At 72.0% G+C, this 56,789-nt stretch carries 48 protein-coding genes (1 of these 48 running past the window's edge); 21 read left to right on the top strand and 27 right to left on the bottom strand.

The features are described from left to right. Positions 1–2,570, top strand: the 3' portion of a protein-coding gene (locus AB0L74_RS29665; RefSeq protein ID WP_365658987.1) for an ATP-binding protein. It extends 76 nt beyond the left edge of the window; only the last 2,570 of its 2,646 coding nucleotides appear in the window; its start codon lies off the left edge, out of view; its stop codon occupies positions 2,568–2,570. A gap of 107 nt (positions 2,571–2,677) precedes the next feature. On the opposite strand, the gene nucS is transcribed toward AB0L74_RS29665, so the two are convergent. Next, entirely contained in the window at positions 2,678–3,349 is a 672-nt protein-coding gene (nucS, locus tag AB0L74_RS29660; RefSeq protein ID WP_365658984.1) for an endonuclease NucS, read from the bottom strand. Between the two features lie 291 nt (positions 3,350–3,640). Here nucS and AB0L74_RS29655 point away from each other — a divergent pair, with 291 nt between their 5' ends. Next, positions 3,641–4,033: an SCO5389 family protein gene (locus tag AB0L74_RS29655; RefSeq protein WP_365658981.1), complete on the top strand. Its 393-nt coding sequence runs from the start codon at positions 3,641–3,643 to the stop codon at positions 4,031–4,033. Between the two features lie 83 nt (positions 4,034–4,116). On the opposite strand, the gene AB0L74_RS29650 is transcribed toward AB0L74_RS29655, so the two are convergent. After that, positions 4,117–5,145, bottom strand: coding sequence for an LLM class flavin-dependent oxidoreductase (locus tag AB0L74_RS29650; protein WP_365658977.1), 1,029 nt, complete (start codon positions 5,143–5,145; stop codon positions 4,117–4,119). A gap of 253 nt (positions 5,146–5,398) precedes the next feature. On the opposite strand from AB0L74_RS29650, the gene AB0L74_RS29645 reads away from it, so the two are divergent. Then, positions 5,399–5,731: an ATP/GTP-binding protein gene (locus AB0L74_RS29645; protein ID WP_365658974.1), complete on the top strand. Its 333-nt coding sequence runs from the start codon at positions 5,399–5,401 to the stop codon at positions 5,729–5,731. A gap of 15 nt (positions 5,732–5,746) precedes the next feature. Here the strand turns inward: AB0L74_RS29645 and AB0L74_RS29640 are convergent, their stop codons facing one another. From AB0L74_RS29640 to mce, 7 genes are all read right to left on the bottom strand, one after another. After that, complete coding sequence (locus tag AB0L74_RS29640; RefSeq protein ID WP_365658971.1) at positions 5,747–6,616, bottom strand: ABC transporter permease; 870 nt, start codon at positions 6,614–6,616, stop codon at positions 5,747–5,749. Further along, positions 6,613–7,713 (bottom strand): ABC transporter ATP-binding protein, encoded by a 1,101-nt coding sequence (locus AB0L74_RS29635; RefSeq protein ID WP_365658968.1) that lies wholly within the window; start codon positions 7,711–7,713, stop codon positions 6,613–6,615. The genes AB0L74_RS29640 and AB0L74_RS29635 overlap by 4 nt, the downstream gene beginning before the upstream one ends. Positions 7,714–7,824: 111 nt before the next feature. Continuing rightward, a complete protein-coding gene (locus AB0L74_RS29630; protein WP_365658965.1) occupies positions 7,825–8,595 on the bottom strand; it encodes an ABC transporter permease in 771 nt (256 codons plus the stop codon). A gap of 2 nt (positions 8,596–8,597) precedes the next feature. Then, on the bottom strand, positions 8,598–9,563 hold the full coding sequence (locus AB0L74_RS29625; RefSeq protein ID WP_365658962.1) for an ABC transporter ATP-binding protein: 966 nt from the start codon (positions 9,561–9,563) through the stop codon (positions 8,598–8,600). Positions 9,564–9,650: 87 nt separating this feature from the next. Then, a complete protein-coding gene (locus AB0L74_RS29620) occupies positions 9,651–10,589 on the bottom strand; it encodes a cellulose-binding protein (RefSeq protein ID WP_029382891.1) in 939 nt (312 codons plus the stop codon). Between the two features lie 183 nt (positions 10,590–10,772). Then, entirely contained in the window at positions 10,773–14,720 is a 3,948-nt protein-coding gene (gene scy / locus AB0L74_RS29615; protein ID WP_365658959.1) for a polarized growth protein Scy, read from the bottom strand. 236 nt (positions 14,721–14,956) lie between these two features. Then, the gene (mce, locus tag AB0L74_RS29610; protein WP_044383999.1) at positions 14,957–15,397 is read right to left on the bottom strand and encodes a methylmalonyl-CoA epimerase; all 441 of its coding nucleotides are present in this window, start codon (positions 15,395–15,397) and stop codon (positions 14,957–14,959) included. 148 nt (positions 15,398–15,545) lie between these two features. On the opposite strand from mce, the gene AB0L74_RS29605 reads away from it, so the two are divergent. Together AB0L74_RS29605 and meaB are read left to right on the top strand one after the other, a co-directional pair. Beyond that, positions 15,546–16,751 carry an acetyl-CoA C-acetyltransferase gene (locus AB0L74_RS29605; RefSeq protein ID WP_365658954.1) on the top strand — a complete coding sequence of 402 codons (1,206 nt, stop codon included), beginning with the start codon at positions 15,546–15,548 and terminating at the stop codon, positions 16,749–16,751. 54 nt (positions 16,752–16,805) lie between these two features. Continuing rightward, the gene (gene meaB, locus AB0L74_RS29600; protein ID WP_365658951.1) at positions 16,806–17,762 is read left to right on the top strand and encodes a methylmalonyl Co-A mutase-associated GTPase MeaB; all 957 of its coding nucleotides are present in this window, start codon (positions 16,806–16,808) and stop codon (positions 17,760–17,762) included. Between the two features lie 408 nt (positions 17,763–18,170). Here meaB and AB0L74_RS29595 read toward each other — a convergent pair whose 3' ends face one another. Then, positions 18,171–18,791, bottom strand: a complete 621-nt coding sequence (locus AB0L74_RS29595) for a PepSY domain-containing protein (protein WP_365658948.1) — start codon at positions 18,789–18,791, stop codon at positions 18,171–18,173. Positions 18,792–18,906: 115 nt separating this feature from the next. On the opposite strand from AB0L74_RS29595, the gene AB0L74_RS29590 reads away from it, so the two are divergent. Beyond that, positions 18,907–19,596, top strand: coding sequence for a response regulator transcription factor (locus AB0L74_RS29590; protein ID WP_365658945.1), 690 nt, complete (start codon positions 18,907–18,909; stop codon positions 19,594–19,596). Further along, positions 19,593–20,984: a HAMP domain-containing sensor histidine kinase gene (locus tag AB0L74_RS29585; protein WP_365658942.1), complete on the top strand. Its 1,392-nt coding sequence runs from the start codon at positions 19,593–19,595 to the stop codon at positions 20,982–20,984. The genes AB0L74_RS29590 and AB0L74_RS29585 overlap by 4 nt, the downstream gene beginning before the upstream one ends. 3 nt (positions 20,985–20,987) lie before the next feature. Here the strand turns inward: AB0L74_RS29585 and AB0L74_RS29580 are convergent, their stop codons facing one another. The 4 genes from AB0L74_RS29580 to AB0L74_RS29565 all read right to left on the bottom strand — a co-directional run bounded on the left by AB0L74_RS29580 (position 20,988) and on the right by AB0L74_RS29565 (position 23,638). Then, a complete protein-coding gene (locus AB0L74_RS29580; protein ID WP_365658938.1) occupies positions 20,988–21,464 on the bottom strand; it encodes a MarR family transcriptional regulator in 477 nt (158 codons plus the stop codon). Between the two features lie 95 nt (positions 21,465–21,559). Next, a complete protein-coding gene (locus tag AB0L74_RS29575) occupies positions 21,560–22,351 on the bottom strand; it encodes an AIM24 family protein (RefSeq protein WP_365658935.1) in 792 nt (263 codons plus the stop codon). Positions 22,352–22,353: 2 nt separating this feature from the next. Next, entirely contained in the window at positions 22,354–23,004 is a 651-nt protein-coding gene (locus AB0L74_RS29570; protein WP_365659022.1) for an AIM24 family protein, read from the bottom strand. A gap of 1 nt (position 23,005) precedes the next feature. Beyond that, positions 23,006–23,638: an AIM24 family protein gene (locus AB0L74_RS29565; protein ID WP_365659015.1), complete on the bottom strand. Its 633-nt coding sequence runs from the start codon at positions 23,636–23,638 to the stop codon at positions 23,006–23,008. Positions 23,639–23,835: 197 nt separating this feature from the next. Here AB0L74_RS29565 and AB0L74_RS29560 point away from each other — a divergent pair, with 197 nt between their 5' ends. The 5 genes from AB0L74_RS29560 (at position 23,836) to AB0L74_RS29540 (ending at position 27,433) form a co-directional block, all read left to right on the top strand. Beyond that, complete coding sequence (locus AB0L74_RS29560) at positions 23,836–24,180, top strand: DUF3817 domain-containing protein (RefSeq protein WP_365658932.1); 345 nt, start codon at positions 23,836–23,838, stop codon at positions 24,178–24,180. After that, entirely contained in the window at positions 24,177–24,470 is a 294-nt protein-coding gene (locus AB0L74_RS29555) for an MTH1187 family thiamine-binding protein (protein WP_365658929.1), read from the top strand. Before AB0L74_RS29560 ends, AB0L74_RS29555 begins: the two co-directional genes overlap by 4 nt. A gap of 274 nt (positions 24,471–24,744) precedes the next feature. After that, positions 24,745–25,254, top strand: coding sequence for a MarR family transcriptional regulator (locus AB0L74_RS29550; protein WP_365658926.1), 510 nt, complete (start codon positions 24,745–24,747; stop codon positions 25,252–25,254). 63 nt (positions 25,255–25,317) lie between these two features. Then, on the top strand, positions 25,318–25,656 hold the full coding sequence (locus AB0L74_RS29545) for a DUF3817 domain-containing protein (protein ID WP_365658923.1): 339 nt from the start codon (positions 25,318–25,320) through the stop codon (positions 25,654–25,656). Between the two features lie 76 nt (positions 25,657–25,732). Beyond that, positions 25,733–27,433, top strand: a complete 1,701-nt coding sequence (locus tag AB0L74_RS29540; RefSeq protein ID WP_365658921.1) for a methylmalonyl-CoA mutase family protein — start codon at positions 25,733–25,735, stop codon at positions 27,431–27,433. Positions 27,434–27,553: 120 nt separating this feature from the next. Here AB0L74_RS29540 and AB0L74_RS29535 read toward each other — a convergent pair whose 3' ends face one another. Continuing rightward, complete coding sequence (locus tag AB0L74_RS29535; RefSeq protein ID WP_365658919.1) at positions 27,554–28,234, bottom strand: TetR/AcrR family transcriptional regulator; 681 nt, start codon at positions 28,232–28,234, stop codon at positions 27,554–27,556. Positions 28,235–28,486: 252 nt separating this feature from the next. On the opposite strand from AB0L74_RS29535, the gene AB0L74_RS29530 reads away from it, so the two are divergent. The 4 genes from AB0L74_RS29530 (at position 28,487) to AB0L74_RS29515 (ending at position 32,916) form a co-directional block, all read left to right on the top strand. Next, the gene (locus AB0L74_RS29530; RefSeq protein ID WP_365658916.1) at positions 28,487–29,467 is read left to right on the top strand and encodes a tetratricopeptide repeat protein; all 981 of its coding nucleotides are present in this window, start codon (positions 28,487–28,489) and stop codon (positions 29,465–29,467) included. A 651-nt stretch (positions 29,468–30,118) separates the two neighbouring features. Then, positions 30,119–30,760, top strand: a complete 642-nt coding sequence (locus AB0L74_RS29525; RefSeq protein WP_365658913.1) for a DUF6230 family protein — start codon at positions 30,119–30,121, stop codon at positions 30,758–30,760. A 193-nt stretch (positions 30,761–30,953) separates the two neighbouring features. Continuing rightward, positions 30,954–31,529, top strand: a complete 576-nt coding sequence (locus AB0L74_RS29520; RefSeq protein WP_365658910.1) for a DUF6114 domain-containing protein — start codon at positions 30,954–30,956, stop codon at positions 31,527–31,529. Between the two features lie 94 nt (positions 31,530–31,623). After that, positions 31,624–32,916: a hypothetical protein gene (locus tag AB0L74_RS29515; protein WP_365658906.1), complete on the top strand. Its 1,293-nt coding sequence runs from the start codon at positions 31,624–31,626 to the stop codon at positions 32,914–32,916. Between the two features lie 98 nt (positions 32,917–33,014). Here the strand turns inward: AB0L74_RS29515 and pyk are convergent, their stop codons facing one another. From pyk to pta, 3 genes are all read right to left on the bottom strand, one after another. Next, on the bottom strand, positions 33,015–34,445 hold the full coding sequence (gene pyk, locus AB0L74_RS29510; RefSeq protein ID WP_365658903.1) for a pyruvate kinase: 1,431 nt from the start codon (positions 34,443–34,445) through the stop codon (positions 33,015–33,017). A gap of 97 nt (positions 34,446–34,542) precedes the next feature. Continuing rightward, positions 34,543–35,754 (bottom strand): acetate kinase, encoded by a 1,212-nt coding sequence (locus AB0L74_RS29505; RefSeq protein WP_365658900.1) that lies wholly within the window; start codon positions 35,752–35,754, stop codon positions 34,543–34,545. Further along, a complete protein-coding gene (gene pta, locus AB0L74_RS29500; protein ID WP_365658897.1) occupies positions 35,751–37,859 on the bottom strand; it encodes a phosphate acetyltransferase in 2,109 nt (702 codons plus the stop codon). Before pta ends, AB0L74_RS29505 begins: the two co-directional genes overlap by 4 nt. A 266-nt stretch (positions 37,860–38,125) precedes the next feature. Between pta and AB0L74_RS29495 the strand changes: the two genes are divergently transcribed. Further along, positions 38,126–39,151, top strand: a complete 1,026-nt coding sequence (locus AB0L74_RS29495) for an ATP-dependent 6-phosphofructokinase (RefSeq protein ID WP_365658894.1) — start codon at positions 38,126–38,128, stop codon at positions 39,149–39,151. A gap of 89 nt (positions 39,152–39,240) precedes the next feature. On the opposite strand, the gene AB0L74_RS29490 is transcribed toward AB0L74_RS29495, so the two are convergent. The 5 genes from AB0L74_RS29490 to AB0L74_RS29470 form a co-directional block, all read right to left on the bottom strand. Then, positions 39,241–40,125, bottom strand: coding sequence for a carbohydrate ABC transporter permease (locus AB0L74_RS29490; protein WP_365658891.1), 885 nt, complete (start codon positions 40,123–40,125; stop codon positions 39,241–39,243). Between the two features lie 6 nt (positions 40,126–40,131). Beyond that, the gene (locus tag AB0L74_RS29485) at positions 40,132–41,040 is read right to left on the bottom strand and encodes a sugar ABC transporter permease (protein WP_365659013.1); all 909 of its coding nucleotides are present in this window, start codon (positions 41,038–41,040) and stop codon (positions 40,132–40,134) included. A gap of 61 nt (positions 41,041–41,101) precedes the next feature. Next, on the bottom strand, positions 41,102–42,469 hold the full coding sequence (locus tag AB0L74_RS29480; RefSeq protein WP_365658888.1) for an extracellular solute-binding protein: 1,368 nt from the start codon (positions 42,467–42,469) through the stop codon (positions 41,102–41,104). 173 nt (positions 42,470–42,642) lie between these two features. Beyond that, entirely contained in the window at positions 42,643–43,341 is a 699-nt protein-coding gene (locus tag AB0L74_RS29475; RefSeq protein ID WP_365658885.1) for a response regulator, read from the bottom strand. Beyond that, a complete protein-coding gene (locus tag AB0L74_RS29470) occupies positions 43,331–44,965 on the bottom strand; it encodes a sensor histidine kinase (RefSeq protein WP_365658882.1) in 1,635 nt (544 codons plus the stop codon). Before AB0L74_RS29470 ends, AB0L74_RS29475 begins: the two co-directional genes overlap by 11 nt. A gap of 186 nt (positions 44,966–45,151) precedes the next feature. Between AB0L74_RS29470 and AB0L74_RS29465 the strand changes: the two genes are divergently transcribed. The 4 genes from AB0L74_RS29465 (at position 45,152) to AB0L74_RS29450 (ending at position 49,852) form a co-directional block, all read left to right on the top strand. Continuing rightward, positions 45,152–46,534: a cation:dicarboxylase symporter family transporter gene (locus AB0L74_RS29465; RefSeq protein ID WP_365658878.1), complete on the top strand. Its 1,383-nt coding sequence runs from the start codon at positions 45,152–45,154 to the stop codon at positions 46,532–46,534. Between the two features lie 154 nt (positions 46,535–46,688). Then, on the top strand, positions 46,689–47,117 hold the full coding sequence (locus AB0L74_RS29460; protein WP_365658875.1) for a MerR family transcriptional regulator: 429 nt from the start codon (positions 46,689–46,691) through the stop codon (positions 47,115–47,117). 14 nt (positions 47,118–47,131) lie between these two features. Next, positions 47,132–47,446: a thioredoxin domain-containing protein gene (locus AB0L74_RS29455; RefSeq protein WP_365659010.1), complete on the top strand. Its 315-nt coding sequence runs from the start codon at positions 47,132–47,134 to the stop codon at positions 47,444–47,446. Positions 47,447–47,578: 132 nt separating this feature from the next. Next, the gene (locus tag AB0L74_RS29450) at positions 47,579–49,852 is read left to right on the top strand and encodes an ATP-dependent DNA helicase (protein ID WP_365659007.1); all 2,274 of its coding nucleotides are present in this window, start codon (positions 47,579–47,581) and stop codon (positions 49,850–49,852) included. A 98-nt stretch (positions 49,853–49,950) separates the two neighbouring features. Here the strand turns inward: AB0L74_RS29450 and AB0L74_RS29445 are convergent, their stop codons facing one another. From AB0L74_RS29445 to treS, 4 genes are all read right to left on the bottom strand, one after another. Further along, on the bottom strand, positions 49,951–50,469 hold the full coding sequence (locus AB0L74_RS29445) for a hypothetical protein (protein ID WP_365658871.1): 519 nt from the start codon (positions 50,467–50,469) through the stop codon (positions 49,951–49,953). Positions 50,470–51,116: 647 nt separating this feature from the next. After that, positions 51,117–53,768, bottom strand: coding sequence for a 1,4-alpha-glucan branching enzyme (gene glgB / locus AB0L74_RS29440; RefSeq protein ID WP_365658868.1), 2,652 nt, complete (start codon positions 53,766–53,768; stop codon positions 51,117–51,119). A gap of 27 nt (positions 53,769–53,795) precedes the next feature. After that, positions 53,796–55,268: a maltokinase gene (locus tag AB0L74_RS29435; protein WP_365658865.1), complete on the bottom strand. Its 1,473-nt coding sequence runs from the start codon at positions 55,266–55,268 to the stop codon at positions 53,796–53,798. Between the two features lie 157 nt (positions 55,269–55,425). Further along, a partial coding sequence (gene treS / locus AB0L74_RS29430) for a maltose alpha-D-glucosyltransferase (RefSeq protein WP_365658862.1) occupies positions 55,426–56,789 on the bottom strand: 1,364 nt, incomplete at its 5' end.

Genomic DNA, 56,789 nt, shown 5'->3' with positions numbered 1-56,789 from the left:
CCGGGGGAGACGACGCGCCGCGCCAGCGCCCGCCCAGGGAATCCCTCACGCCCGACTTCGGACAGCACGCGCCCGCACTCGCCCGCACGGTGCGGCTCGTCTCCGGCGAGTACCTGCTCACCGTCAACCCCGTCGACGGCAGCGAGATCGAGCTGTGCCCGCCCGGGGAGCGGCCCGCGCCCCCCGAGAAGTTCACCACCGCCGAACGGGCGGAGGCCGACCGCGCCGCCAGGCCGCCCGTCCCGCCCGGTCCGACGCGGTCCGCGCTGCCGCTGGTGGCCCGCCAGGACGAACGCGACCGGCTCGTCAGGCTGCTAGCCCGCGGCCGCTCCGTACGCCTGACCGGACCCGCCGGCGCGGGCCGCACCAGCCTGCTGGACCTCGTCGCCGAGGACTGCGCCGACCTCGCCCCGGACGGCGTCATCCGCCTCAGCGGCTTCCGCCGCACCGCCGACGAGCTGCTGTACGACCTGTTCTACGCCGTCCACCGCGCGCCCCTGCACCGCCCCGGACGCGACGAACTGCTCCCCCGCGTCCGGGAGATCGGCGCGGTCGTCGTCCTCGACGACATCGAGTTCGGCGGCGCCGCGCTCGACGAGCTGCTGGACGCCACCCCCGAGTGCGCGTTCCTGATCGGCGCCACCCCGGACGTGCCCGCCCCCTCCGCCGGCTCCGCCGTCGAGGAGGTCTTCCTCACCGGCCTGGAGCGCGCGGACGGCGTGGAACTGCTGGAGCGCGCCGTCGGCCGCCCGCTGACCGAGGAGGAAGCCAACTGGGCCGGCGACCTCTGGTTCGAGTCCGAGGGCCTGCCGCTGCGCTTCGTCCAGGCCGGCGCCCTGCTGCGCCGGCGCGACCGGCTGCGGGCCGGCGCCGAGGCCGTCGACGAGTACGGCGTGTTCGCGGACGCCCGCCCCGCGGACGCCGTACCCCGGGACACGGCCGGGAACGACGGCCTCTCCCTGCCCTCGCTGGGCGAGGCCGCCGCGCCCGCCCCGCTGCTCGCCTCGCGGCTGAGCGCCTCCGCCCGCGCCACCCTGGAGTTCGCCGTCGCCCTCGGCGGCGAGGTGCCGCACCAGGCCCACCTGCCCGCCCTCGTCGGCGACACCCACGCGGACGCCGCCCTCGGCGAGCTGGCCGACTGCGGCCTGGTCTCCCCGGTCGGCGCCCGCTACCGGCTCGCCGCCGGCGTGCTCACCCAGCTCGAGGCCGCCGGCTACGCCGACGACATCCCCGGCCGGGCCCTGACCGCCGCCCGGCACTACGCCTGGTGGGCCGGACACCCCTCGGTCACCCCGGAACGCGTCTGCGCCGAGGCCGACGCCGTGCTGGCCGCCCTGGCCGTCCTGGCACCGGCCACCACACGGCCGGCCGAGGACGCCGAGAGTCCCGCCGTGGCCCTGGCCCGCACGGCGGCGCCCGCCTTCGCGGCCGGACTGCACTGGAGCGCCTGGGAGCGGGCGCTGCGCTGCGGAGCCGAGGCCGCGCGGCTCGCCGGAGACGTGGCCGAACAGGCCTACTTCCACCATGAACTCGGCGTCCTCGCGCTGTGCCAGGGGCACCTGGACCGGGCCCGCGCGGAGCTGGAGGCGTCCATCGGCCTGCGCGGCGCGCTCGCCGACAAGCGCGGCACGGTCGCCGGGCGGCGCGCCCTCGCCCTGGTCGCCGACCGGGCCGGCGACACCCCCGGGCTCGGCATCGAGACCACCACGCCCCTGCCCGGCCTCGCCGCGGCGGGCTTCGGCCCGTCCGCGGGGGAGGAGGCGCCCGACACCCTCCGCGAGGAGCCGGCCCCGCCGGCCAAGACCGCGCCCGCGGCCTTCCCGCCGCTCCGGCCGCCCACCGGGACCCCCGCCCCGGTGACCCGCCACGGCGCCTCCCCGGGCCCGTCCCGCGCGGCGCGCGGCGGCATCAGGGGGTTCGCCCGGCGCAACCTGGTGGCGGCGGGCGCGGGCGCGCTGCTCGTCGCCGTGCTGGGCACCGTCGTCACCCTCGGGGCCACCTCCGACAACGAGGGCGGCGGCGCCCCGTCCGACCGGGTCGGCGTCAATCCGTCCGCCAGCCCGGGCGCCGGCGACGACGGCCCGGGCGCCGACCGGGTGGACGACGACGGCGACGGCAAGGCATCCGGCGGCGACGGACCGGGTGCCGCCCGGCCCACGGACCCGGGCCCCGACGGCACCCTCGGCACCGCCGACGACCCGACGCCGACGAGTTCGGGCAGGCCGTCGGGCGGCCCGAGCGGCACACGGGAGCCGAGTGACCCCGGCGACCCCACGTCCGGTGAGCCGCCGACGTCCGGGAAACCGCCCACGTCCGGCAAGCCGCCGACGTCCGAGGAGCCGCCGAGCTCCGAGCCGCCGACGTCCGAGGAGCCGCCGAGCTCCCAGCCGCCGACGTCCGAGGAACCGCCCAGCTCCCAGCCGCCGACGTCGGAGGAACCGTCGAGCCCCGCGCCGCCTCCGCCGTCCACCACCGACTCGGCCAGCGGCCCCGCTCCCAGCGCCTCCACCACCACGGCGAGCGCGCCGGGCGGCGGAGCGCCGGGCTCCGCGTCGAGCACCGTCATCTGACACGGCGCCGCCGCCCGCCCCCTCCCCGGCGGATCCGGGCGCCGACACGGGAGAGGGCCGGGTCCGCTCGGCGGACCCGGCCCTCCTGTCGCTGCTGTCCGCGCCGGTCAGAACAACCGCAGCTTGTCGTCCTCGATGCCGCGCAGGGCGTCGTAGTCCAGCACCTGGCAGCCGATCCCGCGGTCGGTCGCGAGGACGCGGGCCTGGGGCTTGATCTCCTGGGCGGCGAAGACGCCGCGCACCGGGGCCAGGTGCGGATCGCGGTTCAGCAGGTCCAGATAGCGGGTGAGCTGCTCGACACCGTCGATCTCACCGCGCCGCTTGATCTCGACGGCGACGGTCTGCCCGTCGGCGTCCCGGCACAGGATGTCGACGGGGCCGATGGCCGTCGGGTACTCGCGGCGGATGAGGGTGTAGCCCTCGCCGAGCGTCTCGATGCGGTCGGCGAGCAGCTCCTGGAGGTGCGCTTCCACGCCGTCCTTGATCAGGCCGGGGTCCACGCCCAGCTCGTGCGTGGAGTCGTGGAGGATCTCCTCCATCGTGATGATGAGCTTCTCGCCCGCCTTGTTGACGACGGTCCACACACCCTCGTCGTCGCCGGTGCCCTCCTTCAGCGTGCAGGGCGGCGACATCCAGTTGAGGGGCTTGTAGGCCCGGTCGTCGGCGTGGATCGAGACGCTGCCGTCCGCCTTGACCAGGATCAGGCGGGGCGCCGAGGGGAGGTGGGCGGTGAGCCGCCCGGCGTAGTCGACGGAGCAGCGGGCAATGACGAGACGCATGGTCGGCAACGCTACTCGACGCGCCCGCCCCGACGCGATTCGCACTCCTGAACCGGGCCGGCCGGGCCGTCGGCGGGACGCCCCACTTCTCCCATTGGTCCCATCTTGCACACTGGCCGATTGTGCGCCTACGGCTTGGTGCCCATCTGGGCATTCTCCTGGTGCGGCCCCGTCCAGATGCTTACGGTATTGAACGGGAGGTCGCGAGGTGTGTACGCAGCGTGTCCGTCTTCGTGGGCTTCCCTTACTGTCCGGCAACCCCTGCTGGTCGGGGGTGCGAGAGGAGAACCCATGTCGCTCGACGTCTCACCGGCCCTACTCGAACAGGCCGAGCGAGGCGAGGTCGACGAAGCCGACTTCGTCGACTGCGTCCGGACCTCCCTGCCCTACGCATGGGAGATGATCAGCTCCCTGGTGGCACAGCTGAAGGTCGACGGCGGAGCGTTCGCCGACAACCAGACGCCCCCGCCGGACGAGCAGGCACGCGGTCAGCTGCTGCGTGCGCTTGCGAGTGACGCGATACGCGGCGCGCTGCAACGGCACTTCGGTGTGCGACTGGCTTTCCAGAACTGCCACCGGGTGGCGGTGTTCCCGTTGGACTCCTCCGTCGACGAGACGCTGGCCCGCTTCACCTCGGTGCGCGGGCAGTTGCTGAACCAGTCGCCGGAGCTCCGCGACTGCTGACGCGGTGATCGTCGGTTTGCCGCTCCGTACGTGTGAGGCGCAGTGCGTGCCGGAGCGGCAAGCTCCCCGTGGAGAAGGGTGGTTCAGCGCAGCTGGGGCAGTACCTCGGCTCCGAGCCGCCGCAGGTTCTCCTCGGTCGCCGCGAGATCGCCGGAGCCCTCCACCAGCAGCGCGAAACGGGTGATCCCGGTCCGCTCACTGGTCGCCGCGAGCCGGTCGGCGCACAACCGCGGCGTGCCCACCGGGTGCAGCCCGCAGAGCAGTTCGGTGTACGCCACCGGATCCCGCATCTGCCGGGCCCGGCCGTCGACCGTGACATGAGCGTCGAGCCCCTGCCGCAGCCAGCCCGGCATGATCTTCAGCAGCGCCTCGGCCGCGTCCGCGCGCCGGTCCGCGATCTGGCAGACCCCGGCCGAGACATGGGCCGCGCCGCGGACCTCTTCCGGCGGGCGCCCGCACTCCTGCGCGTGCCGCCGCCACAGGCCGACCATCTCGGCCTTCTCCTCGTCCCCGACATGCATGCCGAGCAGCATCGGCAGCCCGCGCTCGGCGGCCAGGCGCACGCTCGCCGGGGAGGTGCAGGCGACGACGACCTCCGGCCCCGGGGCGTCCGTCAGGGACTCCGACGGCCGCGGCACGACGGGGACTTGGCGGAAGCGGAAGCGTTCGCCGTCACCCGACACGGCCGGTTCACGCAGCCAGCGCGTCAGCAGGTCGAGCGACTCCGGGAACCCCCGTTCGTACGCCTCCAGTCCTCCGCCGAACACCTCCAGGTCGACCCATGGACCGCCGCGCCCCACCCCGAGCGAGAACCGCCCGCCGCTGGTGAGGTGGAGCAGCGCGGCCTGCTCGCCGAGGGCGACGGGGTGGGTGGTGGGCAGTACGCTGACCGCCGTGCCGACCCGGATGCGCCGGGTGCGGCCCAGCAGTAAAGCGGCGAGGGTGACGGCGGACGGGCATGTGCCGTACGGCACGAAGTGGTGCTCGGCCAGCCAGACCGAGTCGAGGCCGGCCTCCTCGGCGACCTCGGCGGAGCGGACCGCGCGGTGCAGCGGCTCCCCCTGGCCCTGACCCGGGAACTGGGCCGCCAACACGAAACTTCCCACACGCATTGCTGTTCCTGCTTCCTGGCTCCGACGCGGAGCTCCCCCAACGGGCATAACCGTCTGACACGTGCCGAGGACACGGTCATGACGGGGACATGTGCCGCTCGTCTGCATGCGGGTGGGGCTCCGCGGAGAGGCTGTGTACAGTGCCGCGGGGCCCGCGGCGGGAGACGGGCATGTGCGCCGTACGCGTACCCCGGTGCGCGCCGCGTAGGCTGGATGCGGCCCTTACTTCCCGTATAGCCCCGTGAGGTGTGCTGTGTCCCCGCGTCGCAACCGACCCAAGGGAGCCGGTTCCTCAGGCCGGAGCGCCGAGGACGACCGCCCCGGCCGCTACGGCGGCTGGCAGTCCAGCGAGTGCTGGCAGGGCGAGGAGTGGAGCGTGCGGCACGTGGCGGGCGCGAGCGCGCGGGGCAAGGCCTACCGCTGCCCCGGCTGCGACCAGCTGATCCCCGACAACGTCCCGCACGTGGTGGCCTGGGCGCAGCACGCGGGTGTCGACGACCGGCGCCACTGGCACCGGGCCTGCTGGAACGCGAAGGACCGCCGCACCACGCGGGTGCAGCGGTCCCGTAACGCGCCGCGGTTCTGAGGGCGGATCAGCGGATCACACGTCCCGCTTCTCCAGCAGCGCGAAGGCGCCGGCGAAGACGACGGCCGTCACGCCCAGCACGATCCACAGCGGGTCCCAGCCGGAGGGGCCGGAATCGCTGAGGGACTGGGTGTAGAAGACGCTGAGCTGGTTCGGGATGGAGTACTCCAGCAGGGCCTGGCGCACGTCCTCCAGCGACCGCGAGAACATGAACAACGCGATCACCAGCGGGGCGAGCACCGCGCCGATCATCAGGGTGATGGCGCCCGCCGAATGCCGGATGACCGAGCCCACGGCGAGGGAGAGCAGGCCGAGCAGGGCGATGTAGAGGGAGATCCCGACGGTGGCCTTCAGCCACTCGCCGCCGGTCGGGTCCGCCGCGCCGTTGCCCTCCAGCATCGCGACGTGCGCGACCGCGACGAGCGAGGACGACACCAGCGTCACGGTGAACGCCACCAGGAAGAACACCACGGCCTTCGCCGCCAGCACCCGGCCCCGGCTGGGGCAGGCCGTCATGGTGGTGCGGACCATGCCGGTGCCGTACTCCGAGGCCGTGGTCAGCACGCCGAGCGTGATGACGCACATGCTGCCGAGCAACAGCCCGAACAGCCCCAGGGACAGCGCGTTCTCACCGGACAGGTCGGACGAGGAGCTCGCCACCACCCCGCCGGCCAGCAGACCGATGCCGACCACCAGCAGCACGAACACGCCCAGCGTCCACATCGTGGAGCGCACCGACTTCATCTTCGTCCACTCGGACGCGACCGCGTGCCCGAGGTGTGTGCGCACCACCGGGATCGGCGAGGCGTAGGAGGGGAACGACGGACCGGGCGCCGCCTGCCGGTCGGGCGCGGCCTGCGGCATCGGGGGCTGGGGCGTGCTCATCGGGCGTCCTCGGACGTGGTCGGGTCGGTGACGGGCGCGGGGGCGGGAGCGCCCGCCGGGTGCGGCGCCGTGTGCCGGGGCGGCGGCGGGGCGTACCAGCCGGGCTGGCCCTGGCCGGGGACCGGCACCGGCGGCTGGGCGCCGGGCGGCGGCGGCTGCTGGAGACCGGCCTTCTGGTCGGCGGTCGAGCGGTAGTCGACGACGCCCTGCGTCATGCGCATGTACGCCTCCTCCAGGGACGCCTGGTGCGGCGACAGCTCCCACAGCCGTACGCCGGCCTGGTGCGCGAGGTCACTGATGCGGGGCAGCGCCAGCCCCGTCACCCGCAGCGCGCCGTCCTGCTCCGGCAGCACCTGCCCGCCCGCCTCGGTGAGCGCGATGGTCAGCTTCTCGCGCAGCTGCGGCTCGGTGTCCGGCGTCCGGACCCGGGCGAAGCCGGCGGAATTGGCCGCGATGAAGTCCCTCACGCTCATGTCGGCGAGCAGCTGCCCGCGCCCGATGACGATCAGATGGTCCGCGGTCAGCGCCATCTCGCTCATCAGATGGGAGGAGACGAAGACCGTACGGCCCTCCGCGGCGAGCGCCTTCATCAGGTTGCGCACCCAGAGGATGCCCTCGGGGTCGAGGCCGTTGACCGGCTCGTCGAAGAGCAGCACCTGGGGGTCGCCCAGCAGCGCGGCGGCGATGCCGAGCCGCTGGCCCATGCCGAGGGAGAAGCCCCTGGACCGCTTCCGGGCCACGTCCTGCAAGCCGACCACGCCGAGCACCTCGTCCACCCGCCGGGCCGGGATGCCCGAGAGCTGGGCGAGGCTCAGCAGATGGTTGCGGGCCGAGCGGCCGCCGTGCACGGCCTTGGCGTCGATCAGGGCGCCGACCTGCCGGGGCGCGTTGGGCAGCTTGCGGTACGGGTAGCCGCCGATCGTCACCTGTCCCGAGGTGGGGTTGTCCAGGCCGAGGATCATGCGCATCGTCGTCGACTTGCCCGAGCCGTTCGGCCCGAGGAAGCCGGTGACGGCGCCCGGCCGCACCTGGAAGGACAGGTTGTGCACAGCGGTCTTGTCGCCGTAGCGCTTGGTCAGGCCGACTGCCTCGATCATGCTCCGCACCCATCGAAAGGTTCAGGACAGCGGGGCACACGCCCCCGTAAGGGATAGGAGCATAACCAGCCGCCGGCGGTTCCCGTCGAGGATAAGCATTACCCTCCGTTACTACGCGTCGCGGCGCCTGAGCACCAGGTAACCGCCGATCAGCGCGGCCGCCACCCACAGCACCATGATGCCGAGGCCGCCCCACGGGCCGTACGGAGTGTCGTCGCCGACCGGGGGCACCACCTGCATGATCTTGCTGCCGGCCTGGTCGGGCAGGAACCGGCCCACCTTCTCGGTCGCGTCGACCGCGCCGAGGATGCCGGAGATCAGGAAGAAGAACGGCATCAGGATGCCGAGCGACAGCATCGGCGAGCGCAGCATCGCGGCGACGCCCATCGAGAACATCGCGATCAGGGTCATGTACACCCCGCCGCCGCAGACCGCCCGCAGCACGCCCGGGTCGCCGAGCGACGCCTTCAGGTCGCCGAGCATCGCCTGCCCGAGGAAGAAGGCGGCGAAGCTGGTGGCCATGCCCACCACCAGCGCCAGGACAGTGGCGACCGAGATCTTGCCGAACAGGAAGGCGCCGCGCTGGGGCACGGCCGCCAGCGAGGTGCGGATCATCCCGGAGCTGTACTCGTTCGCCACCACGAGCACCCCGAACACGATCATCGCGAGCTGTCCGAGGCTCATCCCGGCGAAGCTGGTGAAGGTCGGGTCGAAGGAGACCCGGTCCTGTGCGCTCATGTTGTCGTACTCGCTCTTCGACAGCGCCGAGATCAGCATGCCGAGGGCGATGGTGACGACCACGGCCAGGGACAGCGTCCACACCGTGGACGCCACCGACCGGATCTTGGTCCACTCGGACCGGACGACCTGTGCCGTGGCCATGCTCAGCCCCTCCTCCACTCGCTGCCCCACTGCTGCTGCTCCCGCTGCTGCCCGGCAGGCTGCCCACCGTGGGCGTGGTACTCCACCGACTCGGCCGTCAGCCGCATGAACGCCTCCTCCAGCGATGCCTGCTGGGGGGAGAGCTCGTGCAGCACGATCCGGTGCTGAGCGGCCAGCTCGCCGATCCGCTCCGACTTGTCGCCGTCCACCTCCAGCACCTCGGCGCCGCTCTCGGCGACCGTGATCCCGTCCTCGTGCAGCACGTCGAGCAGCCGCTCGCGCTGCGGGGTGCGGATCCGCACGTAACTGCGCGAGTTCCGCGCGATGAAGTCGGCCATCGAGGTGTCGGCGAGCAGCCGGCCCTGCCCGATGACGACCAGATGGTCCGCGGTCAGCGCCATCTCGCTCATCAGATGGGAGGAGACGAAGACCGTGCGGCCCTGCGCGGCCAGCGCCTTCATCAGGTTGCGGATCCAGTGGATGCCCTCGGGGTCGAGGCCGTTGACGGGCTCGTCGAACATCAGGATCCGCGGGTCGCCCAGCAGCGCCGCGGCGATGCCCAGCCGCTGTCCCATACCGAGCGAGAAACCCTTGGCCTTCTTCTTCGCGACCGCCGTCAGGCCGACGACGTCCAGCACCTCGTCGACCCGTCTGGCCGGGATGGCGTTGGCCTGGGCCAGGCACAGCAGATGGTGGTAGGCGCTGCGTCCGCCGTGCACCGCCTTGGCGTCCAGCAGGGCACCGATGTACTTCAGCGGGTCCTTGAGTTCGTCGTAGTGCTTGCCGTCGATGCGCACGTCTCCCGCGGTGGGCCGGTCGAGCCCCAGCACCATCCGCATCGTGGTCGACTTGCCCGCACCGTTGGGCCCGAGAAAGCCCGTGATGATGCCGGGTCTGACGGCGAACGTGAGATTGTTGACCGCCACTTTCTCGCCGTACCGTTTCGTCAGCCCCTCGAGCTCGATCATGCCGCCCACGCTAAAACGGGACGGAGCCCTCTGCCACCGCAGTGACAGGGGGCTCCGTAGGTTTTCAGCCGGTGATACGCGGGGCTGTTACCGGGTCTGCTGCGCGGGCACGCCGCGGGAAGTCGACTCGTCGTCCGTGGAGGGCGTGCCGGCGGCGGCCACCGCGGCACCCGTGAGCGTCGCCAGCATCTCGCGCACGTTCGTCAGCTGCGCGTTGATGGAGTCGCGGCGGTTGGTGAGCGCCGCGAGCTCGCGCTCGGACTCCGAACGGATGCGGTCGGCCTTGGCGTTGGCGTCGGCCACGATGTCCTCGGCCTGGCGCTGCGCCGTCTCGACGGTCTGCCGGGCACGGCGCTCGGCGTCCGTGCGCAGCTTCTCCGCCTCCAGACGCAGCTGTTCCGCCCGGTGCTCGATCTCCGCCAGCCGCTTCTCCGCCTTCGCCTGACGAGAGGCCAGGTCCCGCTCGGACTGCTCGCGCCGCTTGGCGAGATTCGTCTCGAAGTCGGCGGCGGCCTGCGCGGCCTTGGCCCGGGTCTCCTCGAAGAGGGCCTCCGCCTCCTCACGCTTGGACTGCGCGTCCTTCTGCGCCTCGGCGCGCAGCTGGGCGGCGTCACTCTTGGCCTTCTCGACGATCCGTACGCCCTCGTCCTCGGCCTTCGCCTTGCGCTCGGCGGCGTACGACTCGGCGTCGTTGCGCACCTGCTGGGCCGCCGACTCGGCGAGCTCGCGGTGCTGCTCGGCCGCGCGACGGGCCTCCTCGCGCAGGTCCTTCGCCTCTTCCTCGGCGAGCCGCAGGATCTTCTCGACCCGTGCGCCGAGACCCGCGTACGACGGCTCGGCCTCGCTGATCTGGGCCTGAGCGTTCTGGGTCTCGAGGTGGAGCTCCTCGATGCGCTTTTCCAGAGCGGTGATGCGGGCGAGAGCACTGTCACGGTCGGAGACGAGCTTGGAGATACGTTCGTCCACCTGAGCGCGGTCGTACCCACGCCGCACAAGCTCGAAGCCGTAGGGGGAAGTGTCGCTCATGGGGTTCCTGTCGAAAGAGACCGGTGAGGTGATAGCTGGAATCCTAGGGGTCCGGGCGGCGTGTCATCGAGCAGAAGCCCGATTGGACGGGAGAATGACACCCCTTTCGAGTGGCTAACCGTTGGGCGGCTTGCCAAACATAGGGTCAAAGGCCCTAGCAGACACCGGAATCGCACCTCCTCGCTAGCTGTCCGACGATTTGCCACCCGATCGGGGGGCGCCCACGGCAGCGCCCGCCTTGACGCCGCCGTCCTTGCCGGCCGCCGGTGCCTCGAAGGATTCCAGGGCCTCCAGCACGTCCTGGACCCGCGAGATCTCCGCGTTGATGTCCTCGCGGCGGCGCACCAGGACCTCCAGCTCGCGCTGGCCCTCCTCGACCGTGCGCCGGGCCTCCCGCACCGCCTCGGCCTTGATCTCCTCGGCCTCCTTGACGAGCGTGGCCTTCTTCAGCTCGGCTTCCTTCAGCAGCCCCTCGGCCTTCTTGACGGCGGCGATCCGCACCTTGCCGGCCTCGGAGTTGGCCTCCGAGACGATCTCCTTGGCCTTCGCCTCCGCCTCGGCGAGCTGCTCCTCGGCCGCCTTCACCAGCGCGTCGCACCGGTCGCCGGCCGACTTCATCGCCTCGGCGGCCTCGCGGCGGGCCCGCTCGTGCAGCTCCTCGATCTCGGTGGTGACGCGGTCGCGCAGCTCCTCGGCGCGCTCCCTGATCTGGGTGGCGTCCCGGCGGGCGCCCACGAGCAGCTCGTCCGCGTCCGAGCGGGCCTTCTCCACCAGGGTGTTGCCCTGGACCGTCGCCTCGGAGACGATCCGCTCGGCCTCCTTGCGGGCCACGCCCACCATCTGGTCCGCCTGCGCCTCGGCGTCCGCCGTGGTCTTCAGCGCCTGCTGCTGGGCCTCGGTGAGCAGCTTGTCCGCCTCGGCCGTGGTCTCGGTGATGAGCTTGTCGACCTGCTCGGCCGCCTCCGAGCGCCGCTTGTTGGCCTCCTTGCGGGCCTCGTCGAGGGTCCGCTCGGCCTCCTCGCGGGCCGCCGTGGTCACCCGCTCGGCCTCCGCCGCCGCCTCGGCCTTGACCCGCTCCGCCTCCGTGCGGATCCGCTCGGCGTGCTGCTGCGCCGAGCCGACCGTCTCGGCGGCCTCGGCACGCAGCCGCTCCGCCTCCCCGGTGGCGTCCGCCACCAGCTTGTCCGCCGCGGCGACCGCCTCGCCGCGCACGCGTTCGGCCTCGGTGGCCGCCTCCGTCCGGACCCGCTCGGCCTCCTGCTCGGCCTCGGTCCGCACCCGCTCGGCCGCGGCGGCCGTCTCGGTGCGGATCCGCTCCGTCTCGGCGGCCGTCTCCGTGGTCAGCCGCTCCGCCTCGGCACGCGCCTCGGTGATCAGCGTGTCCGCCTGCGTCGCCGCGTCCGACCGGATGCGGTTGGCGTCCTCGCGGGCGTCCGCCCGGGTACGCGCCGCCGCCTGGTCGGCCTCCGCGAGGGCGTCCGACGCCTCCGTGCGCACCCGCTGGGCGTGCTCGGCGACATCCGTGCGGATCCGCTCGGCTTCGGCCATCGCCTCGGACACCGTGCGCTCGGCGAGCGCCTTGGCCGCCTCCGACTCCTCCTGCGCCTCACGCCGCAGACGGGTGGCGTCCTCGCTCGCCCGGTCGCGCTCCGCGTAGGCGTCGGAGCGGACCCGGTCCGCCTCCTCCTCGGCCTCCCGGCGCGTACGCTCCGCCGCGTGCTCGGCGGCGCTGCGCAGCCCGGCGATCTCCTCCTGCGCCTGCTCGTGCAGCCCGGCCACCGAGTCGCGCACCTGCTGCGCGTGCTGCTCGGCCGCCGACACCATCTCCGTGGCGCGGCGGTCGGCCTCCTCGACCAGGCGGGTCGCCTCGGTCTGCGCCTCCTCCACGCGCTTGCGCGCGGAGGCCAGCAGCTCCTCGCTCTGCTCCCGGGCCCGCGCGCGCTCCTGGTCGGCCTCCTGCCGGGCGGCGCCCACGAGCTCCTCGGCCTCACGCCGGCGCCGGGCCGCCTCCTCCTGCGCCGCGGCCAGCGTCTCCGACGCCTCCGCGGCGATCCGCTCGGCGGCGGCCTGTGCCTCCGCCCGCATCCGGTCGGCGCTCTCCTGCGCCTCCGACTTCAGCCGCTCCGCCTCGGCCGCGGCCTCCGAGCGCAGGCGTACGGCGACGGCCTCGCCCTCCGCGCGGGAGGCGGACGCGTCGGAGGCCGCGTCGGTCCGCAGCCGCTCGGCCTCCGCCTCGGCCTGCTGCCGGAGCGTGCGGATCCGCTCGGCGGACTCCGTGCGCAGCCGCTCGGCCTCCTCCGACGCCTCCCGGCGCAGCCGCGCGGCCTCCTCACGCGCCTCGGTCAGCGCCCGCTCGGCGGCGGCGAGCCGCTCCTCGGCCTCCGCCTTCTGCCGCGCCAGCTCCTCGGCGGCCTCCGACCGGCGGGCCGCCATCGCCTGCTCGGTCTCCTCGCGCAGCTCGCGCGCGGCCCGCTCGGCGTCCTCCTTGAGCGCCTCTGCCTGTTCGAGGACCTCCGTACGGTGCCGCTCCGCCTCCGCGCGGGTGCGCTCCAAGGTCTCCTCGGCCTGCCGGCGCAGCACGGTGGCCCGCTCGATGGCCTCGGTGCGGACCTTCTCGCTGTCCGCGGTCGCCGTCCGCCGCAGCTCGTCCGCGTCCGCCTTGGCCTTGGCCAGCAGTTCCTCGGCGGTCTTCGCCGCCTCCTCGATCTGCGTCACGGCCTCGCGGCGCGCCTCCGCGCGGATCCGGTCGCCCTCGTCGACGGCGTCGGCGCGCAGCTGCTCGGCCTCGCCGCGCAGCCGGCGGGCCTCCTCCTGCAGCTCGACCGTCTTGGCGCGGTACTCCTTGGTGTCGTCCTTCGCCGCGCCCTTGAGCTGCTCGGCGATGTCGTGCGCCTCGGCGCGCAGCCGGTCCGCCTCGGCCTCGGCCTCCTTGCGGATCCGCTCCGCCTCCTCGGCGGCGGCCTTCGTGGTCTTCTTGGCCTCCTCGGACGCCTTGTTCAGGACGTCCTCGGCGGTCTTGGCGGCCTTCGACAGCTGCGTCGCCGTCTCCTCGGCGGCGATCGTACGGGCCTTCTCGGCGGCCTCGGCGACGATCTTCTCCGCCTCCGCGCGGGCGTCGGCGACGAGCTGCTCGGCCTCGGCCCGGGTGGACTCGGCCTCCTTGGTGGCCTCGCCGACCAGCCGGGCGACCTGCTCCTTGGCCACCCGGGTGCGCTGCTCGTTGGCCGACTCGGCGCTCGCCAGCGCCTTGGTCGCGGCCTCCTTCGCCTCGGACACCAGCCTCTCGGCCTCGGCGCGGGCCTCGCGCAGCGCCGTCTCGGCCTCGGCCATGCGCCGCTCGGCGGCCCGGCTCAGCTCCTGGGCCTGGCGGCGGGCGGCCTCGGACTCGGTGGCGGTGGTGGTGCGCAGCTGCTCGGCGTGGTCGGTGGCCTCCTGGGCCTGTGCCGAGGCGGCGTTCAGCAGCCGTTCGGCGTCCGCGCGGGCACGGCGCAGCAACTGCTCGGCCTCCGCGCGGGCCGCCTCCGCCTCGCTCCGGAGCCGCTGCCGGGCCTCGGCGGTCAGCCGCTCGGCCTCCGCGCGGGCGGCGGACAGGGACTGCTCGGCCTCCGCGCGGGACTCCTCCAGGAGCCGGCGGGCCTGCTGCTCGGTGCGGGCGCGCAGCTGCTCCGCCCAGGCCACGTTCTCGTTGACGTGCGACTCGACGGTCTGGCGGCGCTCGGCGAGCTCCTGGTCGAGCTGCTGGCGGCGCGTCACCGCCTCCTGGTGCAGCTCCGCCTGGAGGCGGGCCGCCTGCTCGGCGTGCTCCTGGAGGATGCGCTGGGTCTGCGCCCGGGCCTGGCTCAGCTCACGCTCGGCGTCGGCGCGGATCTGGTCGGCCTGCATCTGCGCGTTGCGCAGCAACTGCTCGGCCTGGTAGCCGATGTCGGCGCTGTCGTAGGCGGGCCGGGACATGATGGTGCGGCGCGCCTCGTGCAGCTTGGCGCGCAGCACCTCGACCTGGTAGCCGAGGTCCTCGGCGTGCTGGATCGCCTTTTCCCGCTCGGTCCTCAGCCGCTTCATCTCGGCCTCGAACCGAGAGAGGTGGTCGACGTCAGCCGCCGGCTCTGGCTCCTGGCTCTCGTAGCCCCGCACTGCGCGGTCCCATCCGTCCCCTGGTCGCAAATCTCTCCGAACGAGCCGCCGTCCGTCCGCCGGACGGGGCCCTGGGGGAATGGTGTCAGATCAACGGCGGGGCATGGGCTGCTGCCCCGGCGCCCGTCCCCCGAAACCCGGTCCCCGGCGGTCCTGTCACCTGGTGGCGGCAGGACCGGGTCACCCTGGATTGAGCGGCGACCGCACCCAACCCTACCGGCCCCTTTGTACGAGGGTCAGTGCTCAGGTGCCTCAACGGGCGCCGAAGTCACCAGTTCTGTCAGGACGCCATGACAGTCCTTGGGGTGCAGGAAGGTGATCCGCGACCCCATGGACCCGCGGCGCGGCTCGTCGTACAGGACGCGCACGCCCTTGTCCCGGACGGCCGCGGCGTCGCCGTCCACGTCCGCCGTGCCGAAGGCGATGTGGTGGACGCCCTCGCCGTTCTTGGCGAGCCACTTGGCGACGGCGCTGTCCTCCCGGATCGGTTCGAGCAGCTGGAGGTACGAGGCACCCCCGTCGGACGTATCGTTGATCTTGAGCATGGCCTCTCGCACGCCCTGCTCCTCGTTGACCTCGGTGTGGAACACCTCGAAGCCGTAGGTGGCACGGTAGAACTCGACGGTCGTGTCGAGGTCGTGGCAGGCGATCCCGATGTGGTCGATTCGCGTCAGCATGGATTCAGTGCAGCGCTCCGGAGGTGGTTACGCAACGTGCGCGCGATCACACCGACAGCCCGGTGACGGGCGGGATACCGCTCAGTACATTCGAGTAAACCCTCGTTCACTCCTCGGCCGTCCCAGGCCGGTAAGGGGATCGCAGCTCATGTCTTCTGCAACGAACGGCACGACGTCCGTCATCGTCGCGGGTGCCCGCACCCCGATGGGGCGGCTGCTCGGCTCGCTGAAGTCCTTCTCCGGAGCCGACCTCGGCGGCTTCGCGATCAAGGCCGCCCTCGACCGTGCGGGGATCGGGGGCGACCAGGTGCAGTACGTGATCATGGGCCAGGTGCTCCAGGCCGGGGCGGGGCAGATCCCGGCACGGCAGGCCGCCGTCAAGGCGGGCATCCCGATGAACGTACCGGCCCTGACCATCAACAAGGTGTGCCTGTCGGGCCTGGACGCCATTGCCCTGGCCGACCAGCTCATTCGCGCCGGCGAATTCGACATCGTCGTCGCCGGCGGCCAGGAGTCCATGACCAACGCGCCGCACCTGCTGCCCAAGTCCCGCGAGGGCTTCAAGTACGGCGCGGTGCAGATGCTCGACGCCATGGCCTACGACGGGCTGACCGACTCCTTCGAGGGCATCGCCATGGGCGAGTCGACCGAGAAGCACAACGCGCGGCTGGGCATCGGGCGCGAGGAGCAGGACGCCGTGGCCGCGCTCTCCCACCAGCGGGCCGCCGCCGCGCAGAAGAACGGCGTCTTCGAGGCCGAGATCACGCCGGTGGAGATCCCGCAGCGCAAGGGCGACCCGGTGCTCTTCAGCAAGGACGAGGGCATCCGGGCGGACACCACGGCGGAGTCGCTGGGCAAGCTGCGCCCCGCCTTCTCCAAGGACGGCACGATCACCGCCGGGTCCTCCTCGCAGATCTCCGACGGCGCCGCGGCCGTGGTCGTGATGAGCAAGGCCAAGGCGCGGGAGCTCGGGCTGGACTGGATCGCCGAGATCGGCGCCCACGGGAACGTGGCCGGGCCGGACAACTCGTTGCAGTCGCAGCCGTCGAACGCGATCACGCACGCGCTGAAGAAGGAAGGGCTGGAGGTCTCGGATCTCGATCTGATCGAGATCAACGAGGCGTTCGCGGCCGTCGCCGTGCAGTCAATGAAGGATCTTGGGGTTTCCATCGAAAAGGTGAATGTCAATGGCGGCGCCATTGCCCTGGGTCACCCGATCGGGATGTCCGGGGCGCGGCTCGTCCTCCATCTGGCGCTGGAGCTGAAGCGGCGCGGCGGCGGAGTCGGCGCGGCGGCGCTGTGCGGCGGCGGCGGGCAGGGTGACGCGCTGATCGTGCGGGTACCGAAGGCCTGACGGCGTCTTCGGGGCCGGTTGACCCACCTTCTCCTACTCGGGAACGGAGCTGTGATGCAGGACGTCTCCACGCTGGTGGCCCAGGCCAGGGAAGGCCGACCGCGGGCCGTGGCCCGGCTGATCTCACTGGTGGAGGGGGCGTCCCCGCAGCTCAGGGAGGTGATGGCGGCGCTGGCGCCGCTGACCGGCGGGGCGTACGTGGTGGGGCTGACCGGGTCGCCGGGCGTGGGCAAGTCCACGTCGACGTCGGCGCTGGTGACCGCGTACCGCAAGCAGGGCAAGCGGGTCGGCGTGCTCGCGGTGGACCCGTCCTCGCCGTTCTCCGGCGGCGCGCTGCTCGGTGACCGGGTGCGGATGTCGGAGCACGCCTCCGACCCCGGCGTCTACATCCGGTCCATGGCGACCCGGGGGCACCTGGGCGGTCTCGCGTGGGCCGCGCCCCAGGCGATCCGGGTGCTGGACGCGGCCGGATGCGACGTGATCCTCGTCGAGACCGTCGGCGTCGGCCAGTCGGAGGTGGAGATCGCCGCGCAGGCCGACACCTCCGTGGTGCTGCTGGCGCCGGGCATGGGGGACGGGATCCAGGCGGCCAAGGCCGGGATCCTGGAGATCGGTGACGTGTACGTGGTGAACAAGGCCGACCGGGACGGGGCGGACGCCACCGCCCGCGAGCTGAACCACATGCTGGGGCTGGGGGAGGCGCGCGGGCCCGGTGAGTGGCGTCCGCCGATCGTCAAGACGGTCGCGGCGCGGGGCGAGGGCGTCGACGAGGTCGTCGAGGCGCTGGAGAAGCACCGGGCGTGGATGGAGGAGCGGGGCGTGCTGGCGGAACGCCGGCTGGCGCGGGCCGCGCGCGAGGTCGAGACGATCGCGGTGACGGCCCTGCGGGAGCGGATCGGCGACCTGCACGGGGACCGGCGGCTGGGGGCGCTGGCGGAGCGGATCGTGGCGGGCGAGCTGGACCCGTACCGGGCGGCGGACGAGCTGGTGGCGGGGGTGACCGGGGGCTGAGGGGGGCTTCCCTCGGCACGTTGTGCCTGCGGCGCCTCGCCGGTGGGGGTGCCCCTTGATGCCCGCGGCGCCTGTGCGGCTTCGGGTCGGGTGCGCCGTGGTGTCTGCGGGGCGTGCGGGTCCGGTGGGGGTGCCGTCGTGCCTGCGGCGCCTGTGCGGCTCCGGTGGGGGTGCGCGTAGCGCCGGGGGTTTCGGGGTGGGGCGGGCCGCGTCGGGGGGTGTCCGTCCTCGCAACGGCGCGGAATCGGTGGGTGACCAATGTGCCGGGGTTGACGCGCCAACCGCTGCGGGCGGACACCCCCCGACACGTCCCTTCTCGCCGTGGGCGACCGCGGGTGCGTCCCCTTCCGGTCCGGCCGTAGCCGAACGGTTTGATCCGCCGGTGGCGGCCCGCCACCGGCGGTCGTGTCAGTCGTCGTCGTGGTCCGGGGTGACCTTCGCCGTCCTCAGGTCGACCAGCCAGTCGTGGCCGTCGGAGCCGTGCGACTCCACCTCCCAGCCCGGGGAGCGCCCGTCCTCGTCCAGGTCGACCGAGGTCACCCGGCCTGCCTTGCCCGCGACGGCCTTCGCGGCGTCGGCGGCCGTCACCGAGGCGCCCTTCAGGGCGGACCGCGCCGCGGCGGTGCCCTCGTCCTCGTCGTTCTCGGTGTGGGCGTCGACGACCTTGCCGGTGCCGGCGTCGACCGTGACGCCGCGCCAGGTGCTGTCGGGGGTGAGGACGTCGACCTCCCAGACCGTCCTGCCGCCGTCGTCGTCCTCGTCGTCCAGTTCGGCGGAGACCACCGTGCCCGCGGTGTGCCGCAGGGCGGAGGCGATGGCCTCCGGGGCCGTCACCCCGGTGACGGACGCCCGCGCGGGGGCGCCGCCCCGGTCGTCGGTGTCGTCGTCGTGCGCGTCGTCGTCCGAGGCGCGCGTATCCGCCTGCCGCGCCGGACCCTCGTCGTCGGCCGTGATCGCCAGCGCCGTCGCCGTACCGCCACCGATCAGTGCGGCAGCCGTCACGGCGGCGATCACGATGTTGCGCTTCATGAGGAATCCTCCCGAGTCGTTCGGCTTTCGACGTCTTCACTGTCGCCGACCGACGCTGAGGGGAAGCTGAAGCCGCCTGAAGGGATCTTCAGCTTGGTTTTGCGACCCTTTACCCATGCGCCCATCCGCCACCCACTTCCGGATTCTGATCGTCGAGGACGAGAAGCGGCTGGCCCTGTCGCTCGCCCGGGGACTGACGGCCGAGGGGTACGCCGTGGACGTCGTCCACGACGGGCGGGAGGGGCTGCACCGGGCCGCCGAGGGGACGTACGACCTGGTGATCCTCGACATCATGCTGCCCGGCCTCAACGGCTACCGCGTCTGCGCCGCCCTGCGCGCCGCCGGGCACCAGGTGCCCATCCTCATGCTCACCGCGAAGGACGGCGAGTATGACGAGGCGGAGGGGCTGGACACGGGCGCGGACGACTATCTGACCAAGCCGTTCTCGTACGTCGTGCTCGTCGCGCGCGTCAAGGCGCTGCTGCGGCGCGGCGGGCAGGGGGCGGGAGCCTCGCCCGTGCGGGTGCACGGTGACCTCAAGGTCGACACCGCGGCCCGCCGCGTCTTCCTCGGCGAGCGCGAAGTGGCGCTCACGGCCAAGGAGTTCGCCGTGCTGGAGCAGCTCGTGCTGCGGGCGGGCGAGGTGGTGTCCAAGGCGGAGATCCTGGAGCACGTCTGGGACTTCGCGTACGAAGGGGACCCGAACATCGTCGAGGTGTACGTCAGCGCGCTCCGGCGCAAGCTGCGGGCCGGGCTCATCGGGACCGTGCGCGGCGCCGGGTACCGGCTGGAGGCGTCGTCATGAGACGGCTGTTCGGTTCCGTGCGGGCCCGGGCGACGCTCGGCGCCACCCTCGTGGTGGCCGTCGCCCTCGTCGCGGCCGGGGCGGCCGTGCTGCTGTCCCTGCGGACCAATCTGCACGGCGAGGCCGGCACCCAGGCGGAACGCTCGGCGCGGGCGGTGGCCACCGACCTCGCCGTCGGGCGGGCGTACGGGGAGTTGCCGCTGGACGCCGACGACCGGCCGGTGCAGGTCGTCGACGAGGAGGGCCGGCTGGTCGCCGCCAGCGAGGATCTGGAGCGGATCGGGGGGACCGGTACCGACGCGGTCCGGCCGCAGCCGGCCGGGGACGAGGACGAGGGCGGGGAGGGGGAGCCGGAGCCCGGCGAGATCGGGGAGCGGCTCGCCTACAGCGACGGGTTCGCGACGATCGACGGCGAGACGGCGGACTACCGGTTCGCCGCCCTGCCCGTCGAGACCCCGGACCGGGGCACCCTCACCGTGTACGCGGGCGCCCCGCTGTCCGCCGAGCACAGCGCGGTGGGCAGCGCGCTGACCGCCATGCTGATCGGCTTCCCCCTGCTGCTGGTGGTCGTCGCGGGCGTGACCTGGCGGGTCACCGGGCGCGCGCTGCGCCCGGTGGAGGGCATCCGGCGGGAGATGGCCGCCATCACCGCCTCCGCGGACCTGGCGCGGCGCGTCCCGGTGCCGGACACCCACGACGAGATCGCCCGGCTCGCGAACACGACCAACGAGACGCTGGCCGCGCTGGAGACCTCCGTGGAGCGGCAGCGGCGGTTCGTCGCCGACGCCTCGCACGAGTTGCGCAGCCCGATCGCCAGCCTGCGGACCCAGCTGGAAGTGGGCGCGGCCCATCCGGAACTGCTCGACCTCGGCGGCGCCGTGGAGGACACCGTACGGCTTCAGCGACTCGCCGCGGACCTGCTGCTGCTCGCCCGGCTGGACGCGGGGGAACGGCCCGCCGAGGGGCGGGCCGACCTCGCCGCGCTGGCGCGGGAGGAGGCGGCGGGCCGGGCCGGGGTGACCGTACGGGCGGAGGAGGCCGTGGTGGTGGCCGGATCGCGGGGGCAGCTGGGGCGGGTGCTCGCCAATCTGCTCGACAACGCGCAGCGGCACGCCCGGTCGGTGGTCGAGGTGTCGGTGCGGCGGGAGGGCGCCTGGGCCGTGGTCGGTGTCGCCGACGACGGGGAGGGCGTGCCCGTGGCGGAGCGGGAGCGGATCTTCGAGCGGTTCGTGCGGCTGGACGCCGCCCGCAGCCGCGACGACGGCGGGGCGGGGCTGGGGCTCGCCATCGCCCGTGACGTCGCCGTGCGGCACGGCGGCACGCTCACGGTGCGCGACGCGCCGGCGGGCGGGGCCCTGTTCGAGCTCCGCCTGCCGGAGAGCCGGTGACGCTCAGGGGCGGCCGCGCTGGCCGCGCAGATGCTCCGCGATGGGCTTGAGGGCCTTGTCGAGCTCGGTGAGGGCCTCCGGGGACAGCAGGTCGATGAAGTGCCTGCGCACCGACGCCACATGGTGCGGCGCGACCTTCTTCATGGTCTCCAGGCCGTGCTCGGTGAGGACCGCGTAGAGCCCGCGACGGTCGGACTCGCAGTTCTCCCGCCGCACCAGATTCGCGTTCTCCATCCGGGTGATCTGGTGGGAGAGGCGGCTCTTGGACTGAAGGGTGGCGGAGGCAAGATCGCTCATCCGCATCCGGACCCCCTCCGACTCGGAGAGGTTCACCAGAATCTCGTAGTCGTTCATTGTCAGGCCGAACGGCTGCAAGTCCTTCTCGAGCTGGTACGTCAACAGCTTGTTGACTTCCAGGTGGGTGCGCCAAGCACACTGCTCCGCATCGGTCAGCCAGCGGGTGGCCGTCTCGGTCTCCATGAATGAAGTCTACCTAAGAAGTTGAAAAGCGAACTAGTGAGGGGTGTCCCATGACAGTGCGCACGCGTTCGACGTCACACTCCGCAGGTTACCGCTCACAGCCCGAAGCGGCGCTGGAGGTCACCCAGCTGTCCGGGAAGGCGCGGTGCCCCGGACGGCTGTCCCGGGCCGCCGTGCGCACCGCCGCCGGGCACGCCCGCGTCGGGCGGGACCGCCCCCGTGGCCTGCTCCGTCATGAGCGTCTCCGACGACTGGAGCAGCACCGTCCCCGCGCCCGCGAACTCGAACTGGTGCTCCTCCCCGGAGGCGCCGCCGAGCCCCGTCAGCGCACGTAGACCGCCCAGTACGCCGGTCATGTACCCGTGGTCGTAGTGGTGGCACGGCGACGGGCAGTCGGCCCAGCCGACCAGCGCCTGCGGATCCACCCGGATAGGGGGTTCCATGAACACCACCGGGCCGTTGGATGCCGCCACGAACTTTCCGGTTCCGATCAGGGTCAGGAAGCCGGGCACGATCGACTGCTTGAGGGCAAGACTTGGCTGAAAAGCGAGCAAGTTGCCCGAGCGAATGGTCAGATTGCCGTCTTCCAGGTCGTACGAGTTCACGTCGAAGGCCCGGTCGGCGAGGAGCATCTTGCCCGAGCCCCGCGCCACGACCCAGTCGCTGGCGTGCAGAGGCGAATGGAACGAGGTGCGGATCAGATGGTCCAGCCGGCCGTGCCCGATCCCGTCGAACTCGATTGATCCGTAGTACGAGATCATCTTCCCCTTCTGCAGGAACCACTGGCTCCCGTTCAGTTCCACGCAGAAGGTGTACGCGTTCACGTTGTCGTCGGACGGCAGCGTCGCCGGGTCGTAGACCGCCGGGCCGCCTGTCACCCCGTACATGTTCACAGCTTCTCCTCCGAGGCCTGGACGTAGACCGCGCCGCTGCCGCTCAGCTCCAGCTGGAACGCCTCTCCGGAGCCACGGCCCACCATGTCGCGCCAGCCCAGCGCCGTGGACAGCTTGTTGCGTACGTCACCGTGGTGGGCGACGTACGCCTGCGGGTCCACATGGACCGGCCGCTGCGGGGTGACCGGGATCTCGAACACGCCCCCGTGGGCCATCACGGCCACCGCTCCGTGCCCGGTGAGCGCGGTGGTGAACAGCCCCTGCCCGCTGACCTGCCCCCGCACCATGCCCATGACCCCGCCCTGCGAGCCCAGGAACACCGTCCGCTGCTCCAGGGTGCCCTCGAAGGCCAGCAGCCGGTCCGCCTCGACGTACAGGGTGTCACCGGAGAGGTGGATGACGTGCACATGGTGACCGCCGTGCCCGAACAGCACGGTGCCGCTGCCCTCGACGGTCATCAGCGGGGTGTCCTCGTCGGCGACCCGGCGTCCGATCATCGACATCACCCCGCCCTGCCCGCCGGTCACGCTGGGCGTGAAGGACACGTCTCCCCGGTAGGCGAGCATCGCGCCGCGCTGGCTGAACAGCCGCTGCCCGGGCGCCACCGTCGCCTCGACCATCTTTGGGTTGATCTCCCGGAAGGTCATCTCACACATCCCCCGCGATCGTGTTCCGCTCGCTCGGCTGCACGTAGACCAGCCCGTCCCCCTCGAACCGGATCTGGAAGGCCTCCCCGCCGCCCTCTCCCAGGAGGGTGCGGAACGTCGCGCCCGACTGGAAGGACTGCCGCAGATTCCCCTGGTGCGCCACATACGCCCCCGGGTCGACGGTCAGCGGGTACTGCGGACTGACGCGCAGCACCACGGCCGGGCCGTCCGACATCAGCGCCGCCTGCCCGTGCCCCTCGACGGTCGTCGTGAACAGCCCGTTGCCCTGCGAGGCACCGCGCATCCCCGTGAAGCCGGTCCCCGTCCGCAGCGAGGCGGCCGCGGCCAGCAGGTTGCTCGACTCGACGTACAGCTTGTCCCCCTGGAGGCTCACCAGGTTGATCTCCGAGGCGCGGTCCGCGAACCAGCAGGTCCCGTGCCCCTTCACCTCCATCATCGTCATCTGCTCGCCCGTGAGCCGCCGGGTGACCATCCCCCGGACGCCCTCCCCGCCACCACTCAGCTTCTTGAAGGCCATCTCACCGTCGTACGCGACCATCGAGCCGTTCTTCGCCTTCACGGCGTCCCCGGTCATCTCGACGGCGAGCACCTTGCTGCTCTGAAGTCGGAACATCGCCACGCCAGCGACGGTAGCCGCCGGCGGGGGGCGCCGACAGGGGCCGCTCCCCTGGAAGGACCCTGACTGCTCCCTTCGGGGGAGCGGCCCCCCTCCCCGCCGCCGCGCCGCGGTTTGCCACAATGGACCGGCGCTTGTGCGCGTGTTCACAAACCGCACCGACACTTCAGACCGTCTCCCACCGAAGGTGACCCGTGGACCTCAAGACCGCCACCGCCCTCCGCCGCCTCCGTCTGGTCTCGGCCCCCGAGGCGATCTCCTTCCTCCTCCTGCTGGTCTGCTCGGTACTGAAGCGGACCACGGACTTCAACGCCGTCCCCGTGATGGGCATGATCCACGGCGTCCTCTTCGTCCTGTACGTGATCTTCTGGGCGGACGCCTGGAACCGGGCCAAGTGGCCGCTGAAGACCGCCGCCCTCTACTTCGTCCTCTCGGTGCTGCCCACCGGCGGTTTCTTCGCCGACCGCAGGCTGCGCCGGGAGGCCGAGGACGCGGTCATCGCCTCCCGCGCCCGCAAGGAAGGGGTCCTCAACGCATGATCGTCGCCTTCTCCGTGACGCCGCTGGGCGTCGGCGAGGACGTGGGGGAGTACGTCGCCGACGCGGTCCGCGTGGTCCGCGAGTCCGGCCTGCCCCACCGCACCGACGCGATGTTCACGTCCGTCGAGGGCGAGTGGGACGAGGTGATGGACGTGGTCAAGCGCGCCGTCGCCGCGGTCGAGGCGCGCGCGCCGCGGGTCTCGCTGGTCCTCAAGGCCGACATCCGCCCCGGCGTGACGGACGGACTGACGTCCAAGGTGGAGACGGTGGAACGCCACCTGGCCGGGTAGCCGGCGCGGGAGCGACCGCGGACGGGGCGGCGCCCGGCCGGCGCCGCCCGCGCCACCCGTGCCGGCCCGGGGCACCTCCCGGGCCGGTCGGGCACCGGGGGCACATATGTGCCCCCGGCCGAGGGCCCTGCGCCCGACGGCCCCGCGGGAGCCCCGCCCCCGTGGGCGGGCGCCGCGCGCGCCCCACGGGAGCCGGCGCGGACGCCGCGGGCATCCCGCCCGAAAAGCGAGACGAGGCTCCCCGCCATATGACCGGCCGGTATGGTCTGATGCCGTGCCGAAGCCCCTCAGTCTCTCGTTCGATCCCATCGCCCGCGCCGACGAACTCTGGAAGCAGCGCTGGGGCAGTGTGCCGTCCATGGCGGCGATCACCTCCATCATGCGCGCGCACCAGATCCTGCTGGCCGAGGTCGACGCGGTGGTCAAGCCGTACGGACTGACGTTCGCGCGCTACGAGGCGCTGGTGCTGCTCACCTTCTCCAAGTCCGGCGAGCTGCCGATGTCCAAGATCGGTGAGCGCCTGATGGTGCACCCCACCTCGGTCACGAACACCGTCGACCGCCTGGTGAAGTCGGGGCTGGTGGCCAAGCGCCCCAACCCCAACGACGGCCGCGGCACCCTCGCCACCATCACCGACAAGGGCCGCGAGGTGGTCGACGCGGCCACCCGCGACCTGATGGCCATGGACTTCGGCCTCGGCGTGTACGACGCCGAGGAGTGCGCGGAGATCTTCGCCATGCTCCGTCCGCTGCGGGTGGCGGCGGGGGATTTCACGGAAGAGTGACGGAGGCGGCCGTCACCCAACCCGGCGGAAGATCACGTGAATCGGGCGGTTAGGCTCGGTCGCATGAAAAAGAGCGTGCTGACCCGCTACCGGGTCATGGCGTACGTCACCGGCGTGCTGCTGGTCCTGCTGTGCCTCGGCATGATCGCCAAATATGCGCTGCAGATGGACGGCGCCGACGGCTTCACCCGCGTCGTCGCCATCGCGCACGGCTGGCTCTACGTCGTCTACCTGATCTTCGCCTTCGATCTGGGCGCCAAGGCCAAGTGGAAGGTCGGCAAGCAGCTGTGGGTGCTGATCGCCGGCACCATCCCGACGGCCGCCTTCTTCGTGGAGCGCCGGATCAGCCAGGAGCTGGAGACCCGGTCCGCCCAGGACGCCCCGGCGGTCGCCAAGGCGTAACCAGAACCGCCGTACGGACACTCGTACGGCGGTCTGCCATCGACTTTTACTAGGACGTCCTAGTAAATTCGAGGGTATGGACGCTGACGCCATAGAGGAGGGCCGCCGCCGCTGGCAGGCCCGGTACGACGCCGCGCGCAAGCGCGAGGGCGACTTCACCACGCTCTCCGGTGATCCCGTCGAGCCGGTCTACGGGCCCCGGCCCGGGGACACGTACGAGGGGTTCGAGCGGATCGGGTGGCCGGGGGAGTACCCCTTCACCCGCGGTCTGTACGCGACCGGGTACCGGGGGCGGACCTGGACCATCCGGCAGTTCGCCGGCTTCGGCAACGCCGAGCAGACCAACGAGCGGTACAAGATGATCCTCGCCGCGGGCGGCGGGGGCCTGTCCGTCGCGTTCGACATGCCGACGCTGATGGGCCGCGACTCCGACGACCCGCGCTCGCTGGGCGAGGTCGGGCACTGCGGCGTCGCGATCGACTCGGCGGCCGACATGGAGGTCCTGTTCCGGGACATCCCCCTGGGGGACGTGACCACCTCGATGACGATCAGCGGCCCGGCCGTCCCCGTCTTCTGCATGTACCTGGTCGCCGCCGAGCGGCAGGGCGTCGCGCACTCCGTGCTGAACGGCACGCTGCAGACCGACATCTTCAAGGAGTACATCGCCCAGAAGGAGTGGCTCTTCCAGCCCGAGCCGCATCTGCGCCTGATCGGCGACCTCATGGAGTACTGCGCGGCCGGCATCCCCGCCTACAAGCCGCTGTCGGTCTCCGGCTACCACATCCGGGAGGCCGGGGCGACGGCCGCGCAGGAGCTGGCGTACACCCTCGCGGACGGCTTCGGGTACGTGGAGCTGGGCCTCAGCCGCGGGCTCGACGTGGACGTCTTCGCCCCGGGGCTGTCCTTCTTCTTCGACGCGCACGTCGACTTCTTCGAGGAGATCGCCAAGTTCCGCGCGGCGCGCAGGATCTGGGCCCGCTGGATGCGGGACGTGTACGGGGCGAAGAGCGAGAAGGCCCAGTGGCTGCGGTTCCACACGCAGACCGCCGGTGTCTCGCTGACCGCGCAGCAGCCGTACAACAACGTGGTGCGCACCGCCGTGGAGGCGCTGGCCGCCGTGCTCGGCGGGACCAACTCGCTGCACACCAACGCCCTGGACGAGACCCTCGCCCTGCCCAGCGAGCAGGCCGCCGAGATCGCCCTGCGCACCCAGCAGGTGCTGATGGAGGAGACCGGCGTGGCCAACGTCGCCGACCCCCTCGGCGGTTCCTGGTACGTCGAGCAGCTCACCGACCGGATCGAGGCGGACGCGGAGAAGGTCTTCGAGCGGATCAGGGAGCGGGGCCTGCGGGCCCACCCCGACGGGCGGCACCCGATCGGGCCGATGACGTCGGGGATCCTGCGGGGCATCGAGGACGGCTGGTTCACCGGGGAGATCGCCGAGTCGGCGTTCCGGTACCAGCAGGCCCTGGAGAAGGGCGACAAGAAGGTGGTGGGCGTCAACGTCCACACCGGATCCGTCACCGGGGACCTGGAGATCCTGCGGGTCAGCCACGAGGTGGAGCGGGAGCAGGTGCGGGTGCTGCGCGAGCGCAAGGCCGCCCGCGACGACGCCGCGGTGCGCTCCGCCCTCGACGGCATGGTCGAGGCCGCGCGCTCCGGCGCCAACATGATCGAGCCGATGCTCCGAGCCGTACGGGCGGAGGCGACGCTCGGCGAGATCTGCGGCGCGCTGAGGGAGGAGTGGGGCGTCTACACCGAACCAGCGGGCTTCTAGGGACCGTCCCTCCGGCCGGCACCCGGGCGCACGGCCCGGACGCCGGCGGGGCGGGCGCGGCCGGAGCGCCGGGGGCGGGCCCCCCGGGGGCCGCCGGCGGCCGGCCGGGCGGCGCCCCGGTCATCGCCGGTCGCCGCGCCCCGCGGTGTCGCCGTGCCCTCCGGCGGCGCCGCGTCCCGCGGTGTCGGAGAGGCCGCGCAGCAGGACGCGGGTGAAGCCCCGTGCCCAGTCCTCGTCGGCCGGCTCCGCGCTCACCAGGGTGCGGTGGACCACCGCGCCGGCCACCATGTCGTAGATCAGGTCCACGGCGCGGGCGGCCTGCCGCGCGTCCCGTTCGGCGGGGAGTTCCCCGCGCCGCTGGGCCCGCGTCCGGCCCTCCCGCACCAGGCGCTTCTGCCGGTCGACGATGAGGGCGCGGATACGCGCGCGCAGGGCGTCGTCGCGGGTCGCCTCCGCCACCACGGCCATCAGGCCGCTGCGGGCCTCCGGGCGGTCCAGGATCGCCGCGAACTGGAGGACGACCCCCTCGATATCGGCGGCCAGGGAGCCCCGGTCGGGCAGTTCGAGCTCGTCGAAGAGCTCCGCCACCGCGTCGACCACCAGTTCGTTCTTGCCCGGCCAGCGGCGATAGAGCGTCGTCTTCGCAACCCCGGCGCGCGCGGCCACGTCTTGCAGGGTGAGCTTCGACCAGCCCAGCTCGACCAGGGCCGCCCGCGTCGCCGCCAGGATCGCGGCGTCGGCCGCGGCGCTGCGCGGGCGCCCGGCACGGCCGGCGCGGCCGGTGGGGGAGCGGGACTGCATCCCACGACCATAACGGGCACGGCCCGCGCGGCCGTGAGAGAGATCACCGGGGCGCGACGCCCCGCCGGGCCCGTCCGGTATTACGCTACGTCTCGTAGCGAAAGCTGCCGTGAGCGGCGCACCCGTCCGACCGGGGCGCGCGCGAGCGACGACCACGGGCGTGGGGTGGGGACCCGGCGCCCAATGACCCCTCAGGGGTCCCGCTTTTCCATCGTTTTTCACAGACGCGGCCGGACGGGGGAGGATAGACGCATGCAGCCACGGAACATGTCCATGAGCGGAGTCGTCGACCTCGCCGCGGTGAAGGCGGCCCAGGAGGCCAAGGCGAAGGCGGAGCAGGCGCGCGCCCAAGCGGCCCGGCAGGGCGGCGGCACGGGAGCCGTCTCCCCGGCCGATCTCGTCATCGACGTCGACGAGGCCGGCTTCGAACGCGACGTCCTCCAGCGGTCCACCGAGGTCCCGGTCGTCATCGACTTCTGGGCCGAGTGGTGTCAGCCCTGCAAGCAGCTCAGCCCCGTCCTGGAGCGGCTCGCCGTCGAGTACAACGGGCGCTTCCTCCTCGCCAAGATCGACGTCGACGCCAACCAGCTGCTGATGCAGCAGTTCGGCGTCCAGGGAATCCCGGCCGTGTTCGCGGTGGTCGCCGGCCAGGCGCTGCCGCTCTTCCAGGGCGCCGCCGGCGAGGCGCAGATCCGGCAGACCCTGGACCAGCTGGTGCAGGTCGCCGAGGAGCGCTTCGGCCTGACCGGCCTCACCGTCGACCCGGAGGCCGAGCCGGGCGGTGCCCCGGCCGCCGCCCCCGCGCGTCCCGCCGGCCCGCACGACGCCGCGCTGGAGGCCGCCGTGCGAGCCCTGGACGCGGGCGACCTGGGCGGCGCCATCCAGGCGTACAAGAACGTGCTGAGCGACGACCCGGGCAACATGGAGGCCAAACTCGGTCTCGCCCAGGCCGAGTTGCTCCAGCGGGTGCAGGGCCTGGACCCGCAGCTGGTGCGCAAGGAGGCCGCCGAGAAGCCCGGTGACGTGCAGGCGCAGACCGCCGCCGCCGACCTCGACCTCGCGGGCGGGCACGTGGAGGACGCCTTCGGGCGCCTCATCGACACGGTGCGGCGCACGTCCGGCGACGACCGGAACGCCGTACGCGTGCGGCTGCTCGAACTGTTCGAGGTGGTCGGCGCCGAGGATCCGCGGGTGATCGCGGCGCGCAGGGCGCTGGCGCGCGCCCTGTTCTGAGCGAGACGCGAGCCCTCTTCCGCGGGCTCGCTCCCATGTCACCCGGGCGAGTGATCCCCGGGTGACGGTGGTGTCATAAAGTGCCAGTGCGGCCGCGCTTTGCCAAATCTTGGCAATCGCGGCCGCTGTTACTGCCAGTAAGTCAGTGGCGGTGTTCTGCCGGATTCCGTCCGGAATCGGTGAATTGTCCCCGCGTCAGGTGACACCCTGCGTCGCCGGGTGGGACCTGTGTGTCGTGCATCGGTTATCCGCCCGTTACTAGCCAGTAACGAACCCCCTTGTGCCTGCGGCGAGAATGCACAACGATCGGCGACGCTCGGTCCATTCCCGTACCCCGACAGCCAATCGGGTCGCGGGACTTCCTGGGTCCCCACCGAGCAGGGCCGGCGGCAGTGGCGCCGGCTCTTGGGCAGGGGGGTCTTCGCTCACCCGGCGAAGCCTGTCCAGCAAGGTTGTGCGTGATGTGTGTCAGGCGCGACCAGTGGTTGTCGCTCGGGGGTGATCGCCGGTGATTCGGGCGCGTTGTGCGCGCCGCCGAGCGCGGGCGCTCCCCTTCCCGAGGACGTAGCACTTCTCCCATCCCTGCCCGGCCGAGTCGCCGACTGGGGGGCCGACCGGGGCCAGGAGATGTACGTCCGAGAAGGAGGAAATATGGAGTCCCAGGTGCGTGGCGGGACCAGATGGAAGCGGTTCGCGGTGGTGATGGTGCCCAGTGTGGCCGCCACGGCGTGTGTGGGCATCGGCCTGGCGCAGGGCGCGCTCGCGGCGTCGTTCGCCGTCTCCGGCCAGCAGTTCAAGGTGACGGCCGGTCACCTGCACGGTGAGGGTTTCGCCCAGTACGGCGGGATAGACATCGGTTACACCACGACCGACGGCAAGGAGACGACCAGGCACCCGGTCGCGATCTCTTCGTTCAAGAGTGCCCAGATCACCAAGATGTGCCAGTCGGTCAAGACGGAGCTCCCCCTCATCGGGAAGACGATCTACCTCCGTCTGGACGCGGGGCCGAACGAGAAGCGGAAGGTCGAGGCGACCAACCTCTACATCGACGTCGCCCAGCTCGACGCCGACGCCGAGTTCAAGAACATCGACATCGGTGTGGCGGTGCAGGACCAGTCCAAGGGTCCGGACGTCAAGGACAAGAGCGTGCTGCCGGGCGGCTTCGCCCAGCAGGCCGACGAGGCCGACCTCTACGGAGTCGAGCAGACGGCCTGGGCGACCACGGCCGGCAGCTTCAAGCTCAACGGCCTGAAGATGCGCCTCGGTACGGACCCCAAGATGGAGTGCTACTGACGGCTGCTGCCACAGGGGGCCCGGGGGCGGCCGAGCCGTCCCAAGGGGGCGGGGAAACAGGAGTTCTCCCGCCCCCGGGTCCCCGCCCGGTCCACCGATGCCGGGCATCTTCCCCCCACTCGCACCTTCCGGCTTCTCCACGCCTACGGCCGAGCCGGTATGTACGTCCACCGGACCCAGGGAGCTGTTATCCATGAGTGCCGAGACTCCGGTCCAGAGCGCCGGGAACTTCGCCCGGCTGCGTCTGCGGTTCCGTGACTGGCGGGGCAGCCGGCCGTTCTGGGCAGGTCTGTTCACCCTGCTCGGCGGGGTGCCGATCGCCTACTTCCCCTACGCCACGCTCCAGTTGGGCACCATGTCGATCACCATGTCGACCACGGCCGGTGCCGGTTCACTGATCATCGGCGTGCTGCTGATCACGCTCGGGCTGACGATGTGGTTCCAGGCGGCCACGCGCATCTTCGCGGGTGTCGCCGCGATCGTCCTCGCCCTGGTGTCGCTGGTGATCTCCAACATCGGCGGCTTCCTGGTCGGCTTCCTGCTGGCGCTGGTCGGCGGCGCGCTCGCCGTCTCCTGGGCGCCGGGCAGGCCGGAGCCGGCCCGAAGCGGACAGCCGGACACCGTCCCCGGCGGAGGGGGCGTCGCGCCCGGGATTCCCCAGGGTGGTCGCACCGCGCCCGGCCTGCCGCAGCCGCCGTACGACACCGCCGACGGGGGGACGAACGGTACCGGGGCCCAGGACCGCGACGGGGGGCACCGTGTCGGCTGACGAGGTCCGGGAGCACGGTGCGGCGGTGCCGGAGCAGACGAGAACCGGACCCCGGCACGCGGCGCCCAAGAAGCCACTGCTGACCAGGTTTCACATGCCGGCCGGCCGCGCGATAGCCCTGGCGGCGATGCCCACGGCGGTCCTCATGGGGATGGGGTTCACGCCGACGCTGGCCCTCGCCGACAGCCCCTCGCCCTCGGCCTCGAACAGCCTGACGGCCGAAGAGTACGAAGCCTGCGTGGCCGCCCTGGAGAAAGGCGGCAAGCAGGACGGCCCGACGGACCCGGCCCCCTCACCCTCCGCCTCCGCCTCCGCCTCCGCGTCGGCGACGGAAGACGCCGGGGACGGTCAGGGGGACGGGGGCGCAAAGCCGGCGCCTTCACCCTCCGGCGCCCCGGGTGCCGACCCGTCCGCCTCGCCCTCGCCGTCCTCTTCGCCGGATTCAGGTTCCGACGACGAGGCCGGGGCCGCCGGGCGGGAGAGCCGGGCCGGTGAGTCCTCGCCGTCCCCGTCCCCGAGCGGGTCTGCGGCCGGTGGTGCCGCGGCCCCGCCGGACCCCGAGCGAGGCGGCGTGCTGGAGGACATCGGCGAAGCCATCAAGGGCGTCTTCACCGGCGGCGACTCCTCGCCCGTCCCCACCCCCACGCCGTCCCCGTCGGCGTCGGCCTCCGGGACCGCGGCGCCGGACACGCCCGACGCAGGGCGGGAGCCGGTGCAGAACCCCTCGGACGGCGCCGCGCAGGAAGAGGCGGAGACGGACGGCGAGGCACCCGCAAGCACCGGGGAAACCGCTGGGAAAGCGCCCGAAGAGGCCACGGAAGCCGTGAGGGAGGCACTGGAGAGGGCGGCGGCCGGGGACGCCACCGCCTCGCCCGCCCCCAGCCCGTCGGCGAGCGCCTCGGCGGACCCCGAGGACTGCCCGATCGCCACCGACGCCGAGGGCGGTGTCGACAACGCCCTCCTGGTGCCGGACGACCCGTGGTACCTGGAGGCCAGCTCGCTGCTGCTGAAGGGCGCCGACTACCAGGGCATCGTCGAGGTGAGGACGGCGAGCGGCACGACCAAGAGGGTGCTGAAGTACGTCATATCCGGCGGCACCGACATCGGCGACCTGCACCAGATCGTCAAGGACCGGGGCACCGGCAAGACCTACCACGTGCAGGCGGCCAAGGGCTCCACGTCCACCATCCGCGACGGCAAGACGATCATGTACACGGAGAGCATCTCCGGGAACCTGCTCGGCGCGCTCCCGGTCACCTTCACCCCGGAGGACCCGCCGCCGCTGGACATCCCGCTGATCTACTTCACCCACGTCAAGGTCACCCAGGCCGGCCAGTTCGGCGGGACCCTGACCATTCCGGGGCTGCACCAGTACATCACCGACTGAGGCACCTCGGGTAAGCCCGTCCGGGACCGCACCACGCCGAGGGCGCCCCCCGCCGATCGCAGGAGGCGCCCTCGGTGCCGTACCGGGAGCCGTTCGGCTCAGGCGCGGGTGCCCTCGCCCAGGTGGTGGACGCGGACCATGTTGGTGGTGCCGGGAACGCCGGGCGGCGAACCGGCCGTGATCACGACGACGTCGCCCTCGCTGAACCGGCCGAGCTTGACCATCTCCTGGTCCACCAGGTCGACCATCTCGTCGGTGCTGTTGACGAACGGCACGACGTGCGGCTCCACGCCCCAGCTGAGGGTCAGCTGGTTGCGGGTGGACTCGTCGGTGGTGAACGCGATGATCGGCTGGGCCGCGCGGTAGCGGCACAGGCGACGGGCGGTGTCACCGGACTGGGTGAAGGCCACCAGGCCCTTGCCGCCGAGGAAGTCGGCGATCTCGCAGGCCGCGCGGGCGACCGAACCGCCCTGCGTGCGCGGCTTCTTGCCCGGCACCAGCGGCTGGAGCCCCTTGGAGAGCAGCTCCTGCTCGGCCGCGGCGACGATCTTCGACATCGTCTTGACCGTTTCTATCGGGTACGCGCCCACGCTGGACTCGGCCGACAGCATGACCGCGTCGGCGCCGTCCAGGATGGCGTTGGCCACGTCGGACGCCTCGGCGCGGGTGGGACGCGAGTTGGTGATCATCGACTCCATCATCTGGGTCGCGACGATCACCGGCTTGGCGTTGCGCCGGCACAGCTCGATCAGGCGCTTCTGCACCATGGGGACCTTCTCGAGGGGGTACTCGACGGCCAGGTCGCCGCGGGCGACCATGACACCGTCGAACGCCATCACGACGTCCTCCATGTTCTCCACCGCCTGCGGCTTCTCCACCTTGGCGATGACCGGGACGCGGCGGCCCTCCTCGTCCATGACGCGGTGCACGTCCTGGATGTCCTTGGCGTCGCGGACGAAGGACAGGGCGACCAGGTCGCAGCCCATGCGCAGCGCGAAGCGGAGGTCCTCGACGTCCTTCTCGGACAGGGCGGGGACGTTGACGGCCGCGCCGGGCAGGTTGATGCCCTTGTGGTCGGAGATGACGCCGCCCTCGATGACGATCGTCTTCACCTGGTGGCCCGCGACCTCGGTGACCTTCAGCTCGACGTTGCCGTCGTTGATGAGGATCTGGTCGCCCTTGGTCACGTCACCGGGCAGCCCCTTGTAGGTGGTGCCGCAGATCGTCTTGTCACCCGGCACGTCCTCGGTGGTGATGGTGAACTCGTCGCCGCGCACCAGCTCCACCGGGCCCTCGGCGAAGGTCTCCAGCCGGATCTTGGGGCCCTGGAGGTCGGCGAGGACGCCGACCGCACGGCCGGCCTCCTTGGCGGCGGCACGGAGGCGGTCGTACCGCCCCTGGTGCTCGGCGTGGGAGCCGTGGCTGAAGTTGAAGCGGGCCACGTTCATGCCCGCCTCGATCAGCGCGACGAGCTGTTCGTGGGAGTCGACCGCAGGGCCGAGAGTACAGACGATTTTCGAACGGCGCATGGGGCGATCCTATCGGTTTGTTTCGCTGCGGAATATTCCGTCTGGCGGAAGATACAAATGGGCGCGCGGGTGCTCACCCGTGAATTCCTCTGCCTCCTCAGCTGTTCTTTCCGACCAGCGCGTAGGTCTGCGTCGCGATCTCCAATTCCTCGTCCGTCGGCACCACGGCGACCGCCACCCGCGCGTACTCGGGCGAGATCAGCCGCGGCTCGTCGGCGCGTACGGCGTTCAGCTCGCCGTCGACCGCCAGGCCCAGCTCCTCCAGGCCCGCGACGGCGGCCTCCCGCACCGGCGCCGCGTTCTCGCCGACCCCGGCCGTGAAGGCGACCGCGTCGACCCGCCCGAGCACGGCGTAATAGGCGCCGATGTACTTCTTGAGACGGTGAATGTAGATGTCGAAGGCGAGTCGCGCCTGTTCGTCACCCTCGTCGATACGGCGGCGGATCTCCCGCATGTCGTTGTCCCCGCACAGGCCGATCAGGCCGCTCTTCTTGTTGAGAAGCGTGTCGATCTCGTCGGCGGACATTCCGCCGACCCGCATCAAATGGAAGATGACGGCCGGGTCCATGTCCCCGGACCGCGTACCCATCACCAGGCCCTCCAAGGGGGTGAGCCCCATGGAGGTGTCCACGCACTTCCCGCCCCGCACGGCGGAGGCGGACGCCCCGTTGCCCAGGTGCAGCACGATCACGTTGACCTCGGACGGGTCCTTGCCGAGCAGCTTCGCCGTGGCCCGGGAGACGTAGGCGTGCGAGGTGCCGTGGAAGCCGTAGCGGCGGATGCGGTGCTCGTCGGCGGTCTTGACGTCGATCGCGTAGCGGGCGGCCGACTCCGGCATCGTCGTGTGGAAGGCGGTGTCGAAGACGGCGACCTGCGGCAGGTCGGGACGCAGGGCCCGGGCGGTGCGGATGCCGGTGAGGTTGGCCGGGTTGTGCAGCGGGGCGACCGGGATGAGCCGCTCGATCTCGGTGAGGACGGCGTCGTCGATGACCGTCGGCGCGGTGAAGTGCTTCCCGCCGTGCACCACCCGGTGCCCGATCGCGGCCAGCTCGGGCGAGTCCAGCCCCAGGCCGTCGGCGGCCAGCTCCTCGGCGACCGCCTTCAGGGCGGCCTCGTGGTCGGCTATCGGGCCGGTCCGCTCCCGGCTGTCGCCGCCGCTGTGCAGCGGGGTGTGCTTGAGCCGGGAGGTCTGCTCGCCGATCCGCTCGACGAGGCCCGCGGCCAGCCGGCGCTCGTCGCGCATGTCGAGGAGCTGGTACTTCACCGACGAGGAGCCGGAGTTGAGGACGAGGATGCGGGTCGAGCTCACTGGGCGGTTGCCTTCTCGCTGGGGGACTGCTGGGCGGGGGCCTGCTGGGCCTGGATCGCCGTGATGGCGACGGTGTTGACGATGTCCTGGACGAGGGCGCCCCGGGACAGGTCGTTGACCGGCTTGCGCAGGCCTTGCAGGACCGGGCCGACGGCGATCGCGCCGGCCGAGCGCTGCACGGCCTTGTAGGTGTTGTTGCCGGTGTTGAGGTCGGGGAAGATCAGCACGGTGGCCTGTCCGGCCACCTCGGAGCCGGGCAGCTTGGTCGCGGCGACCGTCGGCTCGACGGCCGCGTCGTACTGGATCGGGCCCTCGATCTTCAGATCGGGCCGGCGCGCGCGGACGGTCTCGGTCGCCTCGCGCACCTTGTCCACGTCCGCGCCGGAGCCGGAGGTGCCGGTGGAGTACGACAGCATCGCGATCCGCGGCTCCACGCCGAACCGCGCGGCGGTGGTGGCCGACTGGATGGCGATGTCGGCGAGCTGCTCGGCGTTCGGGGCCGGGTTCACGGCGCAGTCGCCGTAGACGAGCACCTTGTCGGCCAGGCACATGAAGAACACGGACGAGACGATCGACGCGTCCGGCTTGGTCTTGATGATCTCGAAGGAGGGCCGGATGGTGGCGGCCGTGGAGTGCACGGAGCCCGAGACCATGCCGTCGGCCAGGCCCTCCTGCACCATCAGGGTGCCGAAGTAGTTCACGTCGGAGACGACGTCGTAGGCCAGCTCCACGGTGACGCCCTTGTGGGCGCGCAAGGCGGCGTACTTCTCGGCGAAGCCGTCGCGCAGCTCGCTGGTGGCCGGGTCGATCAGCTGGGAGTCGCCGAGGTCGATGCCGAGGTCGGCGGCCTTCTTGCGGATCTGGTCGACCGGACCGAGCAGGGTCAGGTCGCACACGCCCCGGCGCAGCAGCACCTCGGCGGCGTGCAGCACGCGCTCCTCGGTGCCCTCGGGCAGCACGACGCGGCGCTTGTCGGAGCGGGCCTGCTCCAGCAGCTTGTGCTCGAACATCATCGGGGTGACCCGGTCGCTGCTGGGCGCGGAGACCCGGCGGACGAGGTCGGCGGTGTCGGTGTACCGCTCGAAAAGGCCGAGCGCGGTCTCCGCCTTGCGGGGCGTGGCCGCGTTCAGCTTGCCCTCCAGGGAGAACAGGCGCTCGGCGGTGGGGAAGCTGTTGCCGGGCACCGACAGCACCGGGGTGCCGGGGGCGAGGCGGGCGGCCAGGGTGAGGATGTCGTCGCCCGGAACCTCGTTCAGGGTGAGCAGCACCCCCGCTATCGGCGGGGTGCCGGCGCTGTGCGCGGCGAGCGAGCCGACGACCAGGTCGGCGCGGTCGCCGGGGGTGACGACCAGGCAGCCGGGGGTCAGGGCGCCCAGGAAGTTCGGCAGCATCGCGCCGCCGAAGACGAAGTCCAGCGCGTCGCGGGCCAGGCCCGAGTCGTCGCCGAGGACGACCTTGGCGCCGAGGGCGTGGGCGATCTGCGCGACCGTCGGGGCGGACAGGGCGGGCTCGTCGGGCAGTACCCAGCACGGCACCGGCAGTCGCTCGGCGAGCCGCCCGGCTATCTCGTCCCGGTCCTCGCGCGCGACCCGGTTGGCGACCATGGCCAGGACGTCGCAGCCCAGCCCGTCGTAGGCGCGGAAGGCGTTGCGGGTCTCGGCGAGCACCGACTCGGCGGTCTGCTTGCGGCCGCCGACGACCGGGATGACGGAGGCGCCGAACTCGTTGGCGAGGCGGGCGTTGAGGGACAGTTCGTCGGGGAGCTGGGTGCCGGCGAAGTCGGTGCCGAGGACGAGCACCACGTCGTAGTCGCGGGCCACCAGGTGGAAGCGGTCCACCAGGACCGACACCAGCTCGTCCGTGCCCTGCTCGGCCTGGAGGGCGGAGGCCCGCTGGTAGTCCATGCCGTACACGGTCGCCGGGTCCTGCGACAGCCGGTACCGGGCGCGCAGCAGCTCGAAGAGGCGGTCGGGCCCGTCATGGACGAGAGGACGGAACACACCGACCCGGTCGACCTGCCGGGTGAGGAGTTCCATGACCCCCAGCTCGACGACCTGGCGGCCGTCGCCGCGGTCGATACCGGTCACGTACACGCTGCGCGTCACGCGTGTTCTCCGTTTCCTCGAGGGACACCCTGCGAGACGACATTGTCTGATGGGTACCGTTTCGTGCACAAAAATCGCCCACCAAGGTGAGCGCAACCCTCTTGACAATACCTCTGTCGACAGATAAAGCGCCCGTCAGTGCGGAAGCCGGGAGGGGGAAGGGTGGCACACCAGGCCGGACGAGCCGTAATCGGCACCCTCCCGGGGGACGTGAAAGAATCGGAGCTGGCTCACCGGTATCAACAGCGAGCAGGAGACAGAGCACGATGCGTATCGGAGTCCTCACCGCAGGCGGCGACTGCCCCGGCCTGAACGCAGTGATCCGGTCGGTCGTGCACCGAGCGGTCGCCCAGTACGACGACGAGGTGATCGGATTCGAGGACGGCTACGCCGGCCTGCTGGACGGCCGCTACCGCGCCCTCGACCTGAACGCGGTCAGCGGCATCCTCGCCCGCGGCGGCACCATACTCGGCTCCTCCCGCCTGGAGCGCGACCGGCTGCGCGAGGCGTGCGAGAACGCCGCCGACATCGCCCGCGACTTCGGCATCGACGCGCTGATCCCGATCGGCGGCGAGGGCACGCTGACCGCGGCCCGGATGCTGTCGGACGCGGGCCTGCCCGTGGTCGGCGTGCCCAAGACGATCGACAACGACATCTCCTCCACCGACCGCACCTTCGGCTTCGACACCGCCGTCGGTGTCGCCACGGAGGCCATGGACCGCCTGAAGACCACGGCCGAGTCGCACCAGCGGGTCATGGTCGTGGAGGTCATGGGACGGCACGCGGGCTGGATCGCCCTGGAGTCCGGCATGGCGGCCGGCGCGCACGGCATCTGCCTGCCCGAGCGGCCCTTCGACCCCGCGGACCTGGTGAAGATGGTCGAGGAGCGGTTCGCCCGCGGCAAGAAGTTCGCGGTCATCTGCGTCGCCGAGGGCGCCCACCCCGCCGACGGCACCATGGACTACGGCAAGGGCGCGATCGACCAGTACGGCCACGAGCGCTTCCAGGGCATCGGCACCGCCCTCGCCCACGAGCTGGAGCGCCGGCTCGGCAAGGAGGCCAAGCCGGTCATCCTCGGCCACGTCCAGCGCGGCGGCACGCCGACGGCGTACGACCGGGTCCTCGCCACGCGCTTCGGCTGGCACGCGGTGGAGGCGGCGCACCGGGGCGACTTCGGCAAGATGACCGCGCTGCGCGGCACCGACGTGGTGATGGTGCCGCTGGCGGAGGCGGTCACCGAGCTGAAGACCGTGCCGACGGACCGCATGGACGAGGCGGAGTCCGTCTTCTGACCGGCCTGGCCACCGCGACGGCCGTCGCGGTGGCCCCCGCCGCCGTGTCCCGGCCGCCGCCGGGGCCCGCGGGGCGGTACGGGCACGGGTCACCCCTTCACCGCCCCGCCCAGCGCGAAGCCGCCGCCCAGCCGCCGGGCGATCAGCACGTACAGCAGGACGACGGGCGTCGAGTAGACCACTGAGAACGCCGCCAGCTGCCCGTACGCCACCATGCCCCGGTTGCCGAAGAACTCGTTGACGCTCACGGAGGCCGGCAGCTGGTCCGGGGTGAGCAGCAGCATGAAGGGGACGAAGAAGTTCCCCCACATCATCACGAACGAATACACCGTCACCACCGCCACCCCGGGCCCCATCAGCGGCAGCACGATCCGCGTCAGTGACTGGAGCGTGGACGCGCCGTCCGTCCACGCCGCCTCCTCCAGCTCCTTGGGCACGCCGTCCATGAAGTTCTTCATCAGCCAGATGGCGAAGGGGAGCTGGGAGGCGGCGAAGAAGAGGATCGTGCCCTGCATGGTGTCGATCAGGTTCACCCGGACGAACAGGGCGTAGACCGGCACCATGATGGCGGTGATCGGCAGGCTGGTCGCGAACAGGATCGTCAGCAGGAACGGCCGGTTCAGCCGCGACCGGAACCGGGAGAGCGGATACGCCGCGAGGGCCGCGCACACCACCGTCAGCGCCGTCGCGCCCCCGCACAGGACGAGGCTGTTGAGCAGGGGCGTGAAGGTGATCTCCGAGGTGAGGATCGCGTCGAAGTGCTCCAGCGTGAGCCCGTCGGGCACCTTCACCCGCAGGTCGGCGCGCGGGTCCAGGGCCGACAGCACCACCCAGGCCAGCGGCAGCGCGAAGGAGACCGCCACCACCAGCAGTCCCGCGTCGGCGGCCAGGCGGCGCCGCGCGCGGCGGGAGGCGAGCGTGCGCGGGGCGCGGGCGGTACGGGGCGTGGGAGCCGGGCGCGCGGTGGGCGGCATGGCGGGTCAGACCTCCGTCCGCAGCAGGCGCAGGTACACGACCGAGAACAGCGAACCGATCAGCAACAGCAGCAGCGCCACCGCCGTGCCGTAGCCGATCAGACTGTTCTGGAACGCCTGTTCGTACATGAACAGCGGGAGCGTCTGGCTCTTCCCGCTCGGGCCGCCCCGCGTCATCACCCAGATCAGCCCGAACACCGACAGGGTCTGCAGCGTGTTGAGCATCAGGGTGGTGCCGATGGAGCGGCGGATCATCGGCAGCGTGATGCGCCACAGGCGCTGCCGGCCGCTCGCGCCGTCGACCTCCGCGGCCTCCGTGATCTCCTGGGGGATCTCGTTCAGCGCCGCCGAGTACACCAGCATCGAGAACGCCGTGCCCCGCCAGACGTTGGCGAAGGACACCGCCAGGATCGGCAGGGTGAACAGCCAGTTCTGCGCGGGCAGATGGAGCCATTCCAGGACGGCGTTCAAGGTGCCCTCCCGGCGGAAGAAGGCGTACAGCAGGAACCCCGCCACCACCTCCGGCAGGACCCACGCCGTGATCACGATGCCGCCGGTCAGCGTGCGGACGGGTTTCGAGGCGCGCCGCATCAGCCCGGCCAGGGCGAGGCCGAGCGTGTTCTGGCCGATCAGCGACGACAGCACGGTGAAGACGAGGGTGAGCCAGACGGCGTTGCGGAACGCCTCGTCCCGGAAGGCCCGCGCGAAGTTGTCGAATCCGACGAACGACTCCCGTGCCTGCCCGGTGAGCTGGAGGTCGGTGAAGGCGATGGCGACGCAGTAGGCGATCGGCCCGGCCAGGAAGAGCAGCAGCAGGACCACGGCCGGGAACAGGGGCAGGGCGCGCAGCAGGGACCGGCGGACGGACCCGGGCCGGGACCCGGCCGGGTGGCGGGCGGGCGGCTCCGGCGGCACCCCGGCGGGCCGCGGGCCGGTGGCCCGCGGGGCGGCCGCGGTCACGTGTGCTCCCCGGCGCTCACTTCCGTACCACCTGGTCGTCCGTGGCCTCCTTCAGCGCCTCGTCGTAGTCGCGCGCCGCCTCCCGCGCCGGCTTCTCGCCCGTCGTCACGGCCTCCATGGCCTCCTGGATGGCGACGGACACCTTCGGATACGCCGGATAGGCCGGCCGGTAGCGCGTGTACGCCACCAGGTCGGTGAAGAACCTGGTGCCGGGCTGCGCCTCGACGTACGCGGGGTCGTTCGCGACGTCCTCGCGGACCGCGATGCCGGAGTTGGCGATGTACCACTTCCGGGCGTTGTCCCTGGTCTGCATCGTCTGGATGAACGCGAAGGCCAGGTCGGGGTTGGCCGCCTTGGCCGGGATCGACCAGACCCAGCCGCCCGACATGCTGACCTTGCCGGGGGCCTGCCCGCGCTGGGTGGGCATGGCGGCCAGCCCGAGCTCCCTGGACCACTCGGGCCACTCGTGGCCGCTGCCCTCCAGCCAGTCCTGCGGCAGCCAGGAGCCGTCCAGGGCGATGCCCAGCTTGCCCCGGGGCAGCAGCTCGCCGCGCACCGTGGTGGCGAAGTTGGGGTCGAGCGCGTCGGCGACGTCGGGGCCGAGCTTCTCCTCGTACACCGTCTCGACGAAGGCGAGGGCGTCCCGGAACCCCTGGCTGCCGGCGATCCACTTCCCGGCGTTCTTGTCGTACAGCGGGTCGGCGGTGCCGTCGCCCGTGCCGTACAGCAGCATCTGGAACCCCTGCATGGTGGCGGCCTCCCCGGCGGGCTTGCCGGTGTAGACGTTCAGGGGTGTGACGCCGGGGACCTTCTCCTTGATGGTGCGGGCCGCGGCGAGGACGTCGTCCCAGTCCTCCGGCTGCCAGTCGGCCGGGAGTCCCGCCTTGGCGAAGACGTCCTTGGCGTACCACAGTCCGCGGGTGTCCGTGCCGTCCGGGACGCCGTACGTCTTCCCGTCCTCGCCCCTGGCCGCCGCCTTGGCCGTGCCGATGAACCGGTCCCAGTCCTTCCACTTCGCGAGGTAGGGATCGAGGGGTTTCAGATAGCCGCTGGTGATGTCCGAGTTGATGAGGAAGGTGTCCTCGTAGACCAGATCGGGGGCGGTTTTGGGGGAGCGGAGCATCTGCTGGAGCTTGGTGTAGTACTCCGAGTCCGGGGCCTTGATGGGGACGAGTTCGACCTTCTTGCCGGGGTGGGCCTTCTCGAACTGCTTCCTGATGTCCGCGAGGTAGGCGTCCATCACCTTCACGGAGTTGTCCGTGGACTGCTTGAAGGAGACCTTCAGCGTGTCGGGATCGCTTCCGGAGCCGCCGCAGGCGGCGAGGGAGACCAGGGCGGCGAGGGCGACGAACGTGGTGAGCGGAGCGGTGGGGCGCACGGGCACGACCTCCTACAGGCGCACGTCATTGTGGCCGGGACGCTGCCCAGCGAACGTAAGAGGAGCGATCCGGCCGGGTCAATGCGTGTGCGGCCGTTCGGTCCCCTCCGCCGCACCGGGCCTGTTCGGCGGGGGAGACCCCGCGCTCCTTGACGAGCGACCGCTGCCCGCCGCGGCATCTAGAGCCCTCGCCCGGACTCCCGCAGCCACCGGTAGACCAGTTCCGGCCGGCCCACCTGCCCGTACTGCGGGCTGCGTGCCGCCCGTCCGGCGTCCACCAGATGCTCCAGGTACCGCCGGGCCGTGATCCGGGAGATGCCCACGACCTGGGCGAGGCCCGACGCGGTCAGGCCCTCGGCGGTGTCCCGCAGCGCCGCGGTCACCCGTTCCAGGGTCGGGGCGCTCAGGCCCTTGGGGAGCGCCGCCGGGCCCGGGGCGCGCAGGGTGGCCAGCGCCCGGTCGACCTCCTCCTGGCCGCCGGCCTCGCCGGCCGTGCCGCGGAACTCGGCGTACCGCACCAGGCGGTCCCGCAGGGTGGCGAAGGTGAACGGCTTGAGGACGTACTGGACGACGCCGAGCGACACCCCCTCGCGGACCATCGCCAGATCCCGCGCCGACGTCACGGCGATCACGTCGGCGTGGTACCCGGCCGCCCGCAGGGTGCGGGCGAGCTGGAGCCCGTGCACGTCCGGCAGGTGCAGGTCGAGCAGGAGCAGGTCGACCGGTGTGCGGTCGAGCAGGCGCCGGGCCTCGGCACCGGTGCGGGCCTTGCCGACGGCGGTGAAGCCCGGGACGCGGCCGACGTACAGCAGGTGCGCGTCGGCCGCGACCGGGTCGTCCTCGACGACCAGGACGCGTATCGGCTGCTCACCGCTCATGCGCGGCCCCTCCCGTCACCGCCGCGGCGGTGAGCGGCAGCCGTACCTCGAACACCGCGCCGCCTTCGGCGGCCTCCGCCACCGACAGGGCGCCCCCGTGCCGGTGCACCGCCTGCCGGACCAGGGCCAGGCCCAGCCCGCGTCCGTCCGGCCCGGCGGGCTTGGTGGTGAAGCCGCGCTGGAAGACCAGCTCGGCCAGGGCGGGGTCGACGCCCGTGCCGGTGTCCGCCACCCGCAGGACCAGTTCGGCGTCGGCGCGCGTGTACGCCGTGACCGTGACCCGGGGCCGCTCGCCGCCCTGCGCCGCGTCCAGCGCGTTGTCGATCAGGTTGCCGAGGATGGTCACCAGATCCCGGGCGGGCAGGGACGGCGGCAGCAGCCCGTCGTCCAGGCGGCTGTCCGGCGACACCACCAGCTCCACGCCCCGCTCGTTGGCCTGGGCGGTCTTGCCCAGCAGCAGGGCGGCCAGCACCGGTTCGCCCACCGCCGCCACCACCTGGTCGGTCAGCGCCTGGGCCAGCTCCAGCTCGGCGGTGGCGAAGTCGACGGCCTCCTCGGCGCGGCCCAGCTCGATCAGCGACACCACCGTGTGCAGCCGGTTCGCGGCCTCGTGGGCCTGCGCGCGCAGGGCCTGGGTGAAGCCGCGCTCGGAGTCCAGTTCGCCCATCAGCGACTGGAGCTCGGTCACATCGCGCAGGGTGACGATGGTGCCGCGGCGCTCGCCGCCCGACACCGGCGAGGTGTTGACCACGACCACCCGGTCGTCGGTCAGATGCACCTCGTCCACGCGCGGCTCCGACGCCAGCAGCGCCCCCGTCAGCCGCGCCGGCAGGCCGAGGCCGGCGACGGGCCTGCCGATCACGTCGTCCCCCGGCCGGAAGCCGAGCAGCTCCCGTCCGCCGTCGTTGATCAGCGCCACCCGGTACCGTCCGTCCAGCATCAGCAGCCCTTCCCGCACCGCGTGCAGGGCGGCCTGGTGGTAGTCGTGCATCCGGCTGAGCTCGGTGGCGTTCATGCCGTGGGTGTGGCGGCGCAGCCGGGCGTTGATCACGTACGTGCCCACCGCGCCGAGGGCGAGGGCGCCGGCGGCGACGGCGAGCAGGGCGGTGAGCTGGCCCCGGACCCGCTTGCTGATCTCCTCCACCTTGATCCCGGCGCTGACCAGGCCGACGACCCGGCCGCCGTCCCGCACGGGCGTGACCGCCCGGACCGACGGGCCGAGCGTACCGGTGTAGGTCTCGGTGAACGTGCCGCCCCGGCGCGCGGGCTCGGTGTGGCCGCGGAAGGGGCGCCCGATCTGCCGGGTGTCGGGGTGGGTCCAGCGGATGCCCCGCGGATTCATGATCGTCACGAAGTCGACGCCGGTGTCGCGCATGACCTGGAGCGCGTACGGCTGGAGGCGGGCGGTGGGATCGGGGGTGCGGATCGCCTCCCGTACGGAAGGGGAGTCGGCGATCGAACGCGCCACCGCCGTGGCCTGCCGGCCGGCCGCGTCCTCGGCCTGCGCCCGGTCGCTGACGTAGGAGAACAGCGCGTACCCGGCGACGACCACGGTGATCAGCACGGCCTGCATGGCGAAGAGCTGGCCGGCCAGGCTGCGGGGTCGGGGGACGCTCAGGAGCATGCCGTCAGTCTGCCTCTTGGCTGACCGGTGAACTCAATGAACGCAAGGGTGACCGCACTCACACGGCGGGAGATAGTCACGGCGATCCCCGGTCCCCGGCCCGCACGCGCCCGGGTGGCCCCGGGGGTTCCCCCGGACGTGAGCCGCACGCCGGTGACACCGACGACGTCGCCAAGGAGGGCCGCCGTGAGCAGCGCAGCCGATACGGCACCTGCCGCACCGAAGACCAGGCGGGACCGCACGCACTATCTCTACATCGCGGTGATCGTCGCGGTCGCCCTCGGTATCGCCGTGGGGCTCGCCGCGCCGGACTTCGCCGTCGAGCTGAAGCCGATCGGCACCGGGTTCGTGAACCTGATCAAGATGATGATCTCGCCGATCATCTTCTGCACGATCGTGCTGGGCATCGGATCGGTGCGCAAGGCCGCCAAGGTCGGTGCCGTCGGCGGCATCGCCCTGGTCTACTTCCTGGTGATGTCGCTGGTGGCGCTCGCCATCGGCCTGGTCGTCGGCAACATCCTGGAGCCCGGCACCGGCCTGGCGATCACCGATGCCGTCAAGGAGACCGGGCACGCGCAGGTCGACGCGGAGGCCAAGGGCACCACCGAGTTCCTGCTCGGCGTCATCCCGGCCACGATCGTGTCCGCCTTCACCGAGGGCGAGGTGCTCCAGACCCTGCTGGTCGCCCTGCTGTGCGGCTTCGCGCTCCAGGCCATGGGCCCGGCCGGGCAGCCGGTCCTGCGCGGGGTGGAGCACATCCAGCGGCTGGTCTTCCGCGTCCTGGCGATGGTGATGTGGGCCGCCCCGGTCGGCGCGTTCGGCGCCATGGCCGCCGTCACCGGCTCCGCCGGCCTCGACGCGCTCAAGAGCCTGGCCGTGCTGATGCTCGGCTTCTACGTCACCTGCGTGCTGTTCGTCTTCCTGGTGCTCGGCGCGCTGCTGCGGGTCGTCTCGGGCGTGAACGTCTTCTCGCTCTTCAAGTACCTGGGCCGCGAGTTCCTGCTGATCCTGTCCACGTCCTCCTCGGAGTCGGCGCTGCCGCGGCTGATCGCCAAGATGGAGCACCTGGGCGTCAGCAAGCCGGTGGTCGGCATCACCGTCCCGACCGGCTACTCCTTCAACCTCGACGGCACCATGATCTACATGACCATGGCCTCGCTGTTCATCGCCGACGCCATGGGCACCCCGATGTCGGTGGGCGAGCAGATCCCGCTGCTGCTGTTCCTGCTGGTGGCCTCCAAGGGCGCGGCCGGCGTCACCGGCGCGGGCCTGGCGACCCTGGCCGGCGGCCTGCAGTCGCACAAGCCCGCCCTGGTGGACGGCATCGGCCTGATCGTCGGCATCGACCGCTTCATGAGCGAGGCCCGCGCCCTGACCAACTTCGCGGGCAACGCCGTCGCCACCGTCCTGGTGGGCACCTGGACCAAGGAGATCGACAAGGAGCGGGTCGCGGAGGTCCTCGCCGGGCGCGTCCCCTTCGACGAGAAGACCCTCCTGGACGACGCCCACGGGGACACCGGTGCCGAGGCGCCCGAGCCGGGCGGCAGGAAGGAACTGGCCAAGACCTGAGCCTCCCCCCACCCGGGTGCGGTTCCCCCGCCGCGCCCGGTCCCCCCGCCGCCCGGTCCGTCCGCGTTCCGCGGAGGGACCGGGCGGCACCGTGCGTTCACGGGCGGCCGCCGCCCTTGCCTTGACGCCGGCGTCAAGGGCTACGTTCGTCGGCATGCGAATCGGTGAGCTGGCCGCACGCGCCGGGACCACGACGCGGACACTGCGGTACTACGAGGCACGGGGACTGCTGTCCGCGCGCCGGGACGCCCACGGGCACCGGACCTACGACGAGGGCGACCTGCGGCTGCTGGAGCAGATCAGGACGCTGCGGGACTTCGGGTTCGGCCTGGAGGAGACCCGGCCCTTCGTGGAGTGCCTGCGCGCCGGGCACCCGGAGGGCGACTCCTGCCCGGCGTCGCTCGCGGTCTACCGGCGCAAGCTGGCGGAGCTGGACGCGCTGATCGGCGAGTTGCGGGCGGTGCGGGCGACCGTGGCGGCGCGACTGGCGAGGGCCGAGCCGGCCGTGGACGCGCTGGCCGCCGAGGCGCTGGCTCCGGGGGGCCCGGAGCCGGTGTGCCAACTGGGAGGGCGAGGGCTGTGAGCGGGACGAACGGTGTGGCCGAGGTGACGGACGCGACGTTCGCGGCGGAGGTGATCGGGGCGGAGCTGCCGGTGCTGGTGGAGTTCACGGCCGACTGGTGCCCGCCCTGCCGGCAGATGGGGCCGGTGCTCGCCGCCGTGGCCGAGCAGGAGGCGGACCGGCTGCGCGTGGTGCGGCTCGACGTCGACGAGAATCCGGCCACCACGAACGCCTACAAGGTGCTGTCGATGCCGACCTTCATGGTCTTCCGCGACGGTGAGCCGGTGAAGTCCATGGTGGGCGCCCGGTCCAGGCGGCGCCTGCTGGAGGAGCTGGCCGACGTCGTCTGAACCAGGGCCGCGGCCGGATACGCCGACGAAGAAATCCCCCGGTCAATTGCGTCCGGGGGATTTTCTTGCGTATATTAAATCTTTCGCGATTCCGTTTGAGCGGGTCGCAGATAAGTTCAGTGAGCACAGTATATCCGGGCGGGAGCGGAATTGTCAAACACCGAATTTCCGGACGATGAATTGAGGCATGAGCAGGAATTCATCGACGGGCTGTACGCGCGCGTGGACGCACTGCGCGGCGACGCCGAGGCATCCGTCACGGACGCGCTCGCGCAGGGCCACACCCCCATGCAGGCCAGGCTGGAGCGGGACATCCTGGTCGCCGAGCGCTCCGGGCTGCTCGCCGCGCTCAACGCGGTCGACGGCTCGCTCTGCTTCGGCCGGATCGACCTGGCCTCGGGCACCGCTCACCACATCGGACGCATCGGGCTGCGCGCCGACGACGCCGAACGCACCCCGGTCCTCATCGACTGGCGGGCCGACGTCGCCCGTCCCTTCTACCTGGCCACCGGCCACACCCCGATGGGGCTGCGCCGCCGCCGGCACATCGCCACCGAGGGCCGCCGGGTCACCGCCCTGCACGACGAGATCCTCGACCTCGGCGACGAGACCAGGACGGGGCACGAGGACCCGTCGGGCGACGCGGTGCTGCTCGCCGCGCTGAACTCCGCGCGCACCGGCCGCATGAGCGACATCGTGCGGACCATCCAGGCCGACCAGGACCGCATCATCCGCGCCCCGCACCGCGGCGTGCTCGTCGTCGAGGGCGGCCCCGGCACCGGCAAGACGGCCGTCGCCCTGCACCGGGCGGCGTACCTGCTCTACGAGCACCGGGAGCTGCTCGCCAAGCGGGCCGTGCTCATCGTCGGCCCCAACCCCGCCTTCCTCGGCTACATCGGCGAGGTGCTGCCCTCGCTCGGCGAGACCGGCGTCCTGCTGGCCACCGTCGGCGAGCTGTTCCCCGGGGTGAAGGCGACGGCGGCGGACACGCCCGAGGCGGCGGCCGTCAAGGGCCGCGCGGAGATGGCCGGGGTGCTCGCCGAGGTGGTCCGCGGCCGGCAGGCGCTGCCCGACCCGGTGATCACGATCGAGCACGACCGCGAGGTCCTGATGCTCGACGACGGCCTGGTCAACGTCGCCCGCGAGCGCACCCGCGCCGCGAAGCTGCCGCACAACGCGGCCCGGGAGTACTTCGAGGGGCACATCCTCAACACGCTCACCGACATGGTCGCCGAGCGCATCGGCACCGACCCGTACGACGGCACCAACCTGCTCGACGCCAGCGACATCACCCAGATCCGCGACGAACTCGCCGAGAACCCCGAGGTCTGGTCCGCCATCGACCGGCTGTGGCCGGTCCTGACCCCGCAGCGGCTCGTCGCCGACTTCCTCGCCGCGCCCGAGGGCTTCCTTCCCGACGCGGACGCGGACGCCGTCCGGCGCCCGGTCACCCGCGCGTGGACCACGGCCGACGTGCCGCTGCTGGACGAGGCGGCCGAACTGCTCGGCGAGGACGACCGCACGGCCCGCGCCCGGGCCGAGCGCGAGCGGCAGGCCCAGATCGCCTACGCGCAGGGCGTGCTGGACGTGTCGTACGCGTCGCGCACCTACGAGTTCGAGGACAAGGAGGACAGCGATCCCGAGGCCTCGGAGGTGCTGTCCGCGCACGACATCATCGACGCGGAGCGGTTCGCCGAGCGCCACGAGGAGGACGACCACCGCAGCGCCGCCGAGCGCGCCGCGGCGGACCGCACCTGGGCGTTCGGGCACATCATCGTGGACGAGGCGCAGGAGCTGTCGCCGATGGCGTGGCGGCTGCTGATGCGTCGCTGCCCGACCCGCTCGATGACCCTGGTCGGCGACCCGGCGCAGACGGCGGAGGCGGCCGGTGTCGGCTCCTGGGAGAAGATCCTTGAGCCCTACGTCGAGGACCGCTGGGAGCACACCCGCCTCGGCGTCAACTACCGCACCCCGGCGGAGATCATGGACCTGGCCGCGGCCGTGGTCCGCGCCGAGCACCCCGGCTTCGAGCCCCCGAGCTCGGTCCGCTCCACGGGCGTACGCCCTTGGATCCGCGCCACCGACGACCTCCCGTCCGCCGTCGCCGAGGCGGTCGGCGAGCTCACCCCCGAGGAAGGCCGCCTCGCCGTCATCGCCCCGCGCGAGCTGCACCGCGCGCTGGCGGCCCGCCTGGACGGCGTGACGGCCGGCGCCGAGCCCGACCTGACCCGCGGCGTCGTCCTCCTGGACCCGCGCCAGTCCAAGGGGCTGGAGTTCGACTCCGTCCTGGTCGTCGAGCCCGGCCGCTACGGCACCAGCGACCTCTACGTGGCCCTGACCCGCGCCACCCAGCACCTCGGCGTCCTCCATACGGAGCCGCTGCCGAAGGGGCTCTCGGAGGGCTGACGTCCGCAGGGCCCGGTCCGGCCACCGCCGTGGCCGGACCGGGCCCTGCGGCCCAGCGCGACCCGGAACCCCCGCGAGGGCGACAGAGACGGTCGGTGTCACCTTCCGCCGGCGTGCGCCACTCCATTTTCCACATCATCGGGGTGAACGATGATATCCGGGATGTTCATGTGGTGCATGATGGCCTTCGTCTGCACTACGTGCTTTCGCCCCATGTATGTCGTCGGGCAAGGAAAGGAGCCTGCTCTGACCATTCGGTAGGCGGAAGTCGGGGGGATGCCTAGTGCCTCTGTGGCGACCGGAAGGCCAATGAACGCAGGGTAGAACTCGGAGACGTGGTAATAATGATTGGCCTCCGTGATGAACGTGCGCGCGAGCATTGCGGGTGTCGCGAGGTTGCTCTTCAAACCGGGTCGGCGGCCGGTTCGAATCTCTTCGTGAAAATTCCTGATGGTGTCCGGGGGGACGAATCTCTGGAGTTTCGCTCCATGGCTCTCGCCGCGAATCTGCTCGGCGACGGCCGGGTCTCGAAGGTCGGCGTCGTGGACGACGGAAGATGCCTTGAGCGTGAACTCTTTGGGGGGTGTCCTCAAGTGCGTGCAACGCGTCGAAGTCATCGATCGCGCTCTCGTTGCCGTGGGCTTTCGCGTAACGATATGCGGCGGAAGTCGCAGCTTTTGCCATCAGCGTCGGAACCTCACGGGGTGCCACACCTGTCGCTGTCGTGGCCCACGTGTCGAGCAGAGCTGTGAACATTTCGGACCGAATGTCGTACAGATCCGCATAGAAATTGCGGGAGATCGTTTCGGAGCGCGTGCGAAGGAAAGGGGTCAGGCAGTCCACAACGATCATCCGCCACTTATCGTCGCCACGCATGTCGGACAGCCGTCCCATGGCCACCATGGAATCCCAAAGGCGCGACTTGGCTGTCCGTGCCGCCCGTGAGGCTACAGCTTTGGAGCGGAACTCATCGTATTGAGGGTGCCGCTTGATCTCGCACTCTTGCGCATTGTCCACATGGACGCAAATCGCCTCGTCGTTGCAAATGCTCCGAACGTGTGCCGCAACGCCGTCGAACGCGTCATACATGAGTTGTGCTCCGAATTTCATGCCTTCGTGTCAGGCACAGTATGGCGCGTCGCTCAGGGCTCTAAGTCTATTAACCCATTTGATGACCGAACGTTTTCGATACTGTCTCTTTCGGGTGATGATGACGATGAAGGTTGACTCTGTTCGACGTCGGTTGTGTACAGAGCTCTGGCCGCTACGCCGGCCGCAGCCAGAGTGTCGACAGGGGTGGCAGGGTCAGCCGGATGCTGGCCGGGCGGCCGTGCCAGCCCTGGGGCTCGGGCTTGACGGGGTGGGGGTGGGTGACGTCGCCGCCGCCGTAGCGGGCGGCGTCGGTGTTGAGGACCTCGTGCCAGGCGGGGACGTCGTCGGGGACGCCGAGGCGGTAGTCGGCGCGGACCACGGGGGAGAAGTTGGACACCGCCAGCAGCGGTGAGCCCTCCGCGTCGAAGCGCAGGAACGCGAAGACGTTGTCCTCGGCGGCGTCCCCCACCACCCAGGCGAAACCGGACGGGTGGGTGTCCCGCTGCCACAGCGCCGGGGTGTCGCGGTAGACGGCGTTGAGGTCGCGGACCAGGTCCCGCACGCCCCGGTGGTCGGCCTCGGCCCCGTACTCGGGGTCCAGCAGCCACCAGTCGGGGCCGCGGGCCTCGGACCACTCCGCCCCCTGGGCGAACTCCTGCCCCATGAACAGCAGCTGCTTGCCCGGGTGGGCCCACATGAAGCCGAGGTAGGCGCGGTGGTTGGCGCGCTGCTGCCACCAGTCGCCGGGCATCTTCGACACCAGCGACCCCTTGCCGTGCACCACCTCGTCGTGGGAGATCGGCAGGACGTAGTTCTCGCTGTAGGCGTACACCATCGAGAAGGTCATCTCGTGGTGGTGGTACTTGCGGTGCACGGGCTCATGGCTCAGGTACTGGAGCGAGTCGTGCATCCAGCCCATGTTCCACTTCAGCCCGAAGCCGAGGCCGCCGAAGCCGCTCGGTCCCTTGTGGTGCGTGGCGCGGGTGACGCCGTCCCAGGCCGTCGACTCCTCCGCGATGGTCACCACACCCGGCACCCGCCGGTACAGGGTCGCGTTCATCTCCTGGAGGAACGCCACCGCGTCCAGGTTCTCCCGGCCGCCGTGCTCGTTGGGCCGCCACTGGCCGGGCTCGCGGGAGTAGTCCAGGTAGAGCATCGAGGCGACCGCGTCGACCCGCAGGCCGTCGATGTGGAACTCCTCGCACCAGTACACCGCGTTGGCCACCAGGAAGTTGCGCACCTCACGGCGGCCGAAGTCGAACTCCAGCGTGCCCCAGTCGGGATGCGCGGAGCGCAGCGGGTCCTCGGGCTCGTACAGCGGCCGGCCGTCGAACTCGGCCAGCGCCCAGTCGTCGCGCGGGAAGTGGGCCGGCACCCAGTCCATGATCACGCCGATGCCGGCCTGGTGCAGCCGGTCGACCAGGTACTTGAAGTCGTCCGGGGTGCCGAGGCGGGCGGTGGGCGCGTAGAAGCCGGTGACCTGGTAGCCCCACGAGCCGCCGAAGGGGTGCTCGGCGACCGGCATCAGCTCGACATGGGTGAAACCGAGGTCCCTGACGTAGGCGGGGAGCTCCTCGGCGAGCCGGCGGTAGGTCAGCCCCGGCCGCCAGGACGGCAGGTGCACCTCGTAGATCGACAGGGGCGCCTCGTGCGCCGGGCGCTCGGCGCGGCGCGCCAGCCACCCGTCGTCGTTCCACTCGTAGTGCGAGGCGTGCACGACGGAGGAGGTGGCCGGCGGGACCTCGGTACGGCGGGCCAGCGGGTCGGCGCGCATCGTCGTCGAACCGTCGGGCCGGGTGATCTCGTACTTGTACAGCTCGCCCTCGCCGACGCCCGGCACGAACAGCTCCCACACGCCGGTCCCGCCGAGCGAGCGCATCGGGAAGGCGGTGCCGTCCCAGAGGTCGAAGCCGCCGGCGATCCGCACTCCGCGGGCGTTCGGCGCCCACACCGCGAACCGGGTGCCGGCCACCCCCTGGTGGGTCATCGGGTGCGCGCCGAGCGCCCGCCACAGCTGTTCGTGCCGGCCCTCGCCGATCAGGTGCAGGTCGAAGTCGCCCAGGGTGGGCAGGAAACGGTACGGGTCCTCGGTCTCCTGGACCGAGCCCTCGTAGGCGACGAGGAGCCGGTAGACGGGGACCTCGGGCAGCGGCAGCAGCCCCGAGAAGAACCCGTCCCCGTCGTCGTGCAGCCCGGCCCGCAGATCGTCCAGGACGACGGTCACCGACCGGGCGTACGGCCGGAAGACCCGGAAGGCGACCCCGCCGGGCACCGGGTGGGCGCCGAGCACGGCGTGCGGATCGTGATGCGTGCCCTCCAGCAGCCGCCGCCGGTCGCCCGCGTCCAGGGCCGGGGAGACGGCCGCCTTCCGCTCGGCCGTCGTCCGCCCGGCCGCCCGCGGCGACGCGGTCCGCTGCGCGCCGGCCTGCTTCGGGACCGCCGTCCGCGCGGCCGTCTTCTTCGTGGCCGCCTTCCGCGTGACCGCCTCCTCGGCCGTGCCCGCGGCCGCGGCGGTGGTCTCGGCCGCCGCCCCCGCCGCCCCCGCTGTCTTGGCGGCGGGCTCGGCGGCGGCCTTCCGCGCGGTCTTCTGGGCGGCCTTCTTGGCGGTTTTCTGCGCGGTCTTCTTCGTGGCCTTCTTCGTGGTCTTCCGCGCGGCCTGTTCGGGCAGCGCGGCCTTCCGCGCGTTCTTCGCCGCCTGCGTGCTCTCGCCGCTCTTCGCGGCGCTCTTCCTCGGCGCCGGGCGCGCGGCCGGCGGCTGCTCGGCGCCGGCTTCCTCGGCCGTCTTCTTCGGATGCGAACCGTTGGACGGGTCACGGGGGGTCACGGGCGGAGCCTCCTCGGGAAGTCCGGGTCAGGTGGATCGGGTCGGATCGGCGACGGCCAGACGGCGCACCGCCGACAGGGGCACCGGAAGCCAGCCGGGGCGGTGCCGTGCCTCGTAGACGACCTCGTAGACCGCCTTGTCCGTCTCGTAGGCACGCAGCAGCACCGGATCGGTGCGCGGGTCGAGCCCGGTGATCTCCGCGTACCCGGTGCAGTACGCGGCCCGGCACGTCTCGGCCCACCCCGGTGCCGGGGCACCGGCCGCGTGCGCCGCGTAGTCGAAGGAGCGCAGCATCCCCGCGATGTCGCGTACCGGCGGCTGGGGCATCCGCCGCTCGGCGAGCGGCCTGGCCGGTTCGCCCTCGAAGTCGATCAGGGACCACTCCCCGTCCGGTGAGCGCAGGCACTGGCCGAGATGCAGGTCGCCGTGGACCCGCTGCGCGGTCCAGGTGCGGCCCTCGGCGGCCAGGTCGCCGAGCGCGGTGAACGCCGAGCGCAGCCCGGGGGCGTACGGCCGCAGCGCGGGCACCGCGTGCACGGCCTCCTCCAGACGCGCGACCATGCCGCCGACCAGCTGGTCCAGGGCGCTGTGCCCGAGGGTGACGGTGGGCAGGGCCCGGGCCAGCGCCGTGTGCACCTCTGCGGTGGCCCGCCCGAGCGCCCGCGCCTCGGCCGCGAAGTCCTCCCCCTTGGCCAGCTCGCGCAGCGCCAGCTCCCAGCCGTCGGCCGCGCCCTGCACGTACGGCTGGAGGACCGCGAGGACCCACGGCTGACCGCCCAGCTCCGCCGCCACCCACGCCGTGGGCGGGGGCACCCGCGGACAGCCCTCGCGGGCCAGCGCCAGCGGCAGCTCCAGGTCGGGATTGACGCCGGGCACGATCCGGCGCAGCAGCTTGAGGATGAGCGTATCCCCGTAGACCACCGACGAGTTGGACTGCTCGGCGGTCACCAGGCGGGGGACCAGGCCGGACCGTATCTCCTGGTTCCGGTCGCGGTGGAAGCGGAGCGGGCCGACGCGGTCCCGGGTGCGCAGGGCCTCCAGGAGCACCTCGGCGGGCCGGGGGTCGTACAGGGCGTCGTAGACCGTGTACCCGGCCAGCGGGCCCTGGGCGACGTGGCCGATCAGCGCGGGCGCCAGCCGGGGCGGCAGCACCTCGCGTATGCCTATGAGCAGCTGGTAGCAGTCGCCCGGGTGCTCGGGAGCGCCCGGCACCGGCACCAGGGGCTGCCGTACGCGCACGACGAGGTGGTACAGGCCCGGCCTGGTGCCGGGCACGCCCGCGCCCCGCTCACGGGGGGCTTCCTCCCCCGGGCGGCGCCGGGGGGCCGGGAGTCCGGGGGGCGGCAGCAGCTCGGTGGCCGTGACCGGCGAGATCCCGGTGACCGGGCGTCCCTTGCCGGCGAACCACCGCTGCCGCGGCAGCCATTCCCGCAGCAGGGGGTCCAGTGACGCGAGGAGGCCGGGCTCGGCGGTGACGAAAGGGGTGGCGGCTTCCGACATGGCGTCGTGTCCTTTCCCCGGGGGTGGTCGGGGTGTTACTGATGCGTGCCCCGGGCGGGACGGGGGAAACCGACCCGTCCGCGGGCCTGGATCCCGGACCGGCCCGATCGAGCCGGGCCGGTCCCATCACGCCGGTCCGGTGCCGTGGCGGCCGGCGCTACACGGCCTCCTTGCGGAGCCGGAACCAGTAGAAGCCGTGACCCGCGAGGGTGAGCAGGTACGGCAGTTCGCCGATGGCGGGGAAGCGGACCCCGCCGAACAACTCGACCGGATGCCGCCCCTGGAAGGCGCTCAGGTCCAGCTCCGTGGGCTGCGCGAATCGGCTGAAGTTGTTCACGCACAGCACCAGGTCGTCCTCGTACTCGCGCAGGAAGGCGAGCACCGCGGGGTTGGAGGAGGGCAGTTCCGTGTAGGAGCCGAGACCGAACGCGGTGTTCTGCTTGCGGATCTCGATCATCCGGCGGGTCCAGTGCAGCAGCGAGGACGGCGAGGCCATCGACGCCTCGACGTTGGTGACCTGGTAGCCGTAGACCGGGTCCATGATCGTGGGCAGGAAGAGCCGCCCCGGGTCGCAGGACGAGAACCCGGCGTTGCGGTCCGGCGTCCACTGCATGGGGGTGCGGACGGCGTCGCGGTCGCCGAGCCAGATGTTGTCGCCCATGCCGATCTCGTCGCCGTAGTAGATGATCGGCGAGCCGGGCAGGGACAGCAGCAGCGCCGTGAACAGCTCGATCTGGTTGCGGTCGTTGTCGAGCAGCGGGGCCAGCCGGCGGCGGATGCCGATGTTGGCGCGCATCCGGGGGTCCTTGGCGTACTCGGCCCACATGTAGTCGCGCTCTTCGTCGGTGACCATCTCCAGGGTCAGCTCGTCGTGGTTGCGCAGGAAGATGCCCCACTGGCAGCCCGAGGGGATGGCCGGGGTCTTGGCCAGAACCTCGGAGACCGGGTAGCGCGATTCGCGCCGTACGGCCATGAAGATGCGCGGCATGACCGGGAAGTGGAAGGCCATGTGGCACTCGTCGCCGCCGGTGGAGAAGTCGCCGAAGTAGTCGACGACGTCCTCCGGCCACTGGTTCGCCTCCGCCAGCAGCACCTTGTCGGGGTACTGGGCGTCGATCTCTTTGCGCACCCGCCGCAGGAAGGCGTGCGTGGCAGGAAGGTTTTCGCAGTTGGTGCCCTCCTGCTGGTACAGGTACGGCACCGCGTCCAGCCGGAAGCCGTCGATGCCCAGGTCCAGCCAGAACTTCAGCGCGGAGATCATCTCCTCCTGCACGGCCGGGTTCTCGTAGTTGAGGTCCGGCTGGTGGGAGAAGAACCGGTGCCAGTAGTACTGCTTGCGGACCGGGTCGTACGTCCAGTTCGACACCTCGGTGTCGACGAAGATGATCCGGGCGTCCTGGTACTGCTTGTCGTCGTCGGCCCAGACGTAGTAGTCGCCGTAGGGGCCGTCGGGGTCCCTGCGGGACTCCTGGAACCACGGGTGCTGGTCGCTGGTGTGGTTCATGACGAAGTCGATGATCA

The organism is Streptomyces sp. NPDC052020 (assembly GCF_040680575.1).
Classification (GTDB): domain Bacteria; phylum Actinomycetota; class Actinomycetes; order Streptomycetales; family Streptomycetaceae; genus Streptomyces.
The sequence above is the reverse complement of the archived record's forward strand: the minus strand, read 5'-3'. Positions and strand labels throughout refer to the sequence as shown.

What these genes read in the sequence shown, in the direction of transcription:
- AB0L74_RS29540 (WP_365658921.1), top strand. Translation starts at nt 25,733, where the DNA reads ATGGACGCTGACGCCATAGAGGAGGGCCGCCGCCGCTGGCAGGCCCGG.
- AB0L74_RS29530 (WP_365658916.1), top strand. Translation starts at nt 28,487, where the DNA reads ATGCAGCCACGGAACATGTCCATGAGCGGAGTCGTCGACCTCGCCGCG.
- pyk (WP_365658903.1), bottom strand. Translation starts at nt 34,445, where the DNA reads ATGCGCCGTTCGAAAATCGTCTGTACTCTCGGCCCTGCGGTCGACTCC.
- AB0L74_RS29635 (WP_365658968.1), bottom strand. Translation starts at nt 7,713, where the DNA reads ATGATCGAGGCAGTCGGCCTGACCAAGCGCTACGGCGACAAGACCGCT.
- AB0L74_RS29655 (WP_365658981.1), top strand. Translation starts at nt 3,641, where the DNA reads ATGTCGCTCGACGTCTCACCGGCCCTACTCGAACAGGCCGAGCGAGGC.
- mce (WP_044383999.1), bottom strand. Translation starts at nt 15,397, where the DNA reads ATGCTGACGCGAATCGACCACATCGGGATCGCCTGCCACGACCTCGAC.
- AB0L74_RS29575 (WP_365658935.1), bottom strand. Translation starts at nt 22,351, where the DNA reads ATGTACGGGGTGACAGGCGGCCCGGCGGTCTACGACCCGGCGACGCTG.
- AB0L74_RS29620 (WP_029382891.1), bottom strand. Translation starts at nt 10,589, where the DNA reads ATGAGCGACACTTCCCCCTACGGCTTCGAGCTTGTGCGGCGTGGGTAC.
- AB0L74_RS29535 (WP_365658919.1), bottom strand. Translation starts at nt 28,234, where the DNA reads ATGCAGTCCCGCTCCCCCACCGGCCGCGCCGGCCGTGCCGGGCGCCCG.
- meaB (WP_365658951.1), top strand. Translation starts at nt 16,806, where the DNA reads ATGCAGGACGTCTCCACGCTGGTGGCCCAGGCCAGGGAAGGCCGACCG.
- AB0L74_RS29475 (WP_365658885.1), bottom strand. Translation starts at nt 43,341, where the DNA reads ATGAGCGGTGAGCAGCCGATACGCGTCCTGGTCGTCGAGGACGACCCG.
- AB0L74_RS29435 (WP_365658865.1), bottom strand. Translation starts at nt 55,268, where the DNA reads ATGTCGGAAGCCGCCACCCCTTTCGTCACCGCCGAGCCCGGCCTCCTC.
- AB0L74_RS29545 (WP_365658923.1), top strand. Translation starts at nt 25,318, where the DNA reads ATGAAAAAGAGCGTGCTGACCCGCTACCGGGTCATGGCGTACGTCACC.
- AB0L74_RS29585 (WP_365658942.1), top strand. Translation starts at nt 19,593, where the DNA reads ATGAGACGGCTGTTCGGTTCCGTGCGGGCCCGGGCGACGCTCGGCGCC.
- AB0L74_RS29605 (WP_365658954.1), top strand. Translation starts at nt 15,546, where the DNA reads ATGTCTTCTGCAACGAACGGCACGACGTCCGTCATCGTCGCGGGTGCC.
- AB0L74_RS29525 (WP_365658913.1), top strand. Translation starts at nt 30,119, where the DNA reads ATGGAGTCCCAGGTGCGTGGCGGGACCAGATGGAAGCGGTTCGCGGTG.
- AB0L74_RS29520 (WP_365658910.1), top strand. Translation starts at nt 30,954, where the DNA reads ATGAGTGCCGAGACTCCGGTCCAGAGCGCCGGGAACTTCGCCCGGCTG.
- AB0L74_RS29640 (WP_365658971.1), bottom strand. Translation starts at nt 6,616, where the DNA reads ATGAGCACGCCCCAGCCCCCGATGCCGCAGGCCGCGCCCGACCGGCAG.
- AB0L74_RS29565 (WP_365659015.1), bottom strand. Translation starts at nt 23,638, where the DNA reads ATGTTCCGACTTCAGAGCAGCAAGGTGCTCGCCGTCGAGATGACCGGG.
- AB0L74_RS29555 (WP_365658929.1), top strand. Translation starts at nt 24,177, where the DNA reads ATGATCGTCGCCTTCTCCGTGACGCCGCTGGGCGTCGGCGAGGACGTG.
- AB0L74_RS29570 (WP_365659022.1), bottom strand. Translation starts at nt 23,004, where the DNA reads ATGACCTTCCGGGAGATCAACCCAAAGATGGTCGAGGCGACGGTGGCG.
- AB0L74_RS29470 (WP_365658882.1), bottom strand. Translation starts at nt 44,965, where the DNA reads ATGCTCCTGAGCGTCCCCCGACCCCGCAGCCTGGCCGGCCAGCTCTTC.
- AB0L74_RS29495 (WP_365658894.1), top strand. Translation starts at nt 38,126, where the DNA reads ATGCGTATCGGAGTCCTCACCGCAGGCGGCGACTGCCCCGGCCTGAAC.
- nucS (WP_365658984.1), bottom strand. Translation starts at nt 3,349, where the DNA reads ATGCGTCTCGTCATTGCCCGCTGCTCCGTCGACTACGCCGGGCGGCTC.
- AB0L74_RS29515 (WP_365658906.1), top strand. Translation starts at nt 31,624, where the DNA reads ATGCCGGCCGGCCGCGCGATAGCCCTGGCGGCGATGCCCACGGCGGTC.
- AB0L74_RS29460 (WP_365658875.1), top strand. Translation starts at nt 46,689, where the DNA reads ATGCGAATCGGTGAGCTGGCCGCACGCGCCGGGACCACGACGCGGACA.
- AB0L74_RS29625 (WP_365658962.1), bottom strand. Translation starts at nt 9,563, where the DNA reads ATGATCGAGCTCGAGGGGCTGACGAAACGGTACGGCGAGAAAGTGGCG.
- AB0L74_RS29445 (WP_365658871.1), bottom strand. Translation starts at nt 50,469, where the DNA reads ATGACTTCGACGCGTTGCACGCACTTGAGGACACCCCCCAAAGAGTTC.
- AB0L74_RS29490 (WP_365658891.1), bottom strand. Translation starts at nt 40,125, where the DNA reads ATGCCGCCCACCGCGCGCCCGGCTCCCACGCCCCGTACCGCCCGCGCC.
- AB0L74_RS29590 (WP_365658945.1), top strand. Translation starts at nt 18,907, where the DNA reads ATGCGCCCATCCGCCACCCACTTCCGGATTCTGATCGTCGAGGACGAG.
- AB0L74_RS29580 (WP_365658938.1), bottom strand. Translation starts at nt 21,464, where the DNA reads ATGGAGACCGAGACGGCCACCCGCTGGCTGACCGATGCGGAGCAGTGT.
- AB0L74_RS29650 (WP_365658977.1), bottom strand. Translation starts at nt 5,145, where the DNA reads ATGCGTGTGGGAAGTTTCGTGTTGGCGGCCCAGTTCCCGGGTCAGGGC.
- AB0L74_RS29595 (WP_365658948.1), bottom strand. Translation starts at nt 18,791, where the DNA reads ATGAAGCGCAACATCGTGATCGCCGCCGTGACGGCTGCCGCACTGATC.
- AB0L74_RS29630 (WP_365658965.1), bottom strand. Translation starts at nt 8,595, where the DNA reads ATGGCCACGGCACAGGTCGTCCGGTCCGAGTGGACCAAGATCCGGTCG.